Genomic DNA, 57201 nt, shown 5'->3' with positions numbered 1-57201 from the left:
TAGCCGTAGCCGGACGTGTTGGTGTTGCCCCCGGTGATGTCGCGGATGATGAGGCCGAACGGCTTGCCCTGGCGCTTCGCCTCGGCAATCAGGCGCTTCTTCAGCTCCGCGTCGCTCACGCCATTCGTGCTCTCCACCAACAGGTTCGCCATGCGCGCCACCGGCTTCAGGTTGCCCTGACTGCGGCCATGGCCGTTCGACTGGAGGAAGCCCTCCACCGGCCGGCGCCCCTGGAGGTAGTTGCGCAGCACGCCCTTCTCCACCAGCGTCACCCGCTGGCCGCGCACGCCCTCCTCGTCGAAGAGGTAGTAGCCGTTGAGCGGCTCGTCCTGGAGCACGCGCCGCGTCGGGTCGTCGTGGATGGAGATGAACGCCGGCAGCACCTGCTTGCCCACCTGGCCCTTGAACGTCTTGCCCTCGTTGTCACCTTCCTGCCGGTCTCCCTCCAGCCGGTGGCCCACCGCTTCATGGAAGAGCACCCCGGCCGCCTCCGGCGCGAGGATGGCGGGGCCCGTGTACGGGTCGATGGCGGGCGCCGCGCGCAGGGCCAGCAGCTCCCGGATGACGTCATCCGCCGCCTTGTCCAGGCGCGCCGCGTCCGGCAGCTCCGCTTCGGTGGGCACGTAGAAGTTGCGTGAGTTGTCCAGCAGCTGCCCGTCCGGCGCGCGGGTGACGGCGGAGACATGCAGGCCGTACAGCGTCTCCTCGGTGATGATGCGGCTGCCTTCCGAGGACACGAACAGCCGCGTCACCTTGTCCTTGGTGACGCGCACCTCCGAGTCGAACAGCTCCGGGTGCGCGTTGAAGCGCGCCGACACGGCGCGGGCCACCTTCACCCAGCGCTCGCGGTCGAACGGCGCCTCCACCGGCGGCGCCACGTGCTTCACCGGCTTCTCGCGCGTGAAGGACGGCGGACGCTTCGGGTCTTCCACCGCGTAGACGTCCTCGCCCTTCTTCTTCAGGTACTGGAACAGCGCGGACTTGTACTTCTCATCGGTGATGAGCCACAGCGACGTGCGCAGCGCCAGCGGCGAGTCGTCCAGCGGGCCTTCCTTGCGCGACACGTAGCTGGTGCCCTTGGTCGAAAAGCTGAACTCCAGCCCCTCCGCCACCGAGCTGTCGAAGTCGTAGTCACCGACGCGCACGTCGACGTACAGCTTCCGCTCGCGGTAGCCGTCGTCCATGAACAGCGCCCCGTAGCGCGCGGAAATCGCGTGCTGTTCGTAGTCCTTGAGCTGGTAGCTCATGAAGTACGGGGGTTCGTGGTTCTGCATCTTCAGCTGCTGGTGGTTGCGCGCCAGCTCGGCGGACATCGCCTCGAGCAGCTTCACGCGCGCATCCGGCACGGGCGCCGCCGCCGTCAGCAGCGCCGAGAGTGCCAGCAAGGGAAACACGTTTTGGAGGAGGGGTTGCACGGCCCCGACACTAGCCCATCCCCTCCACGATACGAGCAGCTCCGCGCTGACGGACGCCGCGAAGGCGGAATCCGTGAACGAGAGGCCCCCCGCCCGGAGGGTCGGTTTCCGGGCGGGCGGCGAAGGACTGTCAGGCCTTCGTCACTTTCTCACGACCCTTGCTGACACCCTTGGTGGCGTTGCGCGTGTCGATGACGACCTTCGAGCGGTCCACCACCATGGCGTAGTCGATGTCCGAGTGGTCCGTGAGGATGAGGACCGCGTCGTACTGGCCCAGCGTCTCCGGCTTCAGCGGCACGGACTTCATCTCCATGTTGAAGCCATGGCCCTTGTGCAGCTCCGGGACGTACGGGTCGTGGTACGACAGGTCCGCGCCCTTCTCCGCCAGCAGCGTCAAGATGCGCAGCGACGGACTCTCACGCATGTCGTCGATGTCCTTCTTGTACGCCGCCCCCAGGCAGAGGACCTTCGCGCCGTTGAGCGTCTGCTTGTTCTTGTTCAGCGCCTCCATCGTGCGCTGCACCACGTAGTACGGCATCTGCCAGTTCACCTCGCCGGCCAGCTCGATGAACTTGGTGTGGAACTCGTACTCGCGCGCCTTCCACGTCAGGTAGAACGGGTCAATGGGGATGCAGTGCCCGCCGAGGCCCGGGCCCGGGTAGAAGGGCATGAAGCCGAAGGGCTTCGTGCTCGCCGCCTGGATGGCCTCCCACACGTCCACGCCCATGCGGTCGCAGAGCATCTTCATCTCATTGACCATGGCGATGTTGACGCAGCGGAAGATGTTCTCCAGCAGCTTGGTCAGCTCCGCCACGCGGGTGGAGGACACCGGCACCACTTCCTTCAGCGCGCTGCCGTAGAGCGCAGCGGCCACCTCGGAGCACGCGGGAGAGTAGCCACCGACGATTTTCGGAATCGTCTTGGTGTTGAAGCTCTTGTTGCCCGGGTCTTCACGCTCGGGGCTGAAGGCCAGGTAGAAGTCCTCGCCCGCCTTGAGGCCGTTCTTCTCCAGCAGCGGCTTGAGCACCTCCTCCGTCGTCCCCGGGTACGTGGTGGACTCCAGGATGAACAGCTGTCCCCGGCGCACGTGCGGCGCGAGCGCCTCTCCCGTCTGGATGATGTAGCTCATGTCCGGCTCACGCGACGCGGTGAGCGGCGTGGGCACGCAGATGATGACGCAGTCCATGTCCTTCGCCTTGGCGAAGTCCGTGGTGGCCTTCAGCTTCCCTGACTTGCTCAGCTCCGACAGCGGAGCGCTGGGGATGTGCTTGATGTAGCTCTCCCCCTTCTCAATCTTGTCAATCTTCCGCTTGTCGATGTCGAGCCCCATGACGGGGAAGCCCGCCTCCGCGAACGCCATGCCCAGCGGAAGACCGACGTAGCCAAGTCCGACCACACCCACCCTCGCGTCCCGCTTCTTGATGCGCTCCAGCAGCGGGCTGCTCACCATCACCCTCATCGTCCTCACCTCTCCTCATGCGACGTGCCGTCAAGACGGTCACATCCCGACCCGACACTCAGCGGAAAACGACCACCCACCTCAGCCACGCCGGAGGCGTCACCTGCCCCCGGAACTCCACCGCCAGCGACGGCACCACCCTCCCGTACCCTGGCGAATACTTCGACGGCACCAACCGCGCCGTCAGCCCCTGCTCCAGCACCACCCAGGCGAGCGGGGCCCCCTCCGGGCCCAGCTCCACCACGAGCGGCTCGAACGACACCGGCTCCTCCATCACACGACCCGCGCGTGACAGGACCTGCGCTTGAGGCGACACCACTCGCGCCTGTTCATCTGGCAGATGGAATCTGCCCACCACGTCATGCCGGCCCATGCCCACGAAGCGGTCACGTCCGGCCAGAGCGCGCTCGCCCCGGTCCAGCCGGAACGTGCGCTCGATTCCCACGGGCGCGGCCAGCCGGCGGTAGCCGTCATGCCGCACCAACAACCTGTCCACCGACTTCCCCGGCAGGAAGGCCACCACCCGCGCCCGAGCCTCCTCCGGCAGCGCGAACAACCGCGCCGCGTCCAGGGGCGCCTGCTCCGCGCCATCCACCTGCACCGTGTTGTGCGCGGCCGTCCCGCGGAACCAGTTCCGCAGCGCGGGCTCACGCGTATAGGTGCCGGTGCCCGGGTCCACGATGACGGGACGCCCGTCGACGTGGAGCTCGAAAGAAAGCTTGTCGTTGTGGCTGTGTCCCCCGACTCCGCCTTGTCCCTGCTTGCCGGCGCTGACAGTGATAACGACACCCGCGCCGCGCAAGATGTGAAAACCACCCTCCGGATAGCTCACCGACACGGGCTTGGGCGCGGGCGCGAGCGCGGCGAAACGCGCCTGCCCGGCGCGGCCCAGCAGCCACGCGGCCTCGTCCACGAACTCGCCGCCGCCCAGGCCCGCATCGCCGAAGAGCGCCGCGCCCAGGCCCACCAGATAGCCGTGCGCGTTGTCCTCGCGCTCGCGCAGCGGGACGACGCGGCCGGAATCGTTGTCGCCAATCTGCGGCGCCAGGCCCTGCTCGGAGCACCACGCGCGCACGGCGTGGAACATGCGACGCAGCCGGGACTCGTACCTGGGCCCCAATGGCACACCCGCGCCGCGCGCGGCGAGGTACGCCAGGGTGAACAGCTCCACCGACAGGCGATGATAGGGAATGGAGCCCTCGAAGGACGTGCCCTCGAGGTGCACCTGCTTCTCCATCTGTTCGCGCAGCCCCCCCACCGCCAGCGACACCTGCCGCGGCGCGCCCGGCAGCTCCGGGAAGAGCAGGCCCACCACCAACAGGCCCACGTAGTTGGAGACCAGGTGGTTGTTGGGCACCGCGCCGCGGTCCTCCAGGTGGGCCTCCACCCAGGCGGTGTGCTCGGCCAGCGCGCTCAGCACCGGCACCAGGAAGTCCGGCCGGGCCACCGCGGACGCGGCGGAGAACATGGCCAGCGCCTGCGCCAGGTTCGCGGCGCGCAGCGCCACCTCCATGGCGCACGCCCAGTGCACGCCCTGCCCCACGGGGTTCGCCTGGAGGAAGTCCAGCACCTGCGCCACGAAGGCCTCCGCCAGTCGCGCGCGCACGTCAGCGGCCGTCTCCACCCAGGAGCCCTGGCCCAGCGCCACGACGCTGTCGAGCCGGCCCATCACCCACGGATACTTTGGATCGCTCCCCGTCACGGCGAGCGACAGGCGCTCCACGGGCTCCACCGGATAGCGGTGGCCGCTCACCGGGTCCAAGGACCAGTCCACCGGACGGCCCTCGCCGAAAGCCACCGGAGTGCCGAAGACGTCCCACTCCTGGCGAAGCGCGGCCTGGGCACGGGCCCGCGCGCGCTCCAGGCCGCCGGGCACCGAGGCGAGCGCCTCCAGCACCGACGCCCGCTGGGAGACTTCACACCAGATGCGTGAGGTGCGCTGGCCCAGCGCCAGCTCCACCAGCTCCGCGCCATCCGCCGCCCCGTAGCACTCGAGGAGCTGCACCTCGTCCGCGCGCTCGCGCCGACGATAGAGCGCCTGCCGCGCCACACCCTGGACACGCCGCACCGCGCTGCGCGCCAGTGCGCCTGGTGCAAGTCGAGCGATCGCCGCGTAGTAATCGAGAGTCCCCATTCGCCCCTTCCGCCACCCGTGCCGGATGCCGTTAGCAAGTGCCTGGCCAGGGGCTGTTTCTCAGGAGTTGAGCGGGGTTGCGCGGCGGCTCCGTCCCCCCTGACGGTAAAAAGTGGGGGGATCACACGCCCTGAAGGGAAAAGGATTTCCGATTCGTGGCCGCCCGGCTCCCACCTTGAGCAGTGTTGCGGCGCGTGCGTGGCGTGCCCATACCTTCCCGCGTGCTGGCAGGTGCTTGGACGGGGTGGCGCATCGGCAACGAGTCCGATGCAGGGGTGGAACAGACGCTGGCGGCGGTCGCCGAGCGTGCCTTCCGCTGTGGTGCGCGTGCGGGCTTGGAGTCCCTGGTGCGCGAGGCCCAGCGGATGACGGGCGCTTCCGGAGCGGCCTTCTATGACGGGCGCGTCTGCGTCGCGGCGACGGGAGTCGTCACGGCCACGCGCGTCCGGGGAAGGGTGAGCCGTCGGCCGGCCCTGGTGGTGTGGCCCGAGCGGCCCACCGGCCGGGACGCGCGGGTGCTCGCGCGGCTGTCGGCGTTCGGCGCCGTGCTGCTCGCGGTGCATGCCCGCGAGTCGGACGCGGCGGCGCGGCACGTGCATCTGCTGAAGACGCAGCGGCGGTTGGAGCGGCAGGTGGTGAACCAGGAGCACCGGCGCTCCCGGGCTTCACACGACCTCAGGACACCATTGATGGTCATCAAGGGATACGTGGACATGATGCTGAAGGGAACGGCGGGCGGGCTGACGGCCCCCCTCCAGCGCTACCTGGAGCGGCTGCGCCGCTCGGCGGACGACCAGAGCGCCATCATCGAGCGCCGGCTGGCGAAGGTGCGGGACGAGGGCGTGGCGGACCTGCGCCCCATGCTGCGCACGGCCTTCATCCCCGCCGCGCGCGGCCAGCGCGGCGTGGACACGACGCTGACGCTTCCGGACCGGCCCGTGGCCCTCTCCGGCTCCCGGGATGACGTGGAGCTGCTGGTGCGCACGCTGGCCCGCGCGGTGGCGGCGTCGGGCGCGCCCGCCGCGGTGCGCGTGGAGGCCGTGGGGGACGCGGGCGTGTGGCAGCTGCGCGTCACCCTCCGGGGTGGCAAGGCGCTGCCGGACAAGACTGTCACGCTGCTGCGGCACCTGACGCAGCGGCTGCGGGGTGGCCTCTCGTCGCCGGAGGAGACCGGCAACGGCTGGGTGGTCCACCTGCCGGTGGACGACACCGTGCCCGTGGCGCCTCGCGACGCGTGAGGCGCGCCGCCGTCAGGACGCGGGGAGCAGTTGGCGCACCAGCTCCAGCAGGCGGCCTCGCTCCACCTCGCGCTTGACGAGGTACCCGTCCGCGCCCGCCTCCAGACCGGCGGCGCGGTCCTCGGGACTGTCGAGCGACGTCACCAGGATGATGGGCGTGCGGTGCAGCTGCGGGTGCGACTTGATTCGCCGCGCCAGCCCCACGCCGTCCAGCCGGGGCATCTGCCAGTCGCTGACCACCAGCTGGCAGGGCGTGCGCTCCAGGATGCCCCACGCCTCTTCACCATCCGCCGCCGTCACCACCGGGTAGCCGGCAATCTCCAGCAGCGACTTCATGGCGAAGCGCGTGGTGAGCGCGTCATCACACACGAGGATGCGGGGCCGCGTCGTCTCACGCGCCACCGAGCGCGTCTCCGGCCGCGCCGCGCGCACCAGCTCCGCCGCGTTGAGCACCGGCACCACGCGGCCGTCATCCAGCACCGCCGCGCCCGCCAGGTGCCGCACGCCCTTGAGGTGACGCCCCAGCGAGCGGACGACAATCTCCTGCTGCCCCACCACCTCGTCGATGGCGTACAGCACCTTGTCCTCGCCCACCGTCAGCAGCGCGGCGGCCTGCACCTTGCCGGAGTCCAGCGCCAGCGGCAGCCGGGGCAGGCCAATGGCCTCCGCCAGCGGCAGGAACGTGAGCTGCTCCCCGTCCAGGCGCGCCACCACGCGGCCCGCGACGGTGCCCACGTCATCCGGGTTCAGCCGGAGGATGCGATTCACGCTGTCGGAGGGAATGGCGGACACCGTGGTGCCCGTGCGCACGAGCAACCCCAGCGCCGCGGCCAGCGTCAGCGGCAGGTCCACGGTGAAGCGCGTTCCCTGCCCCGCCGTGAAGGCCACGTCCACCGAGCCCTGGAGCCGCTGCGCCGTCGCCTGCACCACGTCCAGGCCCACGCCCCGCCCGGACGTCGACGTCACCTGCTCCCGCGTGGAGAAGCCCGGCTGGAAGATGAGGCGCGCCGCCTGCGCGTCCGACAGCTTCTCCGCCTCGTCGGCCGGCAGCAGTCCCCGCCGCACCGCCGTGGCGCGCACCCGGCTGGGTGACAAGCCGGAGCCGTCATCCTCCACCACCACCGCGATGCGCGGGCCCCGGGGCTCCACCCGCACCGTCAGGCGTCCCGCCTCGGGCTTGCCCGCGGCCCGCCGCTCCTCGGTGGACTCCAGGCCATGGTCAATGGCGTTGCGCACCAGGTGCAGCAGCGGGTCCTTCAGCGCGTCGAGGATGCGCCGGTCCAGCCGGACCTCGCCGCCCGTCAGCTCCAGCGTCACCTGCTTGTCCAGCCGCGCGGACGTCTCGCGCACGGTGCGCCGCAGCGGCTCCAGCACCTGCGAGGCCGGCACCATGCGCAGGTCGCGCAGGTCATCGCGCGCCACCTGGGCCACCAGCGTGAGCTGCTCACCGTCGCGGTGGGATTCCTTGGTCAGCTCCAGGAGCTGCTTCTGCAGCCCGCGCATCTGCGTCACGCCCGCGCGGAGCGGCTCCAGCGCGGGACCGCCGCCCGCCATCGCGAGCTGCGACGACGCGCGCTCCAGGTGCATCAGCACCTCGCGCATGCCGTCCATCAACACGCGGTGCGCCGCGCCCCGCCGCGTCTGCTGCGCGCGCCCGGCCAGGAGCAGCTCCACCTGAAGCGCGATGGACTCCAACGTCTTCACCGACACGCGCACCGTCTGGTCCGCCGGTCCACGGGACTCCGGCGTGGCCACCGCGGCCGGGGCCCCCTGCGCCGCCGCGCCTTCCACGGGCGCGGGGGACGGCGACTCGCGCAGCGCATGGACGGCGCGCGCCACCGCCCCTGCCCCACCCGCCGCCTCCAACGCCGTCCGCAGCTCCACCAGCGTGCCAGCCACGTCCGCAGCGGCCCGCCCCGCGGAGTCACCGCCCGGCTCCATGCGCGTGAAGCCCAGCGCCGCGGCCTCCGCCAGCGTGGCCACCTTCTGCGCTCCGGCGGACTCGGCGGACGCCTTCAACGTGCGGGCCCGCTCCACCGCCGTGCGCACCACCGCGGCCCGGTCCGGCACGTCCGGCGAGCACAGCGCGCTCAGCCCCGCCTCGAGGAGGTCCAGCACCTCCAGCCCCTGCGCGGCCGCGCCCGAGGCCGCCGTCTGGGGGACGGCCTCCGCGGACTCGTGCCCCAGGGCGGCCAGCAGCGAGGACAGGCCTTCCACCGCGGGGGACTGGCCGGCGTCGCCACGGGCCATGGCGCCTTCGATGGCGGAGAGGCCGCGCAGCATGGCCTCCACCAGGTCGCGGGGCAGCCGCTCCTCCTGATTGAAGGTGGCCAGCCCGTCTTCGATGGCGTGCACCACCTGCTCGATGTCGTCCAGGCCCAGGCTGGCCGCGGAGCCCTTGAGGCTGTGGACCAGCCGCTTGAGCGACGGGAGCAGGTCCGGCTCACGCCCCTGCGCCGGGCCCTCCAGCCCCAACACCTTCGACCCGATGGCTTGAATCTGCTCGCGCGTCTCCGCGGAGAACACCGGCCAGATGCTGCGCAAGAGCTGAGGATCCATGGCGCGTGCCTACTCCCCTTCGGGCCGCGTGGCGGACGGGCCCCCGAGCTGCTCCAGGTCCAACACGGTCAGCCGGTCCGGCGTGAGGAACAAGAAGGGCCCGGGCGGAGGCTGGGACAGCTCCCCCTTCGGCAACTCCTTGCGCCCCTCGACGGACTCCGCCGCCAGCCCGAACCCCTCTTCGCTGTCATCCGCCTCGACCACCACCACCTTGCCGAGGTCCGACATGCCGCCGCCCTCCAGCCCCAGGAGCTGGCGCAGGTCCAACACCGGCACCACGCGCGAGCGGCTCACCAGCGCCCCCAACACATGCCGGGGAGCCCCGGGCAGCGAGGCGATGCCGCGCGCTTCAATCACGTGGTCCACGTGCTCGATTCGCACCGCATAGCGCTCGCCGCCCACTGTGAAGGCCAGCACGGAGAGCACCTCCTGGCGCTCCTCGTGGCGGGATTCGGCCAGGGCCCGGGCCCGGGCGCTCAGCACCTCGCGCCGCTTCTCCGGGCTCACACCCTGCTTGCCGTCCAGCAGCGCGTGCGCCTCGGTGAGCTGGCGTCGCAGCCCGGCGTAATCCATCTTGGCGTCGTCCTTCGACATGCGCTCAGTACCGGGTCGCGGGCAGCTTCAGGATGTCGCGCACCTTCGAACGAAGGTCGTCCACGGACACCGGCTTGTTGAGGAAGGCGCTGGCACCCACCAGCTTGCCCTTCTGCCGGCTCGCGTCGTCCTTCAGCGAGGTGAGCATCATGAAAGGGGTGTCGTGAAGCTGCCGGTCCGCGCGGACCGCCGCGCACAGCGCGAAGCCGTCCATCTCCGGCATCTGCACGTCGGAGATGATGAGGTCCGGCTTGAGCTCCCGCGCCTTGGTCAATCCAATCGCGCCATTCGGAGCGTCGAAGAACTCCAGCCCCCACCCCATCAGGTACACCTGAAGGAGGTTGGTGATGGTCTTCGTGTCTTCGACGATGAGCACCTTTGCGTTCATAACTGGTACCTACCCACCAGGTCCGAGAACCGTTTCGAGAGATTGGTCAGGTTGCCTGACACCTGTTCGATGCGCCGGGTGCTCTCCACCGAGTCTCCCATGGCGGACGTCAGCTCGCTCATGGCCGTGGAGATCTGCTCCACGCCAATGGTCTGCTGACGCGTGTTGCCGGCAATCTGCCGCGCCGCGCCTGACGACTCGCGGATGACCTCCGACAGGCCCAGGATGGTCGTCCCCGCCTCGCGCGCCAGCTCCATGGCCGCCTGCGCCCGGCGGCTGCCTTCCTCCGTGGCGCTGACCGCCTGCCGCGTCCCCTTCTGCACCTCGTTGAGCAGGCCGCGCACCTGCTCCGCGGCGATGCGGGACTGCTCCGCCAGCGTGCGCATCTCCGTGGCGACCACCGCGAAGCCCCGGCCCTGCTCTCCGGCCTTGGCCGCCTCGATGGAGGCATTGAGCGCCAGCAGGTTGGACTGCTCGGCCACGTCCTTCACCGTGCCGATGATGTCGCCAATCTGCATCGTGCGCTCACTGAGGTCGGTGATGGACAGGGCAATGGCCTTCACCTGTTCGCCCAGGTTCTCCATGCCCAAGACGCTCTCGCTGACGACCTTCTGCCCCTCCGCGCTGAGGGCCTCGGACTTCTGCGTCTGGGAGATGACCGAGTCCGCGTAGGCCGTGGCCTGCTTGGACGTCTGGGCAATCTCCGCCACCGTGGTGCTCGTCTCATTGATGGCGGAGGCCTGCTGGTGGGCCATGGCCGACTGCTGGGTGGAGGTGGCCAGCACGCCCGCCGCCTCGCGCTCCATCTCCGCCGCCGCGCTCCGCAGGTCCTGCAGCAGGTGGGAGAGCGCGTCCGTCATCACCGCGAAGCTGCGCGCCACGTCGCCAATCTCATCCGAGCCCTGGAGGTCCAACTGCTGGCGCAAATCCCCCGCCGCGATGCCCGCCGCCGCGCGCGCCAGCCGCTCCAGCGGCACCACGAGCATCCCGGACACAATCCATGCCGCCACCAGGCAGGCCACCAGCACGAGCAGGCTGATGATGGCCGTGAAGCGCGTGGCCTCCCGCAGCGTCTGGCTCAGCCCCTCCTCATGGAGCGCCAGTTGGAGGGTGCCCAGGTGCGCGGTGGAGCCGGCCGCGAGCACGGGCGTCGTCGTCTCCACCAGGCCCGTGCCCTTCACGGACCTGCGGCGGAGCACCGAGGCATCGCCTTCGACGGAGGCCGGAGCCTGCGCCTCGCCGACGTAGCGCTCCGCCGCGGACTCGCCCAGGAGGACGCCGTCCGCGTCATGGACGCGGACATAGGCGACCTCGGGGCCCAGGCTCAGCGCGCCCTGCACCAGTTCCTGGAGCCGCTCCGGGTCGCGCCTCGCGCCCAGCATGGGCGTCAGCGTCTTCGCCAGCTCCACGCTCACCGAGCTGGCGCGGCGGGACAGGTCATTGCGAAGCGCATCGCCCATCTGCATCCACGTCGTGGTGATGAGGATGACGGCCACCAGCCCCCCCGTCGCCCCGGTGAGCGCGAGGATCTTCATTCGCAGACTGAGCCTGCTCCCCGGCGCGCGGCCCGGCGGTGTCAGGTGCGTCTCTTTGACGTCCACGTTGCCTCCCACCTCGTGCGGAGCGCGCGCCTCTCAGCGCACGCCATGCCAGCCAGCCTGCTCGACTGGCGCCAGGGCCTGCCTCAGGCCGCCGGCCGTCATCGTCTCCACCCCACGCAGCGGGTGCTCATCATCCAGTCCGTCCAGCGCGCGCAGGGCGTTCTGCCGCGCACGCTCCGCGTCCTCGCGCCGCTCCATCCGCCCGTAGAGGGCCACCAGCGTGGCGTGCCCCTGCGCCAGCCGGGGCTCCAGGTACAGCGCCTTGCGGATCGCCTCCACCGCCCCGTTCAGGTCGCCACGAACCTCGGCCACCATGGAGAGCAGCAGGTACGCCTCGGGGACCAGCGCCTTCGCGGCCTCGCGCGCCAGCGCCTCCGCCGCCTCGAAGTGGCCCGCGCGCGCGGCGATGATGGCGCGCTCCAGGGGAGGGCCCTCCACGGCAACAGGCGCGTCCACGGCCACGGGCCGCGGTACGGCCAGAGCTGCGGAGGCTGGCGTGGACGCGGCCCACTCAGGACGCGACGCCCCGGGCACGCCCAGGGACGTGCCGAACGTCAGCGGCCCGCCCTCCGTGGACGGCGTCGCGCCCCGGGTCGGCACGCGCGCGCGGCGCGCCCTTGAAGCGTCCAGCGCCTGAGCCCACCCGGCTGGAGGCACCGCCGAGGCCACCTGATTGCGGCCCGCCCCCAGGCGAGGAAGCCGCGCCTCGGACGCCACGGCGCGAGGAGCGCCCGGCACCGGGAGCCGAAGCGCCACGCTGCCCTCGGCGTCCACCGTCTCCAGGCCCAGGCCATTGGTGAGCGGCACCTCCGCCGGAGAGACGAAGAGCAGCCCACCGGGAGCCAGCGCGGCGATGAAGCGCTTCAGCACCTCCCGCGCCAGCTCGGTCGGGAAGTAGATGAGCACGTTGCGGCAGAAGATGGCGCCCAGGCCCATGAAGGGCGGCGGGTCCACGGCCAGGTTGTGGCGCCGGAACTCCACGGCGCGCCGGACCTGGGGGATGACGGAGGAGTCGTCGCCGCTGGCGACCAGGAACCGCTGCTCCTGCTCCGGCTCGATGCGGCGCAGGGACCATGGGCCGTACACGCCCTCCCGCGCGCGCTGGAGCGCCCGCTCCGACACGTCCGTCGCCAGCACGCGGAAGCGGCCTTCGGGCAGCCCCTCCGCCAGCAGGGCCATGGCGATGCTGTAGGGCTCCTCGCCGCTGGCGCAGCCCGCGCTCCACACCTGGAAGCACGGGGCCGGGTGCGTCTGGGCCAGGCGCGCCAGCGTGCGCAGGTGCTCCGGGTGACGGAAGAAGTACGTCTCGCCGATGACGGCGTGCTCGATGAAGCACTCCACCGCCGCGGCCTCGCGCACCAGCAGCTTGCGCAGGAAGGCGTCGGGCGCCAGGCCTCGCGAACGCGCGGCACGGCCCAACGCCGTCTCCAGCGAGCGGCGCAGGCTGCGCGCCAACGTCACCCCGCAGGCCGTCTGGAGGACGTCCTCGACCCGGGCCAGCGTCGCGTCGTCGAGCACCCCCTCGCTCACGGCGCCTCCGGCCCCACGAGCACCGCGGACGTCCGAAGCAACGGGCGCACGCCCTCAGGCGTCCGGCACAGGCCCGCCATCAGCCCGCTGGCATCCCACGGCAGCGGCGACGCCCCATCCGGCGTCCCGTCCACCAGCACCGGGGACTCCACCAGGTCGCGCACGCGGTCCACCAGCACGGCCACCGTGCGCGCGCCGCCACCGCAGACCACCAGGTGCGCATCCAGGGAGGCCTCCCGCTTCACCCCCAGGAGCGCCGCCAGGTCCACGACGACGGCCGGACTGCCCCGGTAGACGAACGTCCCCGCCACGTGCGCGGGCGCCCCGGGCAGCGGCTCCAACTCCACTAGCCGCACCACCTCCTGCACCGTCTCCGCGTCCATCAGCGCGCTGGTACCCGCCGCGTCCACCGCCAGGTACAGGCCCGGCAGTCGCAGCTCACCCGCCAGCGACGCCAGCTCCTGGCGCAGCTGGGCCTGCTCCGTCTCGAGCTGACCCAGCCGCTCCTCGACGGAGAGGCGGCGCGACTGCGCGGCCATGGAATTATCTGCTGTGTCTGCCATCAGGGGAACTCCCGCCTGTCACTGAAGCGCGGGATTGGAGCACGCTAGTCTGCCAGACAAAGAAGCGTCAATGCGGGCTAACCGGCATTCACTCTCACACGAATGACGGGTGATGGCGGCAACGGAAGGCATCAGACGTGCTGGATCGGACAACCCCCTGGTGCGAAGCGCGCGGCAGGTATGGTTTGATGAAGTGCGGCGACACTTCTGGAGAACCGATGTTGCTTGCTGTCTGGGGCTACGAATGATCAAGGGCGACTCGCCGAATCCCGAGGCACCCACTGGAACGGGCGCGGATCCGCTCATCGGGCGGACCCTGAACGGCCGCTTCAGCATCCTGGAACCGTTGGGCATCGGGGGCATGGGCCGGGTCTACCGGGCCCTGCAGGCACCGCTCGAGCGCGTGGTGGCGATCAAGGTGCTCAACCCCAGCTTCCCCAGCAGCCGGGACCCTGGCTTCCAGAAGCGCTTCCTGCGCGAGGCGTCGCTGACGTCCAAACTGCGCCATCCCAACACCGTCACCGTCATCGACTACGGGCAGACGGACGACGGCATCTTCTTCATCGCCATGGAGTACCTGGACGGCCGCACGCTGGCCCAGGTGCTGGGGCAGGTCGGCCCCCTGTCGTGGTCCCGCGCCATCTCCGTCACCCAGCAGATCTGCCGCTCGCTGCGCGAGGCGCACAGCCAGGGCATCATCCACCGCGACCTGAAGCCCGCCAACATCATGCTCCTCAACGAGCAGGATCAGGATCTGGTCAAGGTGCTGGACTTCGGCCTGGTGAAGTCGGTGGCGGCGCCCCAGGAGGGGCAGCTCTCCCCCGAAATCACCCAGAACGGCACGTTCCTGGGGTCGCCGCAGTACATGGCGCCCGAGCAGGCGCGCAACGCCACTGACGCGCGCAGCGACGTGTACTCGCTGGGCATCGTGCTCTTCCAGATGCTGATGGGGCGTCCGCCGTTCATCGCGCGCGACCATATCGAGCTCATCTTCGCCCACTACAAGGAAGCCCCGCCGACCTTCCAGCAGGTGCGCCCGGACCTCCACATCCCGCCGGAAATCGAGGCGGTGGTGCGGCGCTGCCTGGAGAAGGACCCGGCGCGGCGCTACCAGACGATGGACGAGTTGCTGGAGGGCCTGCGCGAGGCGAGCATGGCCGCGGGCGGAAACAGCGGCATCTTCAAGCGGCCCGGCGGCGCGACGACGACGGGCCCCTACCCGTCCCCCGCGCTGTTCTCCAACGTGGGCAACAACACCGAGTCCGGTGACACGCTGGCGGTGGACATCAGCGTGGAGGTGCCCAGGGACGTCGAGCGCGCCCGGCAGCGCACGCTGCTGACGGGCGGCCTGGGCGGCCTCGTCGTGGCGGCCCTCATCGCGGGCGGCGCGGTGTTCTTCATGGCCAACAAGGAAGCGGCACCGCCGGCCCCCGCGCCGCAGGCGGAGGCCCCGGCGCCCGTCGCCGCCGCGCCCGCCGCGGAGCCGGCCCCCGAGCCCGCTGCCGCCGCCAACGCGAGCAAGGTCCGCTTCAAGCTGATGAGCCAGCCCTCCGGCGCCCGCGTCTTCTACCGGGGCAAGGAGCGAGGCGTCACGCCCCTCACCCTGGAGATTCCGGCGGGACAGGATGGCTCCGTCACGGTGGAGTTGACCTTCGCGATGGAGGGCTACCAGATGGAGACCGTCGTCACGGGCGGCACGGGCGAGGTGGTGCTGTCGCAGAAGCTCCAGAAGCGTCGGGGCGGCGGCCGGCACGTCGGGGTGGCCTCCGTGAGCGCGGATGAGACGGCGGAGGAAGTCGAGGAGCCGGTGGCCACACCGGGCGGCATGTCCGCGCCGGTGCTGCTCGCCCCCACGGCCTCGCCCGCCGCGGAGCTCCCCATCGCGGCGGCCGTGGGAGGCGCCGCGGCCTCGACAGCCGACGCGGCTCCCGCCAAGGGCTCGGCGACCGGGCTGGCGCTGCCGGTCCTCTCCAACGCGGCGGTGGCCTCCGCGCGTGGCGACGTGCTCCCCTACAATGAGGACATGCCTCGCCCGGAGATGATCGGCCAGGGCAAGGACATCATCTACACGCGCGAAGCGATGGCCGCGAAGTCGAGCGGCGTGATGATTGTCCGCTGCACCATCACCCAGCAGGGCCGCGTGGAGAAGTGCCGGACCATCAAGGCCGTGGCCCACATGGAGCGCGTGGTGCTGGAGGCGCTCGCGTCCCGCACCTACAAGCCCATCGTCTACAAGGGCTACCCGGTGAACGTGGACTACACCTTCAGCATGCGCCTGGTGGCACCGCGCCGCTGAGGAGGCCTCGCGGACGTCCCCGCCGGACCCGGTGCGAATCAGGGTCCGGTGGACGGCACCACGGGCGGCGCGGGCGGAACGGCCGGCACGGCGCCGCCGGGTGGTACGCCCCAGTCCACCACCGGCCAGCCCCGCTTCCGGGCGTGGCGGCGCAGCCGGTGGTCGGGGTGGACGGCCACGGGCCGCCCCACCACCTCCATCACCGACAGGTCTGAATACGAATCGGTGTAGAAGGCGCACGCCGACAGGGCCACGCCCGCCTCGCGCACGTAGGCCTCGGCGCAGACGCGCTTGCCCTGACCGAAGCAGATGGTGCCCAGGGCGCGGCCGGTGTGGAGGCCCGCGCCGTCGACCTCGAAGCGGTTGCACAGCACCGCGTCCAGTCCCAGCTCCCGCGCCACCAGCTCCGACAGATAGCCCGTGGACGACGTCAGCAGGACGAGCCGCTCCCCGGCGCGCCGGTGCGCGTCCAGCACGGCCCAGGCGCCGGGCCGGTAGAGCGGCCGCACCTGCTCCTCGTAGAACACGGCGGTGCGCTCCTGGAGCGGCTTCGCGGGGGTTCCGGCGAGCTGGGCAATGGCGCGCGCCACGGCGTCCTGCATGGACACGAAGCCCAGGTGGTAGCGGGCAATCCAGAGGCTGGCGCGCAGCGCCTGGAAGCGGGAGATGTGCCCCAGCTCGAGCTCGCGGCGAATCCACAGCGAGCCCGAGTTGGCGGCGATGAGCGTCTTGTCCAGGTCGAAGAATGCGACGGCCACGCCAGGCCCCCCTAATCCCGCCGGAGGAACGCCGCGGCGCGGACCGCGCGCCGCCGCACACGCGTCAGGATGAGCGCGACCAGCCCCAGCGCCACCGGTCCCGGCGCCGCCGCGCAGCCGCTGCCCCGTCCGTCCGCCCTCAACGCGAACCCCGCGCCCTCCCGCACGAAGCACTGCGTGGGCGGCAGGTGACGCGGGTAGATGTCACAGAACCCGGCGGCCGACCCCGAGTCGATGACGCGCTTGCGCGTCTCCCCCGGCGGCGCGGTGGCCTCCATGGTGGCGCCCGGGACGAAGACATGGTCCAGCCCCACCACGTGGCCAATCTCGTGCGTCATGGTGTTCTGGAGGTCCGTGGCCACGCAGTCCACCGAAGGCTCGCCTTCACACACCGGCGAGTCCACCGTGGTGAAGAGGAAGCTGTAGCCCCCCGCCGGCTGGGACGCGTTCAGCTCGATGTCCGAGTCCAACACCCGCCCGTCCCGATAGGAGAACGTGGACGTGGTGAGGCCAATCGTGCCGGACCCATGCTCCCAGCAGCGGTAGGCGTTGCCGCAGCTCTCCTCGGTCCAGCACGCATCATCCGCCGGGGCGACCTCGTGGCACGCCGTCTCCCGGAACGTGATGATGTTGTAGTTCTCCCGGGGGCGCGTCTCGTCGTAGCCCACCGCGATGGGCGCTCGCCAGTCCTCGCCCCGGGTGAACCGGTAGTCGCTGCACCCCTCGGAGACGCGCCGCCACGAGTCGAAGGACGCCTCGATGGCCGCCACCTCGGAGTCCCCCGGCGTGCGCGAGCTGCCCGCCGCGTCCAGGTGGTAGACGTACTCACGCACCGGCCATAGCAGGCACAGCGGGTGCCCGGGCACGAGGGTGCGGCGATAGGACGGCTCCTCGCCCTGCTGCGCCTGGGCGGAGGTGGCCAGACACGCGGCCGCGAGCACCAGCGCCTTTCTCACCGGACCGCCTCCTCGTGACGACGGCGGCGCGCCAGCCACAGCGACCAGACGGCCACCAGGGACAGCGCCCCACCCGGGCCCGCCGCGGAGCAACCTCCGGCCTTGGGCCCCAGGTCGATGGAGGTCACCGGATGGAAGCACGACTGGCTGGCCTGTCCCCGAGGGTAGGCGTCACAGACGAAGCCGCGCGAGCCCGAGTCCACCACGCGCTTGGACACCTCGCCCGGCGGCGCGCTGGGATTCATGGTGGAGCCGCTGGCGCGCGTGTGGTCCAGGCCAATGAGGTGGCCGACCTCGTGCGTCGCGGTGTTTTGCACGTCGGTGGCCACGCAGTGGGTCGTCGTCGGGGGGAAGCACGTCGCCGTCGTGAAGGAGAAGCGCGCCGCGTTGAAGGAGATGTCCGAGTCGTAGATGATGCCCGAGCGCTCGTCGTACGTGGTGAGGGTGATGGCGATGGTGTTGTCGTCGTCATCCCAGCAGTCATACGTGTTGGCGCACGTGTCGTCGTCCCAGCACGCCTCACTCTCGGGCACCACGGTGTTGCAGTCCCGGGTGCGGAACAGCACCAGGTTGGTGTTGTCCCCCTGGCGCCGGTAGCCCACCTGGCGCTCGTCCACGCGCGGGCCCTCCACCAACGTGAGGTTCCCGCACTCGGCGAAGATGTCCTGCCAGCTCTGGAACGAGGCGCGAATCGCGTCGAACTCGGAGTCTCCCGCCGTGTCCGGGTTGCCGTAGGTGCTCTGATTCCAGACGACCCGCTGGGACGTCCAGTAGAGGCACTGCGTGCCCGTGTCACCCGCATCGACACGGCTGCGGACGTAGGGGTCCGTCTGGCCCAGCGCCATGGCCAGGAGCAGGGGCGCGAGCGGCATCACGGCGTCTGCTCCCCAAGGGCTTCACGGATGGCGGCCTTCAGCTCCACCAGCGTCATGGACTGGAGCGCGGACGCAGCCGGCTTGCGGGTGACGGGGTCCAGCAGCTGCGACTCGGTGGGCTCCGGGACGGCCAGCGCCGTCTTGCCCTCGCGCTTCACCTGGAACTTGCCCTGCGCCATGTCGGACACGCGGAAGGCCCGCGGGCCGCGCTTCTGCAGGAAGACCACCACCTCCTCGCCCGGCGTGAAGGACGCCAGGCCGTGCACCACCTGGCCGATGTCCCCCATGCGGCCGCCGGGCTGGGTGACGAGCACCGTGCTCCCAGGCTGGCCCTTGAGCGACTCCGTCACCTGGATTTCGACATCGGTGAGGATGCGCATCTTGTCGCCGCTCCAGCGGCTCTCCACGCGCCGGACGACGCCGTGGACCACGGTGTCCGCGCCTACCGCGAGCCCGGACAGGTCCACGCGGAGCTGGGTGGTGGCGGCCGCGGGCACGCCCACCAGGAGGACAGCCAGGAGCAACGTGCGAACTACCTGACGAATCGACATACGAGTTCTCCCTGGCCATCCAACTTACTCCAGGAATGCCCCTCCGCGTTGACCCTCCATCGTCGCCCTGCTAATCCGCGCGCCCGTATGCCTCCTGCCCTTCGCGTCCGCTTCGCTCCCTCGCCTACCGGCTACCTCCACATTGGCGGTGCCCGTACGGCGCTGATGAACTTCCTCCAGGCGCGGCGCCAGGGCGGCACCTTCGTCCTTCGCATGGAGGACACGGACCAGGGCCGCTCCACCCCGGAGTCGGTGCAGGCCATCCTGGACGGACTGAACTGGCTGGGCATCGACTGGGATGAGGGCCCCGGAAAAGAAGGCCCCTACGCCCCCTACTTCCAGATGCAGCGGCTGGACACCTACCGCAAGCACGCCGACCAGCTCATCGCCGAGGGCAAGGCCTACCGGTGCTACTGCACGAAGGAGGACCTCGACGCGCAGCGGCAGGCAGCGGAGAAGGCGGGCGGCGCGTTCAAGTACCCGGGCACCTGCCGTGAGCGGACCGCCCCCCCCGCCGGCCGCGCCGCCGCGGACGCCGTCATCCGCTTCAAGATGCCCGCGGGAGAGGGCTCCGTGTCCTTCACCGACAAGGCGCTGGGCACCATCACCAAGACGCACAGCGACCTGGATGACTGGGTCATGATGCGGGCGGACGGCATCCCCGTGTACAACTTCGGGTGCGTCATTGATGACCACCTGATGGACATCACCCTGGTCGCGCGCGGCCAGGAGCACGTCAACTCCACCTTCCCGCAGCTCATGCTGTACCAGGCGCTGGGGTGGACGCCTCCCGACTTCGCCCACCTGCCGCTCATCCTGGGCCCGGACCGCGAGAAGCTCTCCAAGCGCAAGCACCCCGAAGCGGACGTGATGGTGCACAAGCGCAACGGCGTCATGCCGGAGGCGCTGCTCAACTTCGTCATCCGGCTGGGCTGGAGCCACGGCAACGACGAGGTCATCAGCCGCGAGCAGATGCTCGAGTGGTTCGACTTCAGCGACGTGGGCACCACCTCCGGCGTCTGGAACCCGGAGAAGCTGCTGTGGCTCAACCAGCAGTGGATGAAGCAGTTGCCGGTGGAGACCGTGGTGGAGCGGCTGCTCCCCTTCCTGGAGGCGAAGGGCGTCCAGGCGAAGGGCGACCCGCGGCTGGAGACGCTGGTGCGCACGCTGCGCGAGCGCTCCAACACCCTGGAGGACATCGCCACCACCGCGGCCAACGTCTACTTCCGCTCCGGCATCACCCTGGACGAGAAGGCCGCCACCAAGCACCTCTCCGGAGAGTCCCTCAACCTGCTGCGCAAGGTGCGCGAGACGCTCGCCGCGCTGCCGGAGTGGTCGGTGGAGGCGCTGGACGGCGTGGTGAAGCAGGTGAGCGAGGCCTCCAGCGTCGGCATGGGCAAGGTGGCGCAGCCCATCCGCGTGGCGCTCACCGGAAACACCACCAGCCCGGGCATCGGCGAGACGCTGGTGCTGGTGGGCCGCGACGAATCCCTGCGACGCATCGACGCGGCGCTGACGCGCGGTTGAGCCGTCAGGCGCAGGTAGCGGTGGACGTCAGCGGCGCAGGCCCCTATCTTTCGGACCCATGATGCGTGCCCTTGACAGCCTGAAACGCGGTTTTTATAAGGCGCGCCCGCTCGGAGCGGCGCTGGTGGCGCTCTGGGCGGTTTCAGCGGGCGCCGAAGTCGTCAACGGCGCGCAGTTACCGGATGGGTCCAGGCGCGTCGGTGAGAATCGCTACCGGTCGCCCAGGGATTTCGATGGCACGCTGGACTACTACCGCGCGGTCTACTCGACGAGCGGTTACCCCCGCCGGCAGATCGTGAACCAGCCGGGCGTCAAGGCGGTGCACATCACCAACCCCTCGGGGAAGAACTTCGCGGGGCTGAACATCTACGAGGCGAACGACGAGGTTCGCATCTACATCGTCCCGACCCAGCAGGCGGCCAGGCCCGCCAAGAAGCCGGCGACGACGAAGAGCAGGAAGAAGTAAACGCCGCGCCGAAGTTGTTGCAGTCCCGAAGTGGTATTGGTAGAGAAGCGCCGCAGTCGAGCAGGTCCTTGGGGAATCGTCTAACGGCAGGACAGCAGACTCTGACTCTGCTTATCTAGGTTCGAATCCTAGTTCCCCAGCTTGCAGTCCCGCAGTCGCAGTCCTCGTCAGTCCGAAGCAACCTGGGCAGCACGAAACAAAAAGGGTTGACGAGGGCAGACGAAAAAAGGTAGAAGTCGCGGGCAGTTAGCAGCGATTGAACAAGTTTTGGCCCTGTCGTCTAGCGGTTAGGACGGAGCCCTCTCACGGCTCAAACTCGGGTTCGAATCCCGGCAGGGTCACACTGAGACGCCCACCTTCTGAAAAGAAGGTGGGCGTTTCGCTTTGCGGGCCAGCCGCCGACGGCCCCTCCGCGAGGCCCGGCGCCTCGACGGGAGGGCTTCAGGGGAGCGGCGCGGCGATGCTCTGCCGGAAGGTGGCCAGCGCCGCCGCGAGCCGATCTTGCGCCCGCTGCACGCCCCTGCGCAGGAGCAACATGCGCACCTTCTCCGGCAGCGCGACGGCGCCCTGGCTGGTGCCGAAGCCCACCAGGTCCATGCGCAGCGTAATCGCCTCCAACAAGTCGCCCAGGTCCGCCTGCGGACTGGCGAGCAGCAGCACGTCGGGCGGTTTGCGCTGAAGGCGCTCGGCCAACGTGCGCCACTGGGGGTCGCCCGTCTCCACGATGACGACGTCCACGCGCTCCAACTCGGGCGCGTAGGGCGGCAGCTCCACCGCCTCGAAGCCGGCGTCCTGCATGACGGCGACGGTGTCCGCGCTGCCCACGACGGCGACCCGGCCATTGAGGCCCAGACGCACCGATTCCTCGTAGGCCCGCAGCTCCGCCTCCAGGGCTTCGTAGGCGGGCTCCGGCGCGTCCTGTCCGGAGGCCAGGAGGGCCGCGGCCTCTCGGGCCACCTCTCGCGCCTGCTCCCGCACGAGCAGGCCCGCCGTCCGACGCTCCAGGGCGGCACGCACCTTGGCGCGCAGCACCCGCAAATCGTCAAAGGGCTTGAGGATGTAGTCACTGGCGCCCGCGGCGAAGGCGGCGACGACGCTTTCGGAGCTGGCGTAGCCGGTAATCATCACCGCTTCCAGGGACGGCTGGAGACGGCGCGCCTCGGCGATGAGCTCCACGCCGCCCATGCCGGGCAGGTTCTTGTCCGTCACCAGGACGTCGAAACGCTGCTCGGCCAGCAGCGGGAGGGCTTCCTCCGCGCTCGCGGCCAGCGTCACCACCAGGTCGGCATCTCGCTCCAGGAGGCGGGCGCAGATGTCCAGCACGACGGGCTCGTCATCCACCACCAGCACCGTCGACGCGAGCGTCCCTCCTTCCCCTCCTTCACCCTCACCGGTTTCGAACGGGAACTCCATGGCCACGCAGATTCGCACAGCTTACTTCCAACTACGAAGCCCGCATTTCAGGCCCGCTATGCTGGGGGCGTGGCGAGCTTCGAGGATGCATTGCAGGACAACCGGGTCCCCGGGCGGCTGGGGGACGTGAGGCTGCGTTATGACGGCGGCCGGCTGGTGGGCGAAGCCCTGCCGCCGCCCTGGGCGCGGCGTGTCCTGCCTGGGTTGTTCGTCGGCGTTGGGCTGGGGTGCGCGGTGGGCGCCGCCATCCTGGTGGGCGTCCGGGAAGGCGCGACGGCGGCCTTCACCCTGGGCCTGCTGGCGGCGGCCCTGGTGGGGCTGGCCCTCAAGCTGGAGTCGCGACTGGGCCGCCGGCGCTTCATCCTTCACTTCCGCACCGAGTCCTTGCGGCTGGAACAACTGGCCCGGACCCCCGGCGCCACCCGCGCGGCGGTGGTGCCCTTCGACGCGGTGCGGGCCGTCCACATGGTGGAGCGCCCCGGGCCTCGCTACGCGCTGGTGGTGGAGTACGCGCCAGACGACGCGGACGGCCCGCTGCGCCGCGCGGTGCTGGTAGAGGACATCCGCGCCACCGAGACACAGACGCTGCACCGCGTGTGGCGCATGCTCAGCAACGCCTTCGGACTCAGGGGAGCGGGGCTCGCCGGAGGGTGATTTCGATTTCGGTGCCCTCCCCTTGCGTGGAGGACAACCGGAGGCTGCCGCCGAACTGCGTGACGAGCTCGCGGCAGATGGACAGGCCCAGGCCGGTCCCCACGCCCACGGGCTTGGTGGTGAACATGGGCTGGAAGACGCGCTCCTGCAGCTCCATGGGAATGCCGCAGCCGTTGTCCGCCACGGTGAGCACCACGTCGTCGGCACGCACCGTCCACCGGACCTCGATGCGCCCGGGACGTCCCGTGGTGCCCATGGCCTGCGCCGCGTTGACGATGAGGTTGAGCAGCACCTGGCACAGCTTCACCGGGCCGAAGGTGACGCGCACGGCCTCGCCGTTGCTGGTCAGCCGCGCCCGCTCCCGCACCTCGGCGCGCGCCAGCTTCACCGCGAAGGACACCACCTCCGCGACGTCCGCCGTGGCCTCCAGGTCCTCACCGCGCGCCTGGGCTCGCAGGCCCAGCGCCACCTGCCGCAGGTGCTCCGCGCCCTCCGCCAGGTCCTTGATGAGGGCGGGCAGGTCCTCCACCGTCTCCGCCACGGTGGCGTCCGGGTCCGTCTGCAGGTGCCGCGACACGTACTGGATGACGCTGCCCAGGTCGCGCTGCAGCGACACCACGTTCTGCGACAGGTAGCCCACCGGCCCCATCAGCTCGTGCGCGATGCCCGCCGTCACCTGTCCCAGGGTGGCCAGACGCTCGGACTTCATCATGCGTCCCTCCACCTCGCGGATGCGCAGCTCCAGCCGGGCAATCTTGAGCGCGTCATCGAGCGCGGCCTGGAGCTCCGTCCGGTCCCACGGCTTGACGAAGTAGCGCGTCACCTGACCGCGGTTGACGGCGTCGATGACGGCCTGCATGTCCGCGTAGGCCGTGACGAGCATGCGCTTGGCGTCCGGCGCAATCGTGCGCGCCCGCTCCAGCAGCTCCACGCCCGTCATGCCGGGCATCCGCTGGTCGGAGAGGATGACGCCAATCTCGCCCCTGCGCTGCTCCAGGAGCGCCAAGGCCTCGCTGGGCGAGGAGCTGCGGAAGATGCGGAAGCGCTGCCCGAAGTTCGCGTCGAAGACCCGGAGGTTCAGCGCGTCATCGTCGACGTAGAGGACCGCGGGGAGTTCAGACGGGTTCATGACGCTCCTCCTGGCCAGCGTCCCATGAAGGGGGCCAGGCTGGTAAGGTCTAGGATAGCGCCTCAACCCCTTCGCGATCTGCTGGGTACCGCGCGCACCCCCAGGATAGAGCGAGCGCCTGACGCATCGCACCTCCCCAAGGGGCCCTATCCTTCCAGCGCCCGGGCCACCGCGTCCACGGAGCCGAAGCGGGCCCGGGGCAGTGAACCCAGCAGCGAGAGCACCAGGGCCGGGGCCTCGTTCTCACGGGCCACCCAGGTCAACTGCCGCGCGGACAGCGGAAAGACGGCGCCCTCCAGCGCCTTGTGCAGCGACTCCGCCAGCGGCAGCGGCGGGCCTCCGCGCGACTCCAACTCCGACACACCCTGGGCAAGCCGTTCGCGTGTCATGTCGTCGTTCATTGGAAGCAAGTTAAGCAGCGAACGCCCAGGGCCGCCGACCTTTTTTTTCGCGCTCGTGGGACAGGCAGGGGGTCAAGCCGTGCAACCCGCTTGTGGGTGGTCAGCGCGCGGCACACGTCCCACCGTTACCGCCACGAAGCGTGCCGGATGGCACCTGCTTGGGAGGACACAACATGGCGGACAGCAAGGGTAAATCCGAGGAGACGGAGCAGAGCGCAGCCGGAGATAACGGTTATGCGGAGCGCATCGAGCATGTGGAGGGCACGCGCCCACAGCCCTGGCCCGGAATCCGCGGTCGCTCGGACGATGAGGAGAACGAGCTGCCGACGGGAACGTCGCGCGAGCGGCAAGCAGGCGTGACGGAGACTCAACGCAAGCTGGAGCAGGAGGCGCATGGCCGCAAGGGGCCGACGCTCAAGTAGCAAGAGCCTCTCCACAGGCCCGGCCCCGCCCTCGCGTGCCCCAGGACGGGCGCGCGGAGCGGGGCAACGGGACGGCCTAGAACAGCAGCCGCGTGGGGTGCTCGAGCAGCCCGCGCAGCTCGCGCAGGAACTCGGCGCCAATGGCACCGTCGATGACGCGGTGGTCGCACGACAGCGTCGCGGTCATCATCTTCCGGACCGCCAGCTGACCGTCGCGCACCACCGCCTTCTCGGAGACGGCACCCACCGCGAGGATGGAGGCCTGCGGCGGGTTGATGACGGCGACGAACTGGTCGATGCCGTACATGCCCAGGTTGCTGACGGTGATGGAGCCGCCGGTGTACTCCTCCGGCCTGAGGGCGCGCTTGCGAGCGCGCTCCGCCAGCTCACGCACGCCCGACGCGATGGCCTGCAGGCCCTTCTGGTCCGCATCCCGGAGGATGGGCGTGATGAGGCCCTCCTCCAGCGCCACCGCGATGCCCACGTCCACGCTGTGGAACTGGACGACCTTGTCGCCCTGCAGCGAGACGTTGATCTTCGGGTAGCGGCGCACCGCCATGGCCACGGCCTTCACGATGAGGTCGTTGACGGAGACCTTGAGGTCCAACGCCTTCGCCTCTTCGCGCACCTTCGACGCCGCCTCCATGTCCACCTCGATGGTGAGGTAGAAGTGAGGCACGCCGGGCTTCACCTCCGTCATCCGCTGCGCGATGACCTTGCGCATGGACGAGAGGGGGACCACGGTCGGCTCGGGACGCACGCCCGGAGCGGGCTGCGCGGCCGGGGCCTTCTTCGCGGCAGGAGCCGCCGCCGGTCCACGCGCGAGCGCCTCCTCGATGTCGCGCTTCACCACGCGGCCGGACGGACCGGAGCCACTCACCTGGGTGAGGTCCAGCCCCTTCTCACGCGCGATCTTCTTCGCCACGGGGCTGGCGCGCAGACGCCGGCCACCCGCCTGGGCCGGAGCCGCCGGAGCAGGCGCGGGCTTCGGAGCGGGCGCCGAGGGCTTCTCGGGAGCCGGAGCGGACGCCGTGGGCTTGGCCGCTGGAGCGGACGGTGCCGCCTTGGCGCCCTTCGCGGTGAGGTACGCGATGGGCGCGCCCACCTTCGCCATCTGGTTCTCGCCGACGACGATTTCCGCCAGGGTGCCGTCGTCGTAGGCCTCGATTTCGAGGTTGGACTTGTCCGTCTCCACCTCGGCCACGGCCTCGCCGGAGGACACCTTGTCCCCCTGCTTCTTGAGCCACTTGACGATCTTCCCCTCCGTCATCGTCGGGGACAGGTTCGGCATCTGGATGGCGATGCGGTTGTCGCCGCCACCCGACGGCGCGGGCTTCGCGGCGGCCTGTGGCGCGGAGGCCTCGGGCGCCGGCGGGGGCTTCTGCTCGGGAGGCGTCGCGGCGGCGGGGGTGGGCGCGGCCTGCTTGCCGGCGTCCACCCTCTCACCCTTCGCGCCGAGATAGGCGATGGGCGCGCCCACCTTGGCCATCTCGCCCTCGCCGACGAGCACCTGCAGCAGGTACCCGTCGTCGTAGGCCTCGATTTCAAGGTTGGACTTGTCCGTCTCCACCTCGGCCACGGCCTCGCCGGAGGACACCTTGTCCCCCTGCTTCTTGAGCCACTTGACGATCTTCCCCTCCGTCATCGTCGGGGACAGGCTCGGCATCTGGATGGGAATGGCCATACGCGTTCAGGCTCCCTCGCGGTACAGCACCTTCTTCACCGCGGCGATGATCTTCGGTGCGTCCGGCTGCGTCGCGTTCTCCAGGTTCGCGGCATAGGACATGTTGACGTCCAGGCCCGTGACGCGCTCCACCGGCGCGTCCAGGTCGTCGAACGCCTTGGACTGGATGATGTCCACCACGGACGCGCCCACGCCGGCGAGCACCCAGCCCTCCTCCACGATGACGGCGCGGTTCGTCTTGCGCACGCTCGCCAGGATGGCCTCCTCATCCAGGGGCCGCAGCGTGCGCAGGTCCAGGACCTCCACGCTGATGCCCTCCTTCGCCAGCTCCTCGGCCGCCTGCATGCAGAAGTAATACATGCGGCTCCAGGTGATGATGGTGACGTCCGTGCCCTCGCGCTTCACGTCCGCCTTGCCGAGCGGCACGACGTGTTCGCCTTCCGGCACCTCACCCTTGATGGCGTAGAGCCGCTCGCCCTCGAACATGACCACCGGGTTGTCGTCCCGGATGGCCGCCTTGAGCATGCCCTTGGCGTCCGCGGGCGTGGCGGGCGCAATCACCTTCAGGCCCGGGAAGTGCGCGTAGTTGGCCTCCAGCGCCTGGCTGTGCTGGCTGGACAGCCGGCCACCGGCGCCACCCGGGCCGCGGAACACGATGGGGCAGCGCAGCTGGCCACCGGACATGTGCCGCAGCTTGGCGGCGTTGTTGACGATCTGGTCCATCGCGAGAATCGCGAAGTTCCAGGTCATCATCTCCACCACGGGGCGCAAGCCCACCATGGCCGCGCCCACGCTCAGGCCGGTGAAGCCCAGCTCGGCGATGGGCGCGTCGATGATGCGCGCGCTCCCGAACTTGTCCAGCAGTCCCTGCGACACCTTGAAGGCGCCGTTGTAGCGGCCCACTTCCTCGCCAATCAGATAGACGTTGGCGTCGCGCTCCATTTCCTCGGCGAGCGCCTGGTTCAGCGCCTCGCGGTACATCAACTCGGGCATCGTCGGCTCCGACTCGAATCTGAAAAAGGGTTGGTAGACACGTCAGCGCGCGCCTAGCGGATGAGGCCCGCCTTCTTGTCGGCCGCCTCGGCCTGCTCGCGCGGCTCCAGGTCCCACGTCACCTTCAGCTCCTGGCCACTGGGGTACGTCGGCCAGTTCACCTTCTGACCCAACACGCGCTCGCGGGGGCGCACGTCCTCCTCGCCCTCCTCCACGATGGTGTCGCGCCACAGCTCTTCCAGGCTGGGCTCGGGCGACTCGTCGGCGAACTTCACCGCCTGGTCCACCCGCGCCTTGATCTCCTCTTCGATGGACTCGAAGACGTCGTCCTGGGCCAACCCCTGCTTCTGGATGTAGGCGCGCAGCTTCGGAATCGGGTCGCCCTTGCGCTCCGCCTCCACCTCCTGCTTGGTGCGGTAGGTGGCGGGGTCGGCCATGGAGTGACCGCGGAAGCGGTACGTGTTGGCCTCCAGCAACACGGGGCCCTTGCCGGCGCGGCAGTACTCGGCGGCGTCCTTGACGGCCTCGTACATGGTCAGCACGTCCATGCCGTCCACCGGCTCGCCGCGCATGTCGTAGGCGCTGGCGCGCTTGTAGATTTCCGGCACCGCCGACGTCCGCGAGATGGCCGTGCCCATCCCGTAGCGGTTGTTCTCGCAGATGTAGATGACCGGGAGCTTCCACTTGGACGCCATGTTGAGCGTCTCGTGGAAGGAGCCCTGGTTGGCCGCCGCGTCGCCGAAGTAGCAGAGCGTGACGCGGTCCTCGTTGCGATAGCGGCTGGCGAAGGCCATGCCCGCCGCCAGGGGAATCTGGCCGCCGACGATGCCGTAGCCGCCGTAGAAGTGATGCTCGATGTCGAAGATGTGCATCGAGCCGCCCTTGCCCTTGCTGTAGCCGGTGCCCCGGCCCATCAGCTCGGCCATGACCATGCCCGCGTCGCTGCCACGGGCCAGCGGCTGGCCGTGGTCACGGTACGCACTGAGCATGTAGTCATCCGGACGCAGGGCTTCCGCAGGTCCCACCGCCACGGCCTCCTGGCCGATGTAGAGGTGGCAGAACCCGGCGATCTTCCCCAGCGTGTACTGCTGACCCGCGCGCTCCTCGAAGCGACGGATGAGGTACATCTTCCGGTACATGTCCAACAGCAGTTCTTTCGAGTACGGGCTGGCCACTGCGGGATGCCTCCATGCTGGCCGCCCACGGGACTCCCGGGGCGGCGGACGCCGAGCGACTCAATAGCGCGCGGCAGGGGGACTTCAAAGCCTTTCAAACCCCGTCAACACCGGGCCTCTTTCAGGCGCGGTGCGTCAGGAACCCAGCGCGAAGTGCGGGACGGAAATGACGCCGTCCAGCAACTCCACCGGCCGGCCCGAATGGTCCGTGGCCAGATGGATGACGGTGGCCTCTGGAAACTTCCGCCGGTAGTCGTTCGCGTGCGTGGGCTCGTTGTCGAAGGCAGCCACCACGCTCCCCAGCCGGCCCAGCCGCGCGTGCGCCTCCCGCTTGAAGGCGTCGTCGTCCTCGGCCAGCGTGGGCTTCATCACGAGCAGCACCCGTTCGTCATCCGGCAGCGCCAGGCCGTGGCGGCGCATGCAGGAGACAGAGCCCTCCCGCATGGCCTCGTGACGGCCGGTGACGTAGACGAGCCGCGCGCGGGTGGCCACCACCTGGTGGGTGAAGCCGGCCGCGCCGTCGATGGCCTCGTCGTCCACGCAGTAGTCGCTGGTGAAGAAGCGCTCCGCCCAGAAGCGGCGGGCTTCGGCGAAGTGGGATTCCACCAGGGCGTCCTCCAGGCCGCAGGCGCGCATGGCCTCCTTCATATCCCAGCCCGTCACCCAGTGGCGCGGCTCGCAGGCGGCCAGCGCGGCCAGCGAGCGGGCGGCGCCATACTCCCGGAGGATGCGGGCCTGCCGGGGCCGGTTGTCGAACAGGGTGGAGTCCAGGTCGAACGCCAGCACGGCGGAGGAGCCCAGGGAGCGGGCGCGCTCCAGGATGGAACGCAGGGTGTCACGCCAGTCGTCGCGGATGCGCTTCTTGAAGTCGTCGTAAGCCATGTGCGCCGGGGAGATTACCCGCGCGCGCGCCAGGGTGCCGCCGAAACCTCAACCAGGGGCGTCATGCGCCCCCCTCCCTGCCTGGAACGTCGCGCCCGCCTCACGCCGCGGACTTCCACCCCGAACGGCTGGGCGGCGCGCCGGGGCCGGGGTCCGTGAAGCGCTGCATGCGCTGGATGCCGTTGCGGTCCAGCACCAGCCGCACGAACTGGACGGAGTCCTGACGGCGGTCCGTCTCCTCCTCCACCACCGTGAAGCGGAACACCATGTCCACCGGGTAGCGCTTGGTGCCGCGGATGTGGCCCACCGACAGGTCCGCCAGGTCCACGTACTCCAGCGCCAGCTCCGGCTCGTCCATGTCGCGCAGGAAGCGCTCCACGTTGAGGCGGAGGATGTCCGTCACACCCGTCAGGCCCCGCTGCGTGCGCGGCAGGTGGCGGGCATCCAGCACAATCTGCTTCTGGTAGCGGATGACCGTCTCGGACAGCTCGCCCTGCGTCGCGGTGAGGAAGTCGTCGCGCTGACGCAGCGCCGACACCGTGTCCGGCACCTTCAGCGCGGGCCCGTAGTCCACCCGCTCCTCACACGCGCCAATGACGCGCCCGGTGACGGGGTCCACCAGGTTCGTGGTCCGGTCCGCCAGGTGCATGGCCGCCACCCGGCTGAGCATCCGGCGCAGGCCTTCCTTGATGCGGTCCTTCACCATGTACCCCACCACGAGGATGAGGAAGAAGTTGAGGCTGGCCTGCGCGTAGCGCTCCTGCGCCCAGAAGGCCACCGCGGTGGCGACCGCCATCGCCACGCCCGCGGCCAGCGCGAAGAGCATCTCCTCCCAGCCCTGCCGCTTCTGCCGCCGCTTCGACGACAGGAACAGCACGTTCATGCAGAACTTCTTCAGGAAGCCCAGCCGGAGGATGTACTCCTCGTTGTCCCCCGTGGGGCTGAGCACGCTGCGCAGCCGGTGCTCCTTGCGGTACGCCTCCTCCCGCAGCACCGCCTCCATCAGGCCCTTGCGCAGCCCATGCCACGGCTCGCCGCGGGGCAGCGCCTTCATGTCCGCCACCGAGCGCCGGAAGCCGCCCTCCACCAGGAGGCTGACGTATTCATCCACCAGCCGCAGCGACGCCCGCGTGCGCTCCCGCAGGTGCAGCTCCCCCACCGCGCGCAGCCACATGCGGAAGCGCTCCAGCACCCGCGTCACGCCGGCCTGCATGGCGATGACTTCGGACTCCAGCACCGCGCACGCGTCCGTGGGCAGCGCCACCGGCCCCTCGCACCGCGACTCCACCCCGGTGGCGAAGCGGCGCAGCGCCCCGCGCAGCACGCAGGACAGGAGCTTGGCCTGGTACACGACGTCCTTCTCGGACCCCATCCCCGTGCGCAGCCACGCCTCCAGGCGCACCAGCGGCGAGGTGTCCGAGGTCAACAGCTCGTTCACCGCCATCACCGGCGTCTTGAAGCGCACGTAGTTGTGGATGTCCGCGTAGAAGTCCGCCCGAGGGTACGTCTCCGCGTCGATGTTCAGGCTCCCGGGCAGGAAGAGATACGCCTCCACGAGGTAGCGCGTCTCTTCCACCCCGGAGGGCTGGTACTCGAGCTTGATTTCGAACTGCTTCCGGTCGTGGACCTCAAAGCGGCTCTGCAGGGGTGCGGGTAACTGGGACACACCTGGAGTCTACGTCACATCCCTGTCACGCGGGAGTGACCCCGACGTCACACCTCGTCGGGGCCACAGGGATATCACCCGCCAGTGCCGGTCCGGTCCGCTGGCGCCGCCGGAGGCACCGGCAGGGTGGCCGGCACGGGCGTGGACTTCGGCTGGGGCCGGGCGTTCCACACCTGGGTGGCCAGCAGCAGCCCCAGGAAGGACAGCGGCAGCATGGCGTAGGGCCAGTTGCCCCAGTTGGCGGCCGTCTTCGCCTCGTCGCCCATCGGCAGGATGGACCCCAGCAGGATGGACTGCAGCGCGGTGCCCGCGTACACGGCGCCGTCGATGATGCCCACCGCGAGGCCGGCGTTCTTCTTGCCCCCGAAGTCCATGCTGGCCGTGCCGGACAACATGCCGTGCACGCCGATGACACACAGCGACATGAAGATGACCGTCCAGCCCAGGGCGACGCTCTCCAGGACGAACAAGGAGATGATGGCGCCCACTGACATGCCCGCGTAGAGCACGGCGGACACCGGGCCGCGGCGCGAGTCGAAGACGCGGTCGCTGATGATGCCGGCGAACATGCCGCCGGTGATGCCCGCCACGCACAGCAGCATGCCCCAGTTGGCCGCGACGAACGTCTCGCTGATGCCCGTCGCCTTCGCGAACTTGGGGTACCACTGCATGATGGCGTTGCGCATGAAGCCGCTGCAGAACTCGATGCAGAGGATGATGATGATGGCGCGGTTGGTCAGCATGCGCTTGAGCACGCCCGCCACGCCCAGCGCAGGCCCCGTCTCTCCGGAGGACGCGTCCGCGGTGTCGAAGTCCGGATGCCCCGCGTGGCCAGGCGTGTCGCGGATGACGAAGAAGTCCACCACCAGGAACACGGCGAGGATGGCCGCGGGCACGAAGAACGCCCAGTAGGTGGGCGCCGCCTTCACGATGAGCCGGCTCCAGTCATAGGCGAAGTAGACGCCCAGCGAGATGAGGATGCCGAACACGCCGCCCAGCAGGCCACGCTCGCGCACGTGGAACCAGGCCGCGTTCACCTTGACGATGGAGACCGCGCCGAAGCTCTGGAAGTACATGTTGACGGCGTAGAGGAACGACAGCGTCGCCACCAGGCCGCCCGGCGGCGCCCAGTCCCGCGTCAGCACCGCGTACACCACGCCGCCCATGGCCACGTTCGCCACCGCCGAACCCGCGGCCGACATCAGGATGGTCTTCCGGCCCCCCAGCTTGTCCGTCAGCGGGCCGTTGAGGAGGAAGGCCACGCCGTAGACGGCGGTGCCCCACGCGAAGATGGTGCCGAAGTCCGCGTTGGAGGTGCGGTCCCCCATGGCGCTGGTGGCCACGTTGAGGTTGTAGCGCCCCATATAGAGGAACGCGTACGTCATGCCCAACGGGAACCAGTTGAAGAGCCGGCGGCGCTTGAACGCCTCCGAGTGTCCCAGCTCCACCTTGGGCAGGCGCGCGAGGACGAGGCCGATGGCCCCCAGGAGGATGAGGATGGGCAGGAACTGGGCCAGCCAGGGGGGCAGCGACGACATGCAGCGACCTCTGCGGTGGATTTCGGAACGCCGCGCACCCTACCCCGGCACGCGGCGGCGCGAAACCAATGCACGCCCGTCAGGACGGGAGGGCGAGCAGCCGCGTCAAGGCGACCTCCGTCTTCGCATCCGGGATGTCACCGCGCCGGCACGCGTCCAACACCTCCTGGATGGGGCGCCAGTGCAGCTGCGTGCCCTCCTCCAGCGGCGACCCATCCCCTTCGGGCTCCTCGGGTGAAAGGTCGGTGACATCCACCGCGGCGGGGAACACCTTTTCGGACAGGATGCCCGGCGCCAGGAAGAAGGCGCCGCCCAACAGCCGGATGTCCTCCGGCTTCACGCTGAAACCGGCCTCCTCATGGACCTCTACCGCGGCGCGGCGACGCAGGCCTTCCTCGCCCTTGTCCTCCGGCTCCAGCAGCCCCGCGACGATTTCTTCCACGCGCAAGTAGCCGGACGCGGGGTCTGGAACGGTCATCGCGCCGCGGTTGTCCTTCCGGAAAAACGCCGCGGGCCGGAGGTTCATCCGCGTCAGGACCTCCAGACCTGACGCGCCGCGGCGGTACACGAGCACCGCCACCGCGTCCAACCGGGGCCGGTCCACCACATCCACCCGGTAGACGGGAGAGGAGGAGCCGTCCGCGCGCCGGTTGCGGCAGCGCAGCCGCCGAACCCGGAGAAAGCCCTCGTCGCATCTCGCGGTAGACGAGAAATCCTCGATGATCTCGATGTCAGTCACACTGGAATGACGCTGCCGCATGTCCGCCTGCTCTCCTGAGGAGTAGGAACGCCAATGGCCGGAACCTGGCCCGCCATGGTGGCGTTGCTTGCTCGACAAAGCTCGATCCCGTACCTTGCGCCCGCTTTACCGCTGTCTCCCCCCCGAAACACGGAATTCTCTTGATGCGTCGCCTCCTGCTCGGCCTCTGCTGCGCCCTGGCCTCTGCTTCGTGCATGCCGGTGCTGGAAGGCCAGGACTACAACCTCGAGGGGCAGGAGGTGCGTCTGACGCTCCTTCATACCTCTGACATCCATTCGCGCCTCATCCCCTATGACTTCACGCCGTTGAAGACGGACGTGGACCTGGGGACCATCCCGGAAGCGGGCCCCTTCGGTGGCGCCACGCGCATGGGGGCGCTGCTCAAGCGCGAGCGCTCGCAAGGCGAGCGTGTGCTGCACGTGGACTCGGGCGACTGCTTCCAGGGCGCGCCCATCTTCAACCTCAACACCGGCGAGGTGGAGTTCAAGTTCCTCTCCGAGGCGCGGCTCGACGCGGCCGTCGTGGGCAACCACGAGTTCGACGCGGGCCTGCTCAACTTCACGCAGGTGGCGCAGCAGCACGCGATGTTCCCGCTGCTGGCGGCCAACTACTTCTGGGACGACTGGCGGGCGAACGGCAACCACCAGACGGCCCTGGAGGTGGAGCCGTACACCATTCGCAACGTGAAGGGCATCCGGGTGGCCATCATCGGCATGGCCAACATCTCCTCGCTCAACTCCATCGTCGAAGGTGGCAACAGCCTCCAGGTGACGCCGCTGGAGCAGAACGAGGTGGCGCGCGCCTACGTGGACCTGCTGCGCCCCGTCACGGACCTCATCGTGCTGGTCAGCCACCTGGGCCTCCACGAGGACCAGGACGTCATCCAGGGCTACGAGGCCTATTACGAGTACGCCCGCGCCAAGGCCTACGTGCAGCGCCAGAAGGAACCCTGGGAGGTGCTGGAGTGGTTCGGCCCCGAAGGGGACGACAAGTCCGTGGTGCGCGTGCGCATCCCCGGCGTGGTGGGCGTGGACGCGGTGATGGGAGGCCACCTGCACGTCGTGCTCAACCCGCCGCAGCTGCTCACCGACCCCGCGGGCCGCAAGGTGGTGCTCGCGCACTCCGGCGCGTTCGCCAAGTACGTGGGCCGGCTGGATCTGGTGGTGAAGATGCCCGAGGTGCTCGGCGCTGGCGAGGGCGGCGAAATCATCAGCCAGGACTTCCGCGTGTTCCCCCTGGACGCCCTGTGGTGCGACGACGCCATGCGCCGCTTCCGCCACGACAGCAACGTGTTCTGGGAGGAGGGCCAGTTCCTCCGCGACGAGCGCGTCCGTCAGGCCATCCAGGCGTGCAAGAACCAGGAGGACCGGATGACCACGCACCTGCTCCAGCCGTACATCCTGGGCATGGACTTCAACCTGCAGTTGACGTCCATCTTCTCCTACGCGCCGCGCGACGTGCAGCGCCGCAACAACTCCACGGGGGGTGACTCGCCGCTGGGCAACATCGCCGCGGACTCCATGCGCAAGCGCCGCCGCGTCGAGGCGGAGATGGCGCTCACCAACTCGCTGGGCATCCGCGACAACCTCTACGCGGGCGTGGTGAGCCAGGAGTCGATGTTCAACGTGTTCCCGTTCGAGAACACCATCAACATCATGTACCTCTCCGGCAAGGAGATGCAGGAGCTGTTCGACTTCGTCACCGAGCGCTCCGCGGAGCGCGGCTGCGTCAGCCAGGCGCAGATCTCCGGCGCCCGGTTCACCATGGACTGCGCCCAGGTGCAGGTGAACGACCTGCAGACGGCCTGCAACCCGGCGCTCAACGGCACGGATTGCCCCAACCAGGACCGTCAGGGCCATGCGCCGTGGCAGTGCCTGGTGGACCAGAGCAACGACTCCAGCGTGGGCCGCTGCTACGCGCACCCGGGCACCGACATCCAGATCAACGGCAAGCCGCTGGACACCACCGGCACGTACAAGATCGCCGTCAACGACTACATCGCCAAGGGTGGCTCGGGCTTCAACATCCTCAAGCGCAACACCACCCGCATCGAGACGGGCATCTCGCTGCGCGACTCGCTCATCGGCTACATGCAGGACTTCTGCACCTGTGAGGACATCCTCGCGGGCAACCAGACGTCCAAGGCGGGCCACTACTGCGGCAACCTCATCAACGGCCGCTGGACGGTGAACGAACAGGTGGTGGGCTCCTGCCGCGCCGCCTCCGACTTCAAGGCCGCGCTGAACAAGCAGGTGGGCAGCTGTGCCTGCAAGGACCTGCTGTCGCTCCCCTCGGACGCCGCGGAGCGCTGCGGTGTGCCGGGCCTGACGGCCGAGGACATCCAGAGCCAGTGCAACGTGCCGGAGGGCCCGTACACCGGCCGCTGCAACTGCCGGGATGTGCTGGCTGGCAACAACCCCATCTGCGGCACGGTGACGAACCAGCTGCGGAACTTCTGTGAGAACCCCACCTCCGTGTCCATCGCGGACGCGGTTGAGGATTCCCGTATCGGCCGGAGGGTGAAGTAAATGAAGCGCCTGCTCTTCCTGTCGGCCCTGGCGGCGGCCGGCTGTTACACCCAGGAAACGCCGCAGCCGGATGGCGTCGCCTCGTTCCGGGTCAACCTCACGGGCATCTACACCGGCGGCACGCGGACGCCGCTGCCGGTGGTGAACGAGTGCGCCACCGCGCACGGCGGCCAGGACCAGGTGCCGCTGGAGGTTCGCGGCACGGCGGACTGCCGGCTGGCCCTGCCCCTCACGCCGGTGGACTTCGACGTGGAAATCACCGCCCTGGACGCGAAGGGCCAGCCCATGGAGTCGTTCAACGGGCCGGTGTCCTTCCGCACGGTGCCGGGCAACCTGACGGGCGAATACCGCTACCGCTGGACCCAGCTCACCAACGGCCGGGGCACCGGCACGGTGCGCTCCGGCCAGCTCTACGGCGACACCCACGTCTGGGTGCAGGACGAGCCGCCCCAGGTGGATTACGCCGAAGGGCAGGTCATCCCCGGCGAGCTGCCCCAGGAGCCGGCGACCCGCACCAACTCCACCGGCCTGTCGCGGATGATGAAGTTCGAGGAGCCGACCATCGCTACGGTCCAGGTTCCGCAGAACAGCGATCAGCTCACCGCCTACGCCGGGACATACATGCGCATCGGGCGCAACCCGGAGGCCGGCCCCCCGCTGCTCCAGAACTGCCCCGAGGGAGACCCGAACGACAAGCAGCCGGTGACGCTGCTGGTGACGGGCACGGACCCGGGCGGCTTCTTCGTCACGGACATGACGGCCTGCCGCGTGGGCGAGAACAGCGTCCCGGGCGCCAACATCCAGACGGGGGAGCCGGACGGCTACTACCCCGGCCGCTTCAACTCGCTCTACATCTACAACTACTCCTTCCCCGAAGGGCTCGACCCGGGCGACCTGCTGTGGTCGGTGTCTGGCTCCGTGCAGGAGTTCACCTCCACCACGCAGCTCACCTTCCCCGCCTGGACGGTGCGCGAGCGCGTCCGGCTGCTTCCCCAGACGGAGTGGGACAAGTACCTGAAGCTGTCGCCGCCGGTGGAGATCAACGGTCGGCTGTGCGGCTACAGCGGCTCGCTCTACATGACGGACCCGCTTTGTGGTTACAGCTACGGCAACTACAAGATGGAGAGCCTGGAGTCGTCGCTGGTGAAGCTCCGCCGGGTGAAGTTCCCGCGCGTCTTCCACAGCTGTGACGCCAACGGCAACGGCACCGTCCCCTTCTTCTGTCCCAACACCCGCGCGGGCACCTGGGGAAGCTGCGGCACGGACAACCCGAACGACCCGGAGCTCGCCGAGCGGCAGTGCAACATCGACTGCACGCTGGGCATTGGCCAGTTCGCCGGCGTCCACTGCGCCGAGCGCAACACGTACAACGGCTTTGGCCAGTTCGTGGTGGAGATGAACCCCACCGGCGCCGCGGTGGCGGGCCTGGACGAGTCCGTCCCCGGGCGCATCCAGACCTTCACCGCCACCGTCAACGCGGACCCCACCGTCGTCAACTGGGCCCAGTCGGACACGTTCAGCACGAACCTGCGCATCAACGTGTCCTGCGACAAGCCGGCCAACGTGCGCTTCGGCGCCAGCGGCACGCCGGTGGCGCTGGCGGCCCAGACGCCGCTGCAGCACACCATGGCCGCGGGTGAGGGCACCGTGTACGCCTCCGTCCAGAACCGCGAGGACGGCACCCTCACCTGCAAGGTGGCGGCGGACGCGCGCACGCGCATCAACCTGGTGACGAAGGACGCGGTGCCGGACCTGGTGCCCGACTGCAGCGAGGATGACCCGAACGCCGAGGCGGCCCAGCAGTGCCGCAATCTGCGCGCGGCCAGCTTCGACGTCGTGGGTCACCTGCGGCAGGTGAGCGCCGCCCGCCCCCGGTGGAACGTGCTGCCTCGCGACCTGGACGACATCTGCTGCTACCCCGGCCCGGGCATGGAGTGCCCGCGGCCCATCCGGCCTTGCGTCAATCCGTAGTCTTCTGATGATTCTCGCGACCCGGTGACGGGAAGCAGGGAGGAGCGGTCCCCCCGGACCGCTCCGTGGAGAGGGACATTGAAAACGCTGCAGAAGCTGGCCCTGACCGGCCTGATTTCCCTGAGTGCGCCCGCGTGGGCCAGTGACTTCGTGGACACCCGTCTGTCGTTCGTCTTCGCGGACGACAACGTGCTCGCGGGCTCTGGTGAGACGACGCCGAACAGCCCCAATGCGCGGTTCGGCGCCGGCAACCAGAACACGCAGTTCTACGACAACTTCAACACCCGGTTCTCCGGCTTCGAGTCCCTGTCGAACGTGGTGCTCTACAAGCGAGCACCGGCCTTCTTCGAGGGTTTGACGACTGAAGCGGCGCTGACGCTGGTGGTGCTCGAGCGGCCGTCGGGCGGCGTCGACATCCGCGACAACTCCAGCTACATCCGCCTCAACTACCAGCCGCCGGGCTGGAGCGAGAAGGAAGGCCTCTCGCTCGTCGGCTTCCCGGTGTCCGCGGACCGCTTCCGTCTGGGCTATGCGTACCGCATCTCCTGGGGTGGCAGCGGCGTGTTCACCACCCGCGCCGCCACCAACGGCGTGCCCGGCGGCAAGCTGCAGATCACCCGCGACAACTGGTACGCGTACGTCGGCGGCAAGACGGCGCTGATGCAGAACGAGCTCATCCGCGAGGAAGAGACCAAGTACGGCCTCATGGCCGGCGCGGGCTGGGACATCCTGGAGACGCTGCGCGTCGAAGCGGGCGGCGGCTACTTCCAGAAGGGCCTGGTGCCCGGCCTGGCGACGCTCGGCGTGGAAGCGCCGGTGAACGCCGCGGGCGTGTCCGGCCAGGTCGTCTACCACGTAGGTGTGCCCGTCGGCACCAGCGTGGACTTCCGGCTCTACAAGAACGACCCGGACATCTATCAGCGCTTCTTCGCGCCGGAGCAGTACCCGGGCGGCCTGTCGTACACCGTGTCGCTGGAAGGCAGCTACCTGTCGCAGACGCTGGAGAAGCCCAACGACTTCGGCGCCACCAAGCCGCAGGGCGCCACCGCCGTGGCCCTCCAGGCGCGCGCGAAGTACGACCTGCTCCGCGTCAGCCTCCTCGGCCTGTACCGCAGCCTGTCCTTCATCCAGTTCGAGGTGCCGGGCTTCCCCCCGTTCCAGGACTTCCCGGAGGGCACGGAGCTGAATCCGGAGATGTTCCTCGCGGTGGGCGCGGACTACCACCTGCCGAAGCTGCACATCACGCCGGGCTTCATCCTCGGTGTGCAGCAGCCGGCCTCGTTCCGCAGCCCCACGCCGGTGCTGGGCGGCAACGACCCGCCGCCGAGCCTCATCGGCACGCGCACCGTCGTGGTGCGTGACGTGAATCAGCTCAGCATCCTTCCGGAGACGTGCGGCCGCGGCAGCGCGGCGTGCAGGGCGGAGCCCATCTACTCCGCGAAGGCCACCTTCCGCTGGGACCTGTCGGACTCCGTCGCCGCCGTCGGTGAGGTCTACTACACCTATGACACCAACCGGACCACGTTCCGGGACGACGTGACGGGCGTGGCGCAGCCGAGCTTCGAGCGCCCGCACGCGCTGGGCTTCAACACGCTGCTCCAGGCGCGCTTCTAGTCCACCGCCCTGCCCCGCTGGGGCAGCCGGCAGGCCCTGCGCGGCCCGGTCTCTCCTCGTGGGAGGCCGGGCCGTCGCGCGTCAGACGGTCGTCATCCGCACCACCTCGTCGAAGGCGGTGAAGCCCTGCGCCAGCTTGCGCACGGCGGCCTCGCGCAGCGTCCGCATGCCGGAGCGCCGAGCCGCGTCCACCATCTGCGAATAGGGGGCCTCCCGGGCGATGAGGTCCCTCAGCTCGCCCGCGCTGGTGACGATTTCGAAGACACCCGTGCGCCCCACGAAGCCGGTGCCGCGGCAGCGCACGCACCCGGCCCCCTTGAGCAGGCGCACGCCACCGGGCAGCAGCGGCAGGGGGGCCTGGAGCGCGAGCAGCTCGTCCGGCGTCAGCGTCGTCTCCTGCGCGCAATGGCTGCACACCCGGCGAAGCAGGCGCTGGGCCATGACGCCCAGGAGGCTCTGCGCCAGGAGGAAGGACGGCACGCCCAAGTCCCGCATGCGCGCCACCGCGCCCAGCGCGTCATTGGTGTGCAGCGTGGACAGCACCAGGTGGCCGGTGAGCGCGGACTGAATCGCGTTCTCCGCCGTCTCCGGGTCGCGAATCTCGCCCACCATGATGACGTCCGGGTCCTGGCGGAGGATGTGGCGCAGCGCCCCGGCGAAGTCGAGCCCCACCTTGGGCTGCACCTGCACCTGGTTGAAGGCGTCCCACACCATTTCGATGGGGTCCTCAATCGTCGTGACGTTGACGTCGGGGCCCGCCAGCGCCTTGAGCGCGGAGTAGAGCGTCGTCGTCTTCCCGCTGCCCGTGGGGCCCGTGACGAGGATGAGGCCGTGCGGCTGGTCAATCCAGGACTCGAAGGCGCGCTTCTCGTCCGGCTCGAAGCCCAGCTGGGCAATGTCCTGCACCAGCGTCTCCGGGTCGAAGATACGGATGACCACCTTCTCGCCGAACGCGGTGGGCAACGTGGACACGCGGAGCTCGACTTCGCGGCCATCACGCTCCGTCTTGATGCGGCCGTCCTGTGGCTTGCGGCGCTCGGAGATGTCGATGCGCGCCAGCATCTTCACGCGCGAGACGATGGGCGGGTGCACCGGCGCCGGCAGCGTGTGCACCGGGTGCAGCACACCGTCGATGCGCAGGCGCACCACGCTGGTGGTGCGCTTGGGCTCGATGTGGATGTCCGAGGCCCGGTTGTCGAACGCGTAGCGCAGCAGGTAGTCCACCGCCTGCACCACGGGCCGGTCCGACGCCTCCAGCTCCTGGGTGCCACTGAGCGAGACGAGCTGCTCGAAGTTGGCGACCTGGGCCCCGGCGGCGGCGCTGAAGTCGTCGGCGGCGCGCGCCAGCGTCTTCTTGAAGCCGTAGATGTCGCTGATGGACTTGAGGATGTCCGCCTTGGCGCTGAGGACGGGCTCCACCGGCATCCCCGTCAGGCGGTGGAAGCTCTCGAAGAGCTCCCTGTCGAAGGGGTTGGCCACCGCCACCAGCAGCTTGCCCTGCGGGGTGCGCTCCAGGGGAAGCAGCACGTGCTTCTGCGCGTAGGGCCTGGACACGGTGCGCGTGGCCAGCGCCATGTCGAGCTTGAGCGGGTCAATCTTCCAATAGCTCATGCCGGCGGCGCGCGCGGCGGCCTCCGTGACGCGGTCCTCGTCCAGCACGCCCCGGCCGTTGGACAGCGGCACCTGGAACGCCGCCACGACCTCCACCGGAGACACGTCGTACCGCGCGGCCTCCTTGCCGCCCGGGGTCCCCTGGTGCGCCTTGAGCACCCGGGCGCGCGCGGCGCCCTCGCGGGCCAGCACCTCCTGGGCCTGCTGGGGTTGCAGCAGCCCCTGGGCCACGAGCGCCTCCAGCACGAACAGCGTGGTGAAGTCATCCCGGCTCTTCGGAGCAGTGCTCCCCACGCCACTCACAGGCTGTACCAAGCGCGTCTCCTTTCACCCCGGCCGCCCGCCGGAGCGCGACCCCACAGCGTACCAGACGGACTTCGGCCCACGTCGGCGCGCCGAGCGGAAAACACCCGCGGCGCCCCGCGCGCCACCAGCCAGGCATGGAGCCGCCGTCACGGCCGCCCTGCGTCCGTGCGGACACGGCGCCGCGCCACCGTCAGTGCACGGTGCTCGTCACCGCGAGCACGGCGGCATCCACCAGGGACTCTGGCGTCGGCCGCTCCGCCACGGCCGCCGCGGGCACGCCCAGCCGCTCCAGGGCGGACGCCGTCGTCGGCCCAATCGCCACCACCCGCGCGGTGGCCAGGCGCTCGCGTCCGGCCTCCTCCACGAAGGCCTCGGCCGTGCGCGGTGAGGCGAAGAGCACGACGTCCGGCGGTGAGGCATCCAGCAGGGCCAAGGACTCCGGTGGCAGGGGCGCGGACGTGGCGCGATACGCCGTCACCCGCGTCACCAGGACGCCGCGCTCCCGCAGCCCGTCCTCCAGCTCGCGCCGGCCTTCCTCGGCGGCGGGGAGCAGGACTTCGTCACCCGGTTGCAGCGCGTCCTTGATGAGGTTGAACAGGGCCTCGCCCGTGCCCTCCGAAGGCTCGGCCACCACGTCCAGGCCGTAGCCCTCCGCGGCGCGCGTCGTGCGCGGCCCCACGGTGGCCACCTTCACCCGCTGTATCCGGTCCTGGGTGCCCGCCTCGCGCAGCGCCTCCATCAGCGCCTCCACGCCCGACGGGCTCGCGAACACCACCCAGGTGTAGCGCTGGATGTGCTCGGCCGCTGACGCCAGCGGACGTGGGTCCTCCGGAGGATGCAGCTCCAGCAGGGGCACGCTCAGCACTTCGGCGCCCTCATCCTCCAGGAGGAAGCACAGCTCCTCGGCCCGCTCACGCGGGCGCGTCACCAAGACTCTCCTGCCTTCCAGTCGCCGTTCCACGCGCGCGGCAGTCTAGGACTCCCGCGCCTCGGAGCGGCGCGCGAAATCACGCAGAATGTCCGCCGCCCCACGCGACAGCAGGTCATCCGCCAGGGATTCACCCAGCGCATGGGCCCGCGACACGGGGCCGCGCACCTCGCCCCGCACCACGTGTGTGCCATCCGGACGGCCCACGAGGCCGCGAAGGAAGACGGTGTCACCCGACACGGTGGCATGCCCGGCCAGGGGCACGGTGCAGCCCCCCTCCAGCTTCGCCAGCAGCGCGCGCTCGGCGGTGACGGCGATGCGCGTGGTGGCGTGCTCCAGCGGGGCCAGCAGCTCGCGCACGCGGGCATCGTCCGTGCGGCACTGGATGGCCAGCACGCCCTGCCCCACCGCGGGAAGGCTCACCTCGGGCGACAGCACCTGGGTGATGACGTCCTCCAGGCCCAGGCGCTTGAGTCCCGCGTAGGCCAGGAGTGCGCCCGCCAGCCCCTGCTCCCGCGTCCTCGCCAGGCGCGTCTGCACGTTGCCGCGCACGCTGACGATGTCCACGTCCGGCCGGCGCGAGCGCAGGATGCAGCTGCGGCGCAGCGACGACGTGCCCACACGCGCGCCCTGGGGAAGCGCGTCCAGCGTCAGCCCGCCCAGACCGCAGAAGGCGTCGCGCGGGTCCTCCCGCTCCGGCACCGCGGCGAGCATCAGCCCTTCCGGGAACACGGACGTCATGTCCTTGAGGCTGTGCACGGCGATGTCCGCGCGGCCGTCGAGCAGCGCCTGCTCGATTTCCTTCACGAACAGGCCCTTGCCGCCCACCGCGGACAGCGGCGCGGACAGGAAGCGGTCTCCCTCGGTGGTCATCTCCACCAGGGACACCTCCAGCCCGGGATGATGCGAGCTCAGCAGCGCGCCCACGTGACGCGCCTGCCAGAGCGCCAGGGGACTCTGCCGGGTGGCGATGCGCACGTGCGGCATTATTTGCCCCCCGTGGCGGCCTGGACCGGCGCGGCCATGACGGAGGGCGCGGTGGCGGCGGTGCCCACCTCATCCTCCAGCAGCCCGAACAGCTCGGCGGCGGCGCCGGCCAACCGGTTGCCCTCCCCCTCCGGCCCCACGGCGCGCAGCCGCGCGGTGGGCTCATGCAGCAATTTGTTGACGATGGCTCGGCCCATGGCCTCGATGCTCTTGCGTTGCTTGTCGTTGAGTCCGTCGCCCAGGGCGCCCAGCGTGCGCTCCACCTCGGAGCGGGCAATGGCCTCCGCGCGCTGACGCAGCCGCGCCAGCACCGGCGTGCCCTCACGCAGCGCGCGCTCCTTGACGAAGCGCGCCACTTCCTGCGCGACGAGCACGCCCGCCTTCTGCGCCTCTTCCGCGCGCGCCGCGGCGTTGTCCGCGACGAACTTCTGGATGTCGTCCACGTCGTACGCGTGCACCCAGTCCAGCGTGCCCACGGCCGGGTCGATGTCGCGCGGCACCGCCAGGTCCACCATGAACAGCGGCCGGCTCCTGCGCCCACGCCCCAAGGCGCCCACGTTGTCCCGCGTGAAGAGCGGCACCGGCGACGCCGTGCTGCACACCACGATGTCCGCCGCGGCCACCAGGCTGAGCAGCTCCTCGAAGGGCCGCGCCTGTCCGCCCACCTCCGCCGCCAGCGCCTCCGCGCGCGACAGGGTGCGGTTGGTGACGTAGAGCTTCAACGCACCGGCCTGCTTCAGGTGGCGCGCCGCCAGCTCGCCCATCTCTCCGGCGCCCACCACCAGCACCGTCTTGCCCGCGAGCCCGTCGAACACCTTGCTGGCCAACTGCACCGCCGCCGCCGCCATGGACGTGGCCGCGCGGCCAATGGCCGTCTCCGTGCGCACGCGCTTGGCGCAGCTGAAGGCGGCCGCGCATGCGCGCATCAGCTCACCGCGCACCGCGCCCGCGCCCTGGCCCCGCTCGAAGGCGTCCTTCACCTGACCCAGGATCTGGGCCTCGCCCAGCACCATGGAGTCCAGGCTGCATGCCACGCGGAACAGGTGCACCAGCGCCGCCTCGCCCTGGTGCTCGTAGAGGTGCTCCAGGGCCTCCACGCCGCCCAGCACCTGCAGCTCCGTCAACGCGCGCTGCCGCGCCAGCGCCGCGTTCGGCGCGAACAGGTACACCTCCACGCGGTTGCAGGTGGACACCCAGAGGGCCTCCACGGGCGCCTGGGCCAGCCGCTGGAGCACGTCCACCTGACGCGACTCCGGCAAGGCCAGCCGCTCGCGGACGGTGAGGGGCGCCGTCCGGTGGGACAGGCCAATGCAGATGAGCTCCATACTCAGGGCATCCTCATGGCCGCCGAGGGCGCTGGCACGTCATACGAAGACAGGAAGGACACCATGACCAGGCAGAACCCCGCCATGGTGAGGAAGGCCACCCGCCGCCCCTGCCAGCCCGCGACGGAGCGCGCCACCAGCAGCGCGGCGAAGACGGCCCACGCCACCAGGGTGGCCAGCGTCTTGCCATCCACCGTCCACGGGCCCGGCGCGGTGCCCACGAAGAAGGCCCCCGTGGCGAGGGTGATGGACAGCGCCAGGAAGCCCCACACCACCAGGCGCCGGTTCAGCGTGTCCAGGAACTCCAGGGAGGGCAGGCGGGAGAACAAGAGCCCGAAGCGCTTCGCCTTCACCTGCCGCTCCATGAGCACGTACATGACGCCCACGCCCGCGGCGACCGCGAACGCAGCCAGCCCCAGCAGCGCCAGGGTGATGTGCAGCGGCAACAACGGCTGACGCACCCCCGGAGGAAGCGGCGCCTGCCCGCCCTGCATCAGCAGCCCGGGCAGCAGCGCGGCCAGCGCCAGCGGCGTGAGGAAGGCGCCGATGACGGGCCGGCGGTAGCGCACGTCCAGGAACAGGAAGATGGCCAGCAACAGGAAGGCCAGCGCGGAGAAGCCCTGCGCCAGGCCCACCGGCCGCCCGCTCTGCACCCCGAGCAGCTCGAAGAGCGCCACGCCATGCAGCGCCAACCCACCGCCCACCAGCACGCGCCCGGCCGTGGCCAGGGCGTCCGACTGGCGGACCAGGAAGGCCAGGTAGACGACGGCGGCGATGCCATAGGCGTGGCAGGCGAGCGAGACGAGCGTGTGGCTCATAGGGGCAGGCTCATAACCACGGAAGACGGACGAATCAGCCCATCTTGTTGAGGATGAAGGCAGCCAGAAGGTCTGCTTCAGAGTCAGGCTTCGTATCCGCGCCCTCTGGCCTGGGCGCGCCGGCGGCGACCTCCGCTACATACCCTGGAACGACCTCATAGGCGTTGTCCCCCACCAGCACCGAGTCGGCCATCTGCTCGGCACCCAGTCGGGCAAGCTGCTCCTCGGTCTTCACCCGGGCCACCAACCCCTGGGTGTCTTCGCCCGACACGAGCTGGACGAAGTGGACCGCGGGCGTGACGGGAAAGGTCACGCCGCCCTCCGCCATCACCACCAGCCGGCCTTCGCGCAGGTCTGCTTTGTCCGCCAGCGCCCACTCCTCGAGCTGGGCCTGGGGCAGGAAGAGCTTCGTCACGCCCGCCAGCTTACACCAGCCGCCCCGCCGCCGGGGGGACGCTTGGGGGAAATGGTTGAAACAGGCGCCACCCAGCCGCATCTGAGCCGCCAGATTGGCTGATGGTCGGCCGATCCTTGCAGGCCCACCGGACGCGTACTACAGGACGCGGCGGCGGTGCCCGGACAGGGCACGAGGAGACACCATGTCAGGCGCGGACGTGACGAACATCGGGGATGGCGACTTCAAGCAGCAGGTCCTGGACTCCCAGGAGCCCGTGCTGGTGGACTTCTGGGCGACGTGGTGCGCGCCGTGCCGCGCCATCGCGCCCTCCATCGAAGCGCTGGCCTCGCAGTACAAGGGCCAGGTGAAGTTCGCCAAGCTCAACATCGATGAGAACCAGGACACGCCGCAGGAGTACGGCATCCGCTCCATCCCCACCCTGCTCCTGTTCAAGGGCGGCCGCGTGGTGGAGCAGATTGTCGGCGCGGTGCCCAAGGCCCGCATCGAAGACGCCGTGAAGAAGGCCCTGACGTAGCATCGCCGCCGCGGGGCCGGGCGACAGAGCGCGCCTGCTGCGCTCCTCGCGCCCTCCCCCGCGGCCGCCTGTCTCAGCCCAGCAACTCCACGCAGCGGCGGAGCACCTCCAACCGCGCGTAGCGCTTGTCGTTTCCCGGCACCACGTGCCACGGCGCGTCGAGGCGGTGCGTGCGGTCCAGCATCTCCTGGATGGCCGCTTCGTACCGCTTCCACTTCGCCCGGTTCCGCCAGTCCTCCTCCCCCAGCTTGTAGCGCTTGGCCGGGTCCGCCTCGCGCTCGCGAAACCGCTGCAGCTGCGTCTTTTTGTCGATGTGGATGAAGAACTTCACCATCCGCACACCGTCCGCGGTGAGCATGTGTTCAAAAGCGTTGATTTCATCGTAGGCGCGCCGCCACTCCGCCGGCTTCGCGAAGCCCTCCACCCGCTCCACCAGCACCCGGCCGTACCAGCTCCGGTCGAACATGCAGACCTCGCCCGCGCCCGGCGTCTTGCGCCAGAAGCGCCACAGGTAGTGGTGTCTGCGCTCTTCCTCCGACGGCGCGGAGATGGGCCAGACCTTGTACCCACGCGGGTCCATCAGCGTGGTGAGCCTGCGAATGGCGCCGCCCTTGCCAGAGGCATCCCAGCCCTCGAAGACGACGACGGCCTTCCGCCCCGCAAGGTAGTTCTGGATCTGCAGCGCGAAGACGCGCTCCTGGAGCGTCTTGAGCGTCTTCTCATACTTCGCGGATTCACCCGCCGAGACAGACGGGTCGACCGCTGCGAGTGTCACAGTGCCGTGAGGACATACGGGAAACACGTATCCATTTGCAGTCTTGTCATCAATTTTCTGAGATCGTTTACGAGTCAAGACAGACCCTCCAAGGTTGTATTGACAGCGATGACTTCAACCGCCAAATAGGCACATAGCAGTGTCTGTGTTGGCTGACTGTTTTCACTTGGAGTATTCATGGCACGTCCACGAAAAGAATTGTCCACCGTCCCGCTGACGCCGGCCATGGTGAACTGGGCCGAAGCCTTGGGAGACGCCATTGGACGCGGCATGCTGCGCGCGCTCAACGACGGGATGCCCAGGCTGGGCAGCGCCTCGCCCAGCTCCACCGCGCTCACCGCGGGCCGGCGCCGCGGCCGGCCGCCGAAGGTGATGGCGGGCGCCAACCTGGTTTCAATGGATCGCCGTTGCACGATGGAGGGCTGTACTCGCGAGCAGCGCTCGAAGGGGCTGTGCTCCGCGCATTATCAGGCCGAACGCCGCCGCCAGATTTCGGGCGGCAAGTCGGCCTGAGTGCCTGCCCACCGGACACCCGCCCACGGCCCTGGGCGATGACCGGTCCAACGCCTCAGCCCTGCCAGGGGTCGGAAACGGACGACGTCGCCTTGAGCAGCTCCCAGGCCGCCAGCACGTCCACGACGCGCTCCACCTCATTGGGCAGCGATCGAGCCCGCTGGGACTTGAGATAGTCCTCCGCGAAGGCCCTCAGCCGCATCCCCACGAAGAGCCGCGCCAGCGCCACCTCCGTCTGACCGCTGAAGTCGAGGAAGCGCACGCCAAAGCCGCTGCGGCCCTCCGGCCCGTTCTCCCGCTCCTCCCGCACGATTTCCGCGCGCGCCTGCACGGGCGCGGCGCCCGGCTCCAGCGCGAAGCGCACGCCGAGCACGGTGCCCAGCGGCAGGTAGAAGGTGCTCTCCAGGAACGCCCCGCTGACGCTGACGTTGACGGACACGAGGCTCGCCTCGAAGCGGCGCTCGCCCGCCTCGTCATCCACCCAGACCTCGAAGCGCGTGGCGAGCTGGGCGCGGGGAAAGTGGCGGTGCTCGGCCTCGCCCTGATTCATCTCAATCAACGGCGAGAAGGCCGGCCTCGGCTCGGGGCTCACCGCCGCCACGTTGCCACCAGGACGCGCCGGAACCACCGCGGGGCGGACCTCCTTCGCCGGCGCCGCGGCCGGCGCTGACGCTCGCGCGGGCGCGCGCACCGGCGCCTCCACCCGCGTGCTCCCGACTGCCTTCTGGCCACCCTTCCTCTGCATGACGCGTCCTCATCTGCCCGGGAGGACTCGCCCTCCCCGTGCGTTGGTGGGGTGATTCATACACCACCCCATGCCGCGCGCCGAGAAACGCTTGCGGCCGGCCCGCGAGGATAAATCCGGAAATTCTCAGAACATGTGACGGCGCATGCTGATGTTCACCAGCAAGCCGATGCTGAGCATCACGGAAAGCAGGGATGAGCCGCCATAACTCATCAACGGCAGGGTGATTCCCGTCACCGGCAGCAGGCCAATCACCATGCCGATGTTCTCGAACACCTGCCAGAAGAGCATCGCTACGACGCCCACGGCGACGAAGGCGCCGAACCTGTCACGCGCGTTGAAACCCACGCCCAGGCCGAAGATGAAGATGGCGCCGTAGAGCACCAGCAGGACGAGGCACATGACGAAGCCATGCTCCTCCGCCCACACGGAGAAGATGAAGTCGGTGTGCTGCTCGGGCAGGAAGCGCAGGCCCGTCTGGGTGCCCTCGCGCCAGCCCTTGCCGGACACGCCGCCGCTGCCTACCGCGATTTTCGACTGCGCCGCGTGATAGCCGCTGCCGCGCAGGTCCGCCTCGGGGTCCAACCAGCCGGAGATGCGCTGGCTCTGGTGCTTCTTCAGGTGGTGCCGGACGATGGTGGGCCGAGGCTCCGGCACGTCGCGGATGTAGTCGTTCCAGATGACGATGCCCGCGGCGAGCACGGCCGTCACCAGCGTGGCCACCAGGTACCAGCGCACCTTGCCGAAGAGGATGATGGTGAGCGACGACAGGCCAATCATCAGCGCGGTGCCCAGGTCCGGCTGCACCAGGACCAGCGTGAAGGGGACGAGGACGACGAGCAGCGGCTTCCACAGCCGCGTCAGGCCATAGGAGGGCTCATTGGGCTGGAAGTCGTCGTGGTAGACCTTGGCCAGCATCAGCACGACGCCAATCTTCATGAACTCCGCGGGCTGCATGCGGAACGGGCCAATGGCGAACCAGCTCTCGGCCCCCTTGGCCGTGTGTCCGAAGAACCGCAACGCGATGAGCAGGAGGATGTTGGTGACGTAGATGGGCACCGCCATGCGCTGAATCCACCGGTAGTCCACCAGGCACACCACCAGCACGGCGGTGATGCTCACCCCCAGGTACAGCATCTGCGAACCCCACACGGGCGAGTGCGGGGGCCGCGACGCCGAGGCCAGGTTCCAGATGCCCAGCGCGCACACCGCCAGCACGGAGAAGATGAGGCCCCAGGGAATGTGGGGCACCATCCGCCGCTCAATCCGCAGTTGCACGCGTGCGTTCCTCGTCGTCGCCCGGCAGCCGGGCCGGTGGCCGTACCCCCCGCGTCAGCGCCGCCTCGTCAGGACCGGGCGCGCGCGTCACGGAGGACGGCGTGTAAGGCTGGTTGGGACGCGGCGGCGGCGCCGTGGCGTCCAGCTTCTTCAAATCGAAGTACTTCTGGAACACCGCCATCGCGGTGGGCGCCGCGTCCGAACCACCGTGGCCGCCATGCTCGTTGAGCACGACGATGGCCAGCTCCGGCTTGTCCGCCGGCGCGAAGCCCGCGTACCAGGCGTGGTCGCGCTCGAAGAAGCTCATCTGGTGCGTCTTCAAGCGAATCGCGCCCAGCCGGGCCACCTGCGCGGTGCCCGTCTTGGATGCCACCAGGATGTCCTTGTCCCGCATGTGATTCATGCGCGCGCGGTAGGCGGTGCCGCCCGGCTCGTGCGCCACCTTCACCAGCCCCTCCACCACCGCCTTGAGGTGCGTGGGCGAAAGGTCCACCTTGCGCACCACCTCCCGCTGGAACGACTCAATGGTCTGCCCGTCCAGGTTCTCCAGGCGGTTCACCATCTGCGGCTTGTAGAGCGTGCCGCCGTTCGCGATGGCCGCGTACACCAGCGCCAGTTGGAGCGGGGTGACGTTGTTGTCGCCCTGGCCAATGGAGCTGTTGAGCGCCATGCCCTTGGTGTAGCCGCCGGGCGACGCCTTGTCGTGGTAGGCGCTGGTCGGCATGATGCCTGGGACTTCCGCCACCACGTTGACGCCCGTGGGGCTGCCCAGGCCCAGGGACTTGCCCATCTCTCCAATGGGGTCCAGGCCGATGGTGTCCGCCACCTTGTAGAACCAGGTGTCGCATGACGTCTTCATGGCGGCGAGCCCATCCATGTGCCCGTGCCCGGCGTCCTTGTGGCAACGCCAGGTGCGCGCGCCCAGGCGGTAGCCCCCGGGGCAGTTCACCACCGTCTCCGGACGGAAGGCGCCCGACTTGAACGCGGCCAGGGCGGTGATGACCTTGAAGGTGGAGCCCGGGCTGTAGTGTTCAGCGGCCACGCGGTTGATCATCGGGTCCAGCGGATCTCGCGACAGCAGCACCATCTGCGCCGGCGTCACGCGGCCGGTGAGCAGGTTGGGGTCGAAGCCCGGGCGCGACACCAGCGCGCGGATGAAGCCCGTGTTGACGTCAATGGCGACCACCGCGCCCGTCACGCCGGGGAAGGCCCGCTCCGCCTCCTCCTGCAGCCGCATGTCGATGGACAGCACCAGGTTGTTGCCCGGACGCGGCGCCACCACGGCGTTGTCCCCCAGCTTGTCGTTCAGCTCCTCAATGGTCTGCCCGCGCGCGTTCACCACTTCCTTGCGCACGCCGTCGGTGCCGCGCAGCCGCTGCTCGAAGTAGCGCTCCAGCCCGCGCCGGCCAATGTAGTCCCCCAGGGCGTAGCGGGCGCCGTCGCCGTTGAGGCGCTCCAGCTCCTCCTGGGTGATTTCATTCATGTAGCCCAGCACGTGCGACAGCACGGCGTTGGTGCGGTAGTGCCGGTGCGGCACGGGCGCCACCTCCACGCCGTCCAGGATGTCCCGGCGCGCGGCCAGCCTGTCGTACTCGTCGCGCGACAGGTCCACGCGCACCGGCACCGGCTGGAAGGGGGCGTTGCGCCGCCCCATGCGCACCAGGTCCTCCACCTTCTTGCGCTGGTCCGCATCCCACTGGAGCAGCTCCCCCAGGCGGGGGATGACCTGCTCGTAGCAGTCGGTGCAGAAGGCCGGGGTGATGAAGGCGTCGAAGGACGGACGGCTGTCCACCAGGATGGTGCCACGCGCGTCCTTGATGACGCCGCGGTCGGCGCGCAGCCGCACCTCCTTGACGAAGTTGGCCACGCTCTTGGCGGCGTACTCCTCGCCCCGGGTGATTTGCAGCCGGTAGAGCTGGATGGAAAGCAGCCCCAGGCCCAGCACCATGGCCAGGCCCAGCCACAGGAAGCGCCGCTTGAGCTCGCGCCCCGGCGTCGTGTTGCCCAAGGTGGGTGGCGTCACCGCAGCAACCCCGCGGGCCGCTCCTGAGACGCCTCGAAGCGCCGCAGCAACGGATAGAGCGCCAGCGCCGCGATGCCCGTGAGCGCCACCTGCAGCGGCAGCTCCGCCAGCAGCGGGCCCGGACCGTCCTCCTTCACCGTCAGCCAGGTGAAGAAGGTGGCCAGCAGCGAATGGCCCACGTCCGCGCCCATGGCGAACAAGGCGAAGGCCAGCGGGCCCCGGACCTCCACGAAGGTCGGCACCAGCCGGCCCACCAGGAAGATGAACACGGCCAGGAAGGTGTAGAGCCAGGTGGGCTGCCCGCTCATCAGGTCGAGCAGGTACCCCACCGAGAAGGCGGAGAAGGCCCCTTCCAACAGCGAGGCCCGCAGGGCCAGGAACGCCACCAGCACCACGGTGACGTCAATCCGGCCGAGCTCCAGGCCGGCCTGCTTCACCAGGACCGATTCCAGCGTGAGCAACGCCAGCGCCAGTGCGACAGACACCAGGAACTTCATTTCGACGCGCCCTCCGCGGTGCTGCCCGGCGCCATGGCGCTGTAGGGGCTGCCCACCACCAACACCTCTTCCAGCTTGCTCGTATCCACCGCCGCGACGATGTCCGCGCCCTGGAACATGCCATGCTCCTTCTTCTCCAGGTTCGTCACGCGTCCCACCACCACGCCGGGCGGATAGATGCCGTCCGTGCCCGCGGTGATGATGAGGTCACCGTCCTCCACATCCTCGGTGCGCAGCATGTTCTCCAACTTCAGGGGGCCGCCTCCGGTTCCCGCCGCCGTGCCCCGGGCCCGCGAGCGCTGCACCCGCACCGCCACCCGGCTCTGCGGGTCCGTCACCAGCGCCACATCCGCGTACCCGCCCGTCGCCCGGATGACCTGTCCCACGATTCCGTCCGGCGTCACCACGGACATGCCGCGGAAGACACCCTGATCCTCCCCGCTGCTGATGCGGACCGACAGCAGCTTCGCCACCGGATTGACGCCCACCACCCGCGCGGGGATCTCCGGCCCGGGCTCGGCCTCCGCGTAGTTGAGCAGCTTGCGCAGCCGCTCGTTCTCCATCCGCGACTCACCCAGGGCCTGCACCGCCGCGCGCAGCTGGAGGTTCTCCAGTCGCAACGCGTCATTCTCCCGCCGCACGCCCCGGAGGTCCAGGTAGTTCTGGACCCCAGCGCCCCCACCCTCGATGAGGGCCGTCAGCCCCTGTTGCACGGGGGACGCCACGGCGATGACCGCCCGGTCGACGAAGTTGGGTTCCCTGGCCTTGCGGCCACCGAGCAGGAAGGCCACCAGCGGCGAAAGGAGCAGGAAGCCCACGATGAGGGGGCGGTAGTACCGCTTCAGGAGCGACCACACAGGCAGGAGTTTCCGGGGGTGTGACGGGGGAGCAGGGGCTGGCTAAGGGCTCTAAATCGCTTGCATTTTCCGGTGCGTTATCCTAGGCAGTCAAGGCCTGCATGGGGGGCGGTTCCTGGTCCACCACCCACCGGCCGGGCTACCAACAACACCGCGTCGCGAGTCCTTCCGCACGGCTTTTCTCGGCGCGTTTGCCCCAGAAGTGACGACAATGGACGGTCTGAATCCCCGGAAGGTTGCCTCGCTCCTGTTCATCATCGGCATCGCGGTGGTGTTCACGCTCAGTTTCGGCCCGGGCAGTACCGGCTTCAGCGCCACGGGTGGGACGACGGCGCCTGGTTCGGTGGCCTCGGTGAACGGCAAGGAAATCCCGCTGCGTGACTTCGCGGCGGCCTGGGCCCAGCAGATGAGCTTCCTGCGCTCGCAGGGCAGCCCGGTCCCCGAGTCGCTCGCCCGCCAGTTCGGCATGCACAACCAGGTGCTCGACCGCCTGGTGAACACGGAGCTGCTGGCCCAGGCGGCCGAGCGCCACGGCATCACCCCGTCCGACGAAGAGCTGCGCAAGCTCATCCACCAGAACGCGGACTTCCAGAAGGAGGGCCAGTTCGACTTCGAGCGCTACCAGCAGGTGCTGCGCGACTTCTACCGGAAGACCCCGCAGGACTTCGAGGTGGAGCTGCGCCGTCAGCTGGCGGCCCAGAAGATGATGGGCGTGGTGCGCGCCAACGCGGTGGTGTCGGACGACGAGGTCCGCGCCCGCTTCGAGAAGGAAGGCAACCAGGCGAAGGTCGTCTTCGCGCGCTTCCTGCCGGCCATGTACGCCGACAACGTCCCCGCCCCCACCGGGGCGCAGCTGGCCGAGTGGAAGAAGGCGCACGAGAAGGAGATCAAGGAGTACTTCGAGGCCAACCGGTTCGTGTACCAGCAGCCGGAGCGCATCCGTGCGCGGCAGGTGCTGGTGAAGCTGTCCCCGGAGGCCACCGCCGACCAGAAGAAGGCGGCCCTGGAGAAGGCGCAGGCGCTGCGCAAGGAAATCGAGGGCGGCAAGGACTTCGCCCAGGTGGCGCGTGACAGCAGCGAGGACCCGGGCAGCAAGGCGCGCGGTGGCGACCTGGGCTGGGTGGAGCGCGGCAGCTGGGAGCCGGCGCTGGCGGACGCGGCCTTCGCGCTGAAGCAGGGCGAGGTGACGCAGCCGGTGGAGACGAAGTTCGGCGTGCACCTGGTGAAGGTGGATGAGAAGCAGGCCGCCCAGGACAAGAAGCTCGAGGACGTCCAGGACGAGATCGCCACCACGCTCTACAAGCAGGACCGCGCCAAGCAGCAGGCCCGCGCCGAGGCGGAGAAGGCGCTGGCCTCCGTCAAGTCGGGGCAGCCCCTGAAGACGCTCTTCCCGCCGGAGAAGGAGCAGCCCGCGCTGCTGCGCTTCGAGACGGAGACGCGCCCGGAGGCCGTGGAGACGGACAGCTTCACCGCCGAGGGTGAGGCGGTGCCGCACCTGGGCCCCGCGCCGGAGTTGGTGAAGGCGGCCTTCGCCGTTGGCGCCCCGCAGGCGCTCGACAGCGTGTTCCCCATGGGCGAGGGCTTCGTGGTGGCGCAGGTGGTGGAGCGCCAGAAGCCGGACACCGAGGGCTTCGAGAAGCGCAAGGAGGCGCTGCGCACCCAGGCCCGTCAGGCGAAGCAGATTGAGCTGACGGAGTCGTTCCTCAAGGCGCTGCGTGAGCAGGGCACGGTGAACACGAACACCGCCGCCATCGACTCCGTGGTGGGCACCGGGTGAGTCCCGGCGTCCAACCGTGACGCCCCCCGAGGGCCGGGCCGAGGGGACTCCCCTCCCCGGCCCTCGCGCATTGCGGGCTGCCGCGGCCACACGGGCCGGGGCACCGGCTACCGCTCCGGGAACTCGTGGGAGCCCGTGCCGCCGCTGGGCGCCATGGGCTCGGCGACGCAGAGCGCGTCCCGGCCGCGGCCCTTGGCCGCGTACATGGCGAAGTCCGCCGCGCGGATGAGGTCCAACGCGGACGAGGCATGGTCCGGGTAGGTGGCCACGCCCACGCTGGCGGTGAGGCGCACGTCCAGGCCCTGCTCGTGGAGGAAGCCCTGCCCCCGAAAGGCCTCGCAGACGCGCTGGCCGATGATGGCCGCGCCCTCCTGGTTCGTCTCCACCAGCAGCATGGCGAACTCGTCGCCGCCATAGCGGAAGACGGCGTCCAGGTCCTGCCGGCCCAACGTCATCAGCAGGTCCCCCACCTCCTTCAAGGTGGCGCTGCCCACCAGGTGCCCGTGGGTGTCGTTGACGCTCTTGAAGTGGTCCAGGTCCAGGAAGACGAGCGACAGCGGGTGGCTGAAGCGCTCCGAGCGCTTCACCTCCTGGTCCAGCAGGGCGCGCAGGTGCCGGGCGTTGTAGCAGCCGGTGTGCTCGTCCGTAATCGTCAGCTCCTGCACCCGCCGGAAGTTGCGCGCGTTCTCAATGGCGATGGCCGCGTAGTCCGCGATGGCGGTGAGGATGGTGAGGTCCTCGTTGGTGAAGGGCGGGTCCATGGGCCCGTTCACCAGTTCAATGATGCCCAGCACCCGGCCCCGGGCCAGCAGCGGCACCGCGAGGATGGAGCGGGTGTGGAAGGCGGAGGCTTCATCGAAGCGAGGCGAGAAGCTGGGGTCCCCGCCCACGTCATGGACGAGCCGCGCCGCGCCGGACGTGAAGACGGCGCCGGCGATGCCCTCGCCCGGGTTGAGCTGGAGGCCCTTGAGCACGTCCGCGCCGTCACCCACCGCGATTTCGAAGTAGAGCTTTCCGGTGCGCTCGTCCTGGAGGATGAGCGACCAGTTGCGAGGCAGCAGCAGGCTGCTGACCTTCTGCATCACCAGCGCCAGCACCTCGCGGAGCTCGAGCGTGGACGTCAGGGCCTTGGCCATCTCGTTGAAGGCGGCCAGCTGCTCCACTGTCCGCTTCATGGCCGACAGGAGGTCCGCGGGATTCATCCGTAGAGTCCACTCAGGGGCACAAGTCTGGTAAGGCCGAGCCGAGCCGTAACATGCACATGAACGCAGATCAAACGTTGCTCGTCCTGGCCTCGGCGTCGCCGCGACGCAGGGAACTTCTGTCACAGCTGGACCTCCGTTTCACCGTCTCCGCGGCGGACATCGACGAAACGCCCCATGCCGGCGAGGCGGCGGAGGCCTACGTCGGGCGGCTCGCCCGGGAGAAGGCCCGCGTGGTGGCTTCCCGCCACCCGGGCGCCTGGGTGCTGGCCGCCGACACCACCGTCGCCCTGGGCGCCGAGCTGCTGGGCAAGCCCCGGGACGCCGAGGAAGCCCAGGCGATGCTCACGCGCCTGTCCGGGCGGACGCATGACGTCTACACCGGCGTGGCCCTGGCCGGCCGGCATGAGGAGATGCTGGTGGTCCGCACCCGCGTCACCTTCCGCGCACTCAGCGCCGGGGAGATGTCCTGGTACGCGCACAGCGGCGAGCCCCTGGACAAGGCGGGCGCCTACGCCATCCAGGGCCGGGGCGGCTTCCTGGTGGCGAGCGTGGAGGGCAGCACCTCCAACGTCGTGGGCCTGCCGCTGGGTGAGACGGTGGCCCTACTGGAGCGGGCCGGCGTGGCCCTGCCCTGGAGTACCTCATGAGTGGCAGCGTGGCGGAGCGGCTGGCGTCGGTGCGGGAGCGGGTGGCGGCGGCCTGCGCCCGCGCGGGGCGGCCCGTGGAGTCGGTGACACTGGTGGCGGTGTCCAAGCTGAAGCCCGCGGACCTCATCCGCGAGGCCTACGCCGCCGGCCAGCGCGACTTCGGGGAGAACTACGCGCAGGAGCTGCGGGACAAGGCCGCGGAGCTGGCGGACCTGGACGGCCTGCGCTGGCATGCCA

General features: G+C 69.8%; 50 protein-coding genes and 2 tRNA genes (2 of these 52 cut by a window edge). 16 read left to right on the top strand and 36 right to left on the bottom strand.

The window, feature by feature from the left end; genetic code table 11:
• The 3 genes from KGD87_RS02580 to KGD87_RS02570 all read right to left on the bottom strand — a co-directional run.
• Positions 1-1415: the 5' portion of a TldD/PmbA family protein gene (locus KGD87_RS02580; protein ID WP_284665977.1), read on the bottom strand. The gene continues 310 nt to the left of window position 1, outside the view; only the first 1415 of its 1725 coding nucleotides appear in the window; its start codon is at positions 1413-1415; its stop codon lies beyond the left edge, outside the window.
• Between the two features lie 130 nt (positions 1416-1545).
• Positions 1546-2865, bottom strand: coding sequence for a nucleotide sugar dehydrogenase (locus KGD87_RS02575; RefSeq protein ID WP_284668757.1), 1320 nt, complete (start codon positions 2863-2865; stop codon positions 1546-1548).
• 67 nt (positions 2866-2932) lie between these two features.
• Positions 2933-4924 carry an alginate lyase family protein gene (locus tag KGD87_RS02570; RefSeq protein ID WP_284668756.1) on the bottom strand — a complete coding sequence of 664 codons (1992 nt, stop codon included), beginning with the start codon at positions 4922-4924 and terminating at the stop codon, positions 2933-2935.
• A gap of 359 nt (positions 4925-5283) precedes the next feature.
• Here KGD87_RS02570 and KGD87_RS02565 point away from each other — a divergent pair, with 359 nt between their 5' ends.
• On the top strand, positions 5284-6246 hold the full coding sequence (locus KGD87_RS02565) for a sensor histidine kinase (RefSeq protein ID WP_284665976.1): 963 nt from the start codon (positions 5284-5286) through the stop codon (positions 6244-6246).
• A 12-nt stretch (positions 6247-6258) separates the two neighbouring features.
• Here the strand turns inward: KGD87_RS02565 and KGD87_RS02560 are convergent, their stop codons facing one another.
• From KGD87_RS02560 to KGD87_RS02535, 6 genes are read right to left on the bottom strand one after another with little or no spacing between them, the layout of a single operon-like run.
• Positions 6259-8805 (bottom strand): hybrid sensor histidine kinase/response regulator, encoded by a 2547-nt coding sequence (locus KGD87_RS02560; RefSeq protein WP_284665975.1) that lies wholly within the window; start codon positions 8803-8805, stop codon positions 6259-6261.
• Between the two features lie 9 nt (positions 8806-8814).
• Positions 8815-9399: a chemotaxis protein CheW gene (locus tag KGD87_RS02555; RefSeq protein WP_163779932.1), complete on the bottom strand. Its 585-nt coding sequence runs from the start codon at positions 9397-9399 to the stop codon at positions 8815-8817.
• A 4-nt stretch (positions 9400-9403) separates the two neighbouring features.
• Positions 9404-9787 carry a response regulator gene (locus KGD87_RS02550; protein ID WP_163779934.1) on the bottom strand — a complete coding sequence of 128 codons (384 nt, stop codon included), beginning with the start codon at positions 9785-9787 and terminating at the stop codon, positions 9404-9406.
• Entirely contained in the window at positions 9784-11400 is a 1617-nt protein-coding gene (locus KGD87_RS02545) for a methyl-accepting chemotaxis protein (protein ID WP_502887997.1), read from the bottom strand. The genes KGD87_RS02550 and KGD87_RS02545 overlap by 4 nt, the downstream gene beginning before the upstream one ends.
• Before the next feature lie 21 nt (positions 11401-11421).
• Positions 11422-12918 (bottom strand): CheR family methyltransferase, encoded by a 1497-nt coding sequence (locus KGD87_RS02540; RefSeq protein WP_284665973.1) that lies wholly within the window; start codon positions 12916-12918, stop codon positions 11422-11424.
• Positions 12915-13481 (bottom strand): chemotaxis protein CheW, encoded by a 567-nt coding sequence (locus KGD87_RS02535; protein ID WP_284665972.1) that lies wholly within the window; start codon positions 13479-13481, stop codon positions 12915-12917. Before KGD87_RS02535 ends, KGD87_RS02540 begins: the two co-directional genes overlap by 4 nt.
• A gap of 244 nt (positions 13482-13725) precedes the next feature.
• On the opposite strand from KGD87_RS02535, the gene KGD87_RS02530 reads away from it, so the two are divergent.
• Complete coding sequence (locus KGD87_RS02530) at positions 13726-15777, top strand: TonB family protein (protein ID WP_284665971.1); 2052 nt, start codon at positions 13726-13728, stop codon at positions 15775-15777.
• 38 nt (positions 15778-15815) lie between these two features.
• Here the strand turns inward: KGD87_RS02530 and KGD87_RS02525 are convergent, their stop codons facing one another.
• Genes KGD87_RS02525 through KGD87_RS02510 form a run of 4 tightly spaced genes read right to left on the bottom strand, consistent with a single transcriptional unit; the run spans position 15816 to position 18917 of the window.
• Positions 15816-16535 carry an HAD family hydrolase gene (locus KGD87_RS02525; RefSeq protein WP_163779944.1) on the bottom strand — a complete coding sequence of 240 codons (720 nt, stop codon included), beginning with the start codon at positions 16533-16535 and terminating at the stop codon, positions 15816-15818.
• Positions 16536-16546: 11 nt separating this feature from the next.
• On the bottom strand, positions 16547-17491 hold the full coding sequence (locus KGD87_RS02520) for a myxosortase-dependent metalloprotease, MXAN_2677/MXAN_2678 family (protein ID WP_502887996.1): 945 nt from the start codon (positions 17489-17491) through the stop codon (positions 16547-16549).
• On the bottom strand, positions 17488-18366 hold the full coding sequence (locus KGD87_RS02515) for a myxosortase-dependent metalloprotease, MXAN_2677/MXAN_2678 family (RefSeq protein WP_284665969.1): 879 nt from the start codon (positions 18364-18366) through the stop codon (positions 17488-17490). The genes KGD87_RS02520 and KGD87_RS02515 overlap by 4 nt, the downstream gene beginning before the upstream one ends.
• On the bottom strand, positions 18363-18917 hold the full coding sequence (locus KGD87_RS02510; RefSeq protein WP_284665968.1) for a hypothetical protein: 555 nt from the start codon (positions 18915-18917) through the stop codon (positions 18363-18365). Before KGD87_RS02510 ends, KGD87_RS02515 begins: the two co-directional genes overlap by 4 nt.
• A gap of 87 nt (positions 18918-19004) precedes the next feature.
• Between KGD87_RS02510 and gltX the strand changes: the two genes are divergently transcribed.
• The 4 genes from gltX (at position 19005) to KGD87_RS02490 (ending at position 21251) form a co-directional block, all read left to right on the top strand.
• The gene (gltX, locus tag KGD87_RS02505) at positions 19005-20444 is read left to right on the top strand and encodes a glutamate--tRNA ligase (protein ID WP_284665967.1); all 1440 of its coding nucleotides are present in this window, start codon (positions 19005-19007) and stop codon (positions 20442-20444) included.
• Positions 20445-20502: 58 nt separating this feature from the next.
• Complete coding sequence (locus KGD87_RS02500) at positions 20503-20910, top strand: hypothetical protein (RefSeq protein ID WP_163779955.1); 408 nt, start codon at positions 20503-20505, stop codon at positions 20908-20910.
• 69 nt (positions 20911-20979) lie between these two features.
• Positions 20980-21050, top strand: a tRNA-Gln gene (locus KGD87_RS02495).
• Between the two features lie 129 nt (positions 21051-21179).
• Positions 21180-21251, top strand: a tRNA-Glu gene (locus KGD87_RS02490).
• A gap of 100 nt (positions 21252-21351) precedes the next feature.
• On the opposite strand, the gene KGD87_RS02485 is transcribed toward KGD87_RS02490, so the two are convergent.
• Positions 21352-22341, bottom strand: coding sequence for a response regulator (locus KGD87_RS02485; protein WP_284665966.1), 990 nt, complete (start codon positions 22339-22341; stop codon positions 21352-21354).
• A 51-nt stretch (positions 22342-22392) separates the two neighbouring features.
• Here KGD87_RS02485 and KGD87_RS02480 point away from each other — a divergent pair, with 51 nt between their 5' ends.
• Positions 22393-22977 carry a hypothetical protein gene (locus tag KGD87_RS02480; protein WP_284665965.1) on the top strand — a complete coding sequence of 195 codons (585 nt, stop codon included), beginning with the start codon at positions 22393-22395 and terminating at the stop codon, positions 22975-22977.
• On the opposite strand, the gene KGD87_RS02475 is transcribed toward KGD87_RS02480, so the two are convergent.
• Together KGD87_RS02475 and KGD87_RS02470 are read right to left on the bottom strand one after the other, a co-directional pair.
• A complete protein-coding gene (locus KGD87_RS02475) occupies positions 22949-24106 on the bottom strand; it encodes a sensor histidine kinase (protein WP_176412107.1) in 1158 nt (385 codons plus the stop codon). The genes KGD87_RS02480 and KGD87_RS02475 overlap by 29 nt on opposite strands.
• Positions 24107-24252: 146 nt before the next feature.
• Positions 24253-24495: a DUF2795 domain-containing protein gene (locus tag KGD87_RS02470; protein ID WP_284665964.1), complete on the bottom strand. Its 243-nt coding sequence runs from the start codon at positions 24493-24495 to the stop codon at positions 24253-24255.
• Positions 24496-24680: 185 nt separating this feature from the next.
• Here KGD87_RS02470 and KGD87_RS02465 point away from each other — a divergent pair, with 185 nt between their 5' ends.
• Positions 24681-24929: a hypothetical protein gene (locus tag KGD87_RS02465; protein ID WP_284665963.1), complete on the top strand. Its 249-nt coding sequence runs from the start codon at positions 24681-24683 to the stop codon at positions 24927-24929.
• A gap of 76 nt (positions 24930-25005) precedes the next feature.
• Here KGD87_RS02465 and KGD87_RS02460 read toward each other — a convergent pair whose 3' ends face one another.
• The 7 genes from KGD87_RS02460 to KGD87_RS02430 all read right to left on the bottom strand — a co-directional run bounded on the left by KGD87_RS02460 (position 25006) and on the right by KGD87_RS02430 (position 33627).
• Entirely contained in the window at positions 25006-26613 is a 1608-nt protein-coding gene (locus KGD87_RS02460) for a pyruvate dehydrogenase complex dihydrolipoamide acetyltransferase (protein WP_284665962.1), read from the bottom strand.
• A gap of 6 nt (positions 26614-26619) precedes the next feature.
• The gene (locus KGD87_RS02455; protein WP_013939245.1) at positions 26620-27606 is read right to left on the bottom strand and encodes a pyruvate dehydrogenase complex E1 component subunit beta; all 987 of its coding nucleotides are present in this window, start codon (positions 27604-27606) and stop codon (positions 26620-26622) included.
• Between the two features lie 53 nt (positions 27607-27659).
• The gene (gene pdhA / locus KGD87_RS02450; RefSeq protein ID WP_284665961.1) at positions 27660-28781 is read right to left on the bottom strand and encodes a pyruvate dehydrogenase (acetyl-transferring) E1 component subunit alpha; all 1122 of its coding nucleotides are present in this window, start codon (positions 28779-28781) and stop codon (positions 27660-27662) included.
• 135 nt (positions 28782-28916) lie between these two features.
• A complete protein-coding gene (locus KGD87_RS02445; RefSeq protein WP_284665960.1) occupies positions 28917-29663 on the bottom strand; it encodes a hypothetical protein in 747 nt (248 codons plus the stop codon).
• A gap of 100 nt (positions 29664-29763) precedes the next feature.
• Complete coding sequence (locus tag KGD87_RS02440; RefSeq protein ID WP_284665959.1) at positions 29764-31329, bottom strand: hypothetical protein; 1566 nt, start codon at positions 31327-31329, stop codon at positions 29764-29766.
• 74 nt (positions 31330-31403) lie between these two features.
• Positions 31404-32867, bottom strand: a complete 1464-nt coding sequence (locus KGD87_RS02435; RefSeq protein WP_284665958.1) for an MFS transporter — start codon at positions 32865-32867, stop codon at positions 31404-31406.
• A gap of 79 nt (positions 32868-32946) precedes the next feature.
• Positions 32947-33627, bottom strand: coding sequence for an NUDIX hydrolase (locus KGD87_RS02430; protein ID WP_284665957.1), 681 nt, complete (start codon positions 33625-33627; stop codon positions 32947-32949).
• Between the two features lie 143 nt (positions 33628-33770).
• Here KGD87_RS02430 and KGD87_RS02425 point away from each other — a divergent pair, with 143 nt between their 5' ends.
• From KGD87_RS02425 to KGD87_RS02415, 3 genes are all read left to right on the top strand, one after another.
• Positions 33771-36155 (top strand): bifunctional metallophosphatase/5'-nucleotidase, encoded by a 2385-nt coding sequence (locus KGD87_RS02425; RefSeq protein ID WP_284665956.1) that lies wholly within the window; start codon positions 33771-33773, stop codon positions 36153-36155.
• On the top strand, positions 36156-38126 hold the full coding sequence (locus KGD87_RS02420; protein ID WP_284665955.1) for a single stranded DNA-binding domain-containing protein: 1971 nt from the start codon (positions 36156-36158) through the stop codon (positions 38124-38126). It abuts the gene before it with no gap.
• Between the two features lie 78 nt (positions 38127-38204).
• On the top strand, positions 38205-39740 hold the full coding sequence (locus tag KGD87_RS02415; protein WP_284665954.1) for a hypothetical protein: 1536 nt from the start codon (positions 38205-38207) through the stop codon (positions 39738-39740).
• Positions 39741-39821: 81 nt separating this feature from the next.
• Here the strand turns inward: KGD87_RS02415 and KGD87_RS02410 are convergent, their stop codons facing one another.
• From KGD87_RS02410 to KGD87_RS02385, 6 genes are all read right to left on the bottom strand, one after another.
• Positions 39822-41666, bottom strand: coding sequence for a GspE/PulE family protein (locus KGD87_RS02410; protein WP_284665953.1), 1845 nt, complete (start codon positions 41664-41666; stop codon positions 39822-39824).
• 181 nt (positions 41667-41847) lie between these two features.
• Entirely contained in the window at positions 41848-42618 is a 771-nt protein-coding gene (locus KGD87_RS02405; protein WP_284665952.1) for a uroporphyrinogen-III synthase, read from the bottom strand.
• Positions 42619-42630: 12 nt separating this feature from the next.
• Positions 42631-43575 carry a hydroxymethylbilane synthase gene (hemC, locus tag KGD87_RS02400; RefSeq protein WP_284668755.1) on the bottom strand — a complete coding sequence of 315 codons (945 nt, stop codon included), beginning with the start codon at positions 43573-43575 and terminating at the stop codon, positions 42631-42633.
• A complete protein-coding gene (gene hemA / locus KGD87_RS02395) occupies positions 43572-44897 on the bottom strand; it encodes a glutamyl-tRNA reductase (RefSeq protein WP_284665951.1) in 1326 nt (441 codons plus the stop codon). The genes hemC and hemA overlap by 4 nt, the downstream gene beginning before the upstream one ends.
• 2 nt (positions 44898-44899) lie before the next feature.
• Entirely contained in the window at positions 44900-45715 is an 816-nt protein-coding gene (locus tag KGD87_RS02390) for a cytochrome C assembly family protein (RefSeq protein ID WP_284665950.1), read from the bottom strand.
• Between the two features lie 34 nt (positions 45716-45749).
• Positions 45750-46211 (bottom strand): hypothetical protein, encoded by a 462-nt coding sequence (locus tag KGD87_RS02385; RefSeq protein ID WP_350101259.1) that lies wholly within the window; start codon positions 46209-46211, stop codon positions 45750-45752.
• A 103-nt stretch (positions 46212-46314) separates the two neighbouring features.
• Between KGD87_RS02385 and trxA the strand changes: the two genes are divergently transcribed.
• Complete coding sequence (gene trxA / locus KGD87_RS02380; RefSeq protein ID WP_163780053.1) at positions 46315-46647, top strand: thioredoxin; 333 nt, start codon at positions 46315-46317, stop codon at positions 46645-46647.
• A 73-nt stretch (positions 46648-46720) separates the two neighbouring features.
• On the opposite strand, the gene KGD87_RS02375 is transcribed toward trxA, so the two are convergent.
• On the bottom strand, positions 46721-47422 hold the full coding sequence (locus KGD87_RS02375) for a polyphosphate kinase 2 family protein (RefSeq protein ID WP_284665948.1): 702 nt from the start codon (positions 47420-47422) through the stop codon (positions 46721-46723).
• A 177-nt stretch (positions 47423-47599) separates the two neighbouring features.
• Between KGD87_RS02375 and KGD87_RS02370 the strand changes: the two genes are divergently transcribed.
• Positions 47600-47935, top strand: a complete 336-nt coding sequence (locus KGD87_RS02370; RefSeq protein WP_284665947.1) for a hypothetical protein — start codon at positions 47600-47602, stop codon at positions 47933-47935.
• Positions 47936-47990: 55 nt separating this feature from the next.
• On the opposite strand, the gene KGD87_RS02365 is transcribed toward KGD87_RS02370, so the two are convergent.
• The 5 genes from KGD87_RS02365 to mreC form a co-directional block, all read right to left on the bottom strand.
• On the bottom strand, positions 47991-48680 hold the full coding sequence (locus KGD87_RS02365) for a PilZ domain-containing protein (RefSeq protein ID WP_284665946.1): 690 nt from the start codon (positions 48678-48680) through the stop codon (positions 47991-47993).
• Between the two features lie 126 nt (positions 48681-48806).
• Complete coding sequence (rodA, locus tag KGD87_RS02360; RefSeq protein ID WP_284668754.1) at positions 48807-49934, bottom strand: rod shape-determining protein RodA; 1128 nt, start codon at positions 49932-49934, stop codon at positions 48807-48809.
• A 7-nt stretch (positions 49935-49941) separates the two neighbouring features.
• Positions 49942-51981 (bottom strand): penicillin-binding protein 2, encoded by a 2040-nt coding sequence (mrdA, locus tag KGD87_RS02355; protein ID WP_284665945.1) that lies wholly within the window; start codon positions 51979-51981, stop codon positions 49942-49944.
• Positions 51978-52478, bottom strand: coding sequence for a hypothetical protein (locus tag KGD87_RS02350; RefSeq protein WP_350101255.1), 501 nt, complete (start codon positions 52476-52478; stop codon positions 51978-51980). Before KGD87_RS02350 ends, mrdA begins: the two co-directional genes overlap by 4 nt.
• Positions 52475-53335 carry a rod shape-determining protein MreC gene (mreC, locus tag KGD87_RS02345; RefSeq protein ID WP_284665943.1) on the bottom strand — a complete coding sequence of 287 codons (861 nt, stop codon included), beginning with the start codon at positions 53333-53335 and terminating at the stop codon, positions 52475-52477. The genes KGD87_RS02350 and mreC overlap by 4 nt, the downstream gene beginning before the upstream one ends.
• Positions 53336-53546: 211 nt before the next feature.
• On the opposite strand from mreC, the gene KGD87_RS02340 reads away from it, so the two are divergent.
• Positions 53547-55112: a peptidylprolyl isomerase gene (locus tag KGD87_RS02340; protein ID WP_284665942.1), complete on the top strand. Its 1566-nt coding sequence runs from the start codon at positions 53547-53549 to the stop codon at positions 55110-55112.
• A gap of 107 nt (positions 55113-55219) precedes the next feature.
• On the opposite strand, the gene KGD87_RS02335 is transcribed toward KGD87_RS02340, so the two are convergent.
• The gene (locus tag KGD87_RS02335) at positions 55220-56314 is read right to left on the bottom strand and encodes a GGDEF domain-containing protein (RefSeq protein ID WP_284665941.1); all 1095 of its coding nucleotides are present in this window, start codon (positions 56312-56314) and stop codon (positions 55220-55222) included.
• Between the two features lie 53 nt (positions 56315-56367).
• On the opposite strand from KGD87_RS02335, the gene KGD87_RS02330 reads away from it, so the two are divergent.
• Together KGD87_RS02330 and KGD87_RS02325 are read left to right on the top strand one after the other, a co-directional pair.
• Complete coding sequence (locus KGD87_RS02330) at positions 56368-56964, top strand: Maf family protein (protein ID WP_284665940.1); 597 nt, start codon at positions 56368-56370, stop codon at positions 56962-56964.
• Positions 56961-57201, top strand: the beginning of a protein-coding gene (locus KGD87_RS02325) for a YggS family pyridoxal phosphate-dependent enzyme (RefSeq protein WP_284665939.1). It continues 443 nt past the right edge of the window; the window shows 241 of its 684 coding nt (coding positions 1-241); its start codon is at positions 56961-56963; the stop codon falls past the right edge of the window. The genes KGD87_RS02330 and KGD87_RS02325 overlap by 4 nt, the downstream gene beginning before the upstream one ends.

This window comes from Myxococcus sp. SDU36 (assembly GCF_030168875.1).
In the GTDB taxonomy this organism is placed as follows: Bacteria; Myxococcota; Myxococcia; order Myxococcales; family Myxococcaceae; genus Myxococcus; species Myxococcus vastator.
Note: the sequence above shows the minus strand (reverse complement) of the source record. Positions and strands in the feature narration are given on the sequence as shown.

What these genes read in the sequence shown, in the direction of transcription:
- KGD87_RS02575 (WP_284668757.1), bottom strand. Translation starts at nt 2,865, where the DNA reads ATGGTGAGCAGCCCGCTGCTGGAGCGCATCAAGAAGCGGGACGCGAGG.
- KGD87_RS02560 (WP_284665975.1), bottom strand. Translation starts at nt 8,805, where the DNA reads ATGGATCCTCAGCTCTTGCGCAGCATCTGGCCGGTGTTCTCCGCGGAG.
- KGD87_RS02555 (WP_163779932.1), bottom strand. Translation starts at nt 9,399, where the DNA reads ATGTCGAAGGACGACGCCAAGATGGATTACGCCGGGCTGCGACGCCAG.
- KGD87_RS02550 (WP_163779934.1), bottom strand. Translation starts at nt 9,787, where the DNA reads ATGAACGCAAAGGTGCTCATCGTCGAAGACACGAAGACCATCACCAAC.
- KGD87_RS02535 (WP_284665972.1), bottom strand. Translation starts at nt 13,481, where the DNA reads ATGGCAGACACAGCAGATAATTCCATGGCCGCGCAGTCGCGCCGCCTC.
- KGD87_RS02530 (WP_284665971.1), top strand. Translation starts at nt 13,726, where the DNA reads ATGATCAAGGGCGACTCGCCGAATCCCGAGGCACCCACTGGAACGGGC.
- KGD87_RS02510 (WP_284665968.1), bottom strand. Translation starts at nt 18,917, where the DNA reads ATGTCGATTCGTCAGGTAGTTCGCACGTTGCTCCTGGCTGTCCTCCTG.
- gltX (WP_284665967.1), top strand. Translation starts at nt 19,005, where the DNA reads ATGCCTCCTGCCCTTCGCGTCCGCTTCGCTCCCTCGCCTACCGGCTAC.
- KGD87_RS02500 (WP_163779955.1), top strand. Translation starts at nt 20,503, where the DNA reads ATGATGCGTGCCCTTGACAGCCTGAAACGCGGTTTTTATAAGGCGCGC.
- KGD87_RS02475 (WP_176412107.1), bottom strand. Translation starts at nt 24,106, where the DNA reads ATGAACCCGTCTGAACTCCCCGCGGTCCTCTACGTCGACGATGACGCG.
- KGD87_RS02470 (WP_284665964.1), bottom strand. Translation starts at nt 24,495, where the DNA reads ATGACACGCGAACGGCTTGCCCAGGGTGTGTCGGAGTTGGAGTCGCGC.
- KGD87_RS02465 (WP_284665963.1), top strand. Translation starts at nt 24,681, where the DNA reads ATGGCGGACAGCAAGGGTAAATCCGAGGAGACGGAGCAGAGCGCAGCC.
- KGD87_RS02460 (WP_284665962.1), bottom strand. Translation starts at nt 26,613, where the DNA reads ATGGCCATTCCCATCCAGATGCCGAGCCTGTCCCCGACGATGACGGAG.
- KGD87_RS02455 (WP_013939245.1), bottom strand. Translation starts at nt 27,606, where the DNA reads ATGCCCGAGTTGATGTACCGCGAGGCGCTGAACCAGGCGCTCGCCGAG.
- KGD87_RS02445 (WP_284665960.1), bottom strand. Translation starts at nt 29,663, where the DNA reads ATGGCTTACGACGACTTCAAGAAGCGCATCCGCGACGACTGGCGTGAC.
- KGD87_RS02435 (WP_284665958.1), bottom strand. Translation starts at nt 32,867, where the DNA reads ATGTCGTCGCTGCCCCCCTGGCTGGCCCAGTTCCTGCCCATCCTCATC.
- KGD87_RS02430 (WP_284665957.1), bottom strand. Translation starts at nt 33,627, where the DNA reads ATGCGGCAGCGTCATTCCAGTGTGACTGACATCGAGATCATCGAGGAT.
- KGD87_RS02425 (WP_284665956.1), top strand. Translation starts at nt 33,771, where the DNA reads ATGCGTCGCCTCCTGCTCGGCCTCTGCTGCGCCCTGGCCTCTGCTTCG.
- KGD87_RS02420 (WP_284665955.1), top strand. Translation starts at nt 36,156, where the DNA reads ATGAAGCGCCTGCTCTTCCTGTCGGCCCTGGCGGCGGCCGGCTGTTAC.
- hemA (WP_284665951.1), bottom strand. Translation starts at nt 44,897, where the DNA reads ATGGAGCTCATCTGCATTGGCCTGTCCCACCGGACGGCGCCCCTCACC.
- KGD87_RS02390 (WP_284665950.1), bottom strand. Translation starts at nt 45,715, where the DNA reads ATGAGCCACACGCTCGTCTCGCTCGCCTGCCACGCCTATGGCATCGCC.
- KGD87_RS02385 (WP_350101259.1), bottom strand. Translation starts at nt 46,211, where the DNA reads ATGCGGCTGGGTGGCGCCTGTTTCAACCATTTCCCCCAAGCGTCCCCC.
- trxA (WP_163780053.1), top strand. Translation starts at nt 46,315, where the DNA reads ATGTCAGGCGCGGACGTGACGAACATCGGGGATGGCGACTTCAAGCAG.
- KGD87_RS02370 (WP_284665947.1), top strand. Translation starts at nt 47,600, where the DNA reads ATGGCACGTCCACGAAAAGAATTGTCCACCGTCCCGCTGACGCCGGCC.
- KGD87_RS02365 (WP_284665946.1), bottom strand. Translation starts at nt 48,680, where the DNA reads ATGCAGAGGAAGGGTGGCCAGAAGGCAGTCGGGAGCACGCGGGTGGAG.
- rodA (WP_284668754.1), bottom strand. Translation starts at nt 49,934, where the DNA reads ATGGTGCCCCACATTCCCTGGGGCCTCATCTTCTCCGTGCTGGCGGTG.
- KGD87_RS02350 (WP_350101255.1), bottom strand. Translation starts at nt 52,478, where the DNA reads ATGAAGTTCCTGGTGTCTGTCGCACTGGCGCTGGCGTTGCTCACGCTG.
- KGD87_RS02340 (WP_284665942.1), top strand. Translation starts at nt 53,547, where the DNA reads ATGGACGGTCTGAATCCCCGGAAGGTTGCCTCGCTCCTGTTCATCATC.
- KGD87_RS02335 (WP_284665941.1), bottom strand. Translation starts at nt 56,314, where the DNA reads ATGAATCCCGCGGACCTCCTGTCGGCCATGAAGCGGACAGTGGAGCAG.
- KGD87_RS02330 (WP_284665940.1), top strand. Translation starts at nt 56,368, where the DNA reads ATGCACATGAACGCAGATCAAACGTTGCTCGTCCTGGCCTCGGCGTCG.